Annotated in this window: 44 protein-coding genes, 2 pseudogenes and 1 riboswitch (1 of these 47 only partly in view); of the genes and pseudogenes, 22 read left to right on the top strand and 24 right to left on the bottom strand. The window is 65.2% G+C overall.

All coding sequences use genetic code 11. The features are described from left to right. Together ACW7G0_RS11680 and ACW7G0_RS11675 are read left to right on the top strand one after the other, a co-directional pair. Positions 1–223: hypothetical protein (locus tag ACW7G0_RS11680; RefSeq protein ID WP_456989753.1), on the top strand; the 223-nt coding region annotated here is incomplete at its 5' end. A gap of 178 nt (positions 224–401) precedes the next feature. Then, on the top strand, positions 402–851 hold the full coding sequence (locus ACW7G0_RS11675) for a DUF192 domain-containing protein (protein ID WP_456989771.1): 450 nt from the start codon (positions 402–404) through the stop codon (positions 849–851). A 103-nt stretch (positions 852–954) separates the two neighbouring features. On the opposite strand, the gene ACW7G0_RS11670 is transcribed toward ACW7G0_RS11675, so the two are convergent. Next, positions 955–1,146, bottom strand: a complete 192-nt coding sequence (locus tag ACW7G0_RS11670) for a rubredoxin (protein ID WP_456963401.1) — start codon at positions 1,144–1,146, stop codon at positions 955–957. A 72-nt stretch (positions 1,147–1,218) separates the two neighbouring features. Here ACW7G0_RS11670 and thiE point away from each other — a divergent pair, with 72 nt between their 5' ends. Genes thiE through ACW7G0_RS11655 form a run of 3 tightly spaced genes read left to right on the top strand, consistent with a single transcriptional unit; the run spans position 1,219 to position 4,078 of the window. Next, positions 1,219–1,863 carry a thiamine phosphate synthase gene (thiE, locus tag ACW7G0_RS11665; RefSeq protein ID WP_456989752.1) on the top strand — a complete coding sequence of 215 codons (645 nt, stop codon included), beginning with the start codon at positions 1,219–1,221 and terminating at the stop codon, positions 1,861–1,863. Continuing rightward, the gene (gene hemL, locus ACW7G0_RS11660; RefSeq protein WP_456989751.1) at positions 1,860–3,149 is read left to right on the top strand and encodes a glutamate-1-semialdehyde 2,1-aminomutase; all 1,290 of its coding nucleotides are present in this window, start codon (positions 1,860–1,862) and stop codon (positions 3,147–3,149) included. The genes thiE and hemL overlap by 4 nt, the downstream gene beginning before the upstream one ends. Before the next feature lie 50 nt (positions 3,150–3,199). Continuing rightward, entirely contained in the window at positions 3,200–4,078 is an 879-nt protein-coding gene (locus ACW7G0_RS11655; protein ID WP_456989750.1) for an ion transporter, read from the top strand. Positions 4,079–4,110: 32 nt separating this feature from the next. Here the strand turns inward: ACW7G0_RS11655 and ACW7G0_RS11650 are convergent. From ACW7G0_RS11650 to ACW7G0_RS11640, 3 genes and pseudogenes are all read right to left on the bottom strand, one after another. Beyond that, positions 4,111–4,533, bottom strand: a pseudogene (locus ACW7G0_RS11650) (VOC family protein). 15 nt (positions 4,534–4,548) lie between these two features. After that, entirely contained in the window at positions 4,549–5,364 is an 816-nt protein-coding gene (locus ACW7G0_RS11645; protein WP_456989749.1) for an SDR family oxidoreductase, read from the bottom strand. Between the two features lie 62 nt (positions 5,365–5,426). Then, the gene (locus ACW7G0_RS11640; protein WP_456989748.1) at positions 5,427–6,098 is read right to left on the bottom strand and encodes a serine/threonine protein kinase; all 672 of its coding nucleotides are present in this window, start codon (positions 6,096–6,098) and stop codon (positions 5,427–5,429) included. A gap of 146 nt (positions 6,099–6,244) precedes the next feature. Between ACW7G0_RS11640 and ACW7G0_RS11635 the strand changes: the two genes are divergently transcribed. Continuing rightward, a complete protein-coding gene (locus ACW7G0_RS11635) occupies positions 6,245–8,236 on the top strand; it encodes a bifunctional DedA family/phosphatase PAP2 family protein (RefSeq protein ID WP_456989747.1) in 1,992 nt (663 codons plus the stop codon). 2 nt (positions 8,237–8,238) lie between these two features. Here the strand turns inward: ACW7G0_RS11635 and ACW7G0_RS11630 are convergent, their stop codons facing one another. The 3 genes from ACW7G0_RS11630 to ACW7G0_RS11620 are packed head-to-tail and all read right to left on the bottom strand — an operon-like array spanning position 8,239 to position 10,918. Continuing rightward, positions 8,239–8,832 (bottom strand): LON peptidase substrate-binding domain-containing protein, encoded by a 594-nt coding sequence (locus tag ACW7G0_RS11630; protein ID WP_456989770.1) that lies wholly within the window; start codon positions 8,830–8,832, stop codon positions 8,239–8,241. A 1-nt stretch (position 8,833) separates the two neighbouring features. Next, positions 8,834–10,282, bottom strand: coding sequence for a UDP-N-acetylmuramate:L-alanyl-gamma-D-glutamyl-meso-diaminopimelate ligase (gene mpl / locus ACW7G0_RS11625; protein ID WP_456989769.1), 1,449 nt, complete (start codon positions 10,280–10,282; stop codon positions 8,834–8,836). Between the two features lie 57 nt (positions 10,283–10,339). Further along, entirely contained in the window at positions 10,340–10,918 is a 579-nt protein-coding gene (locus ACW7G0_RS11620) for an adenylate kinase (protein WP_456989746.1), read from the bottom strand. Between the two features lie 129 nt (positions 10,919–11,047). Between ACW7G0_RS11620 and ACW7G0_RS11615 the strand changes: the two genes are divergently transcribed. Continuing rightward, a complete protein-coding gene (locus tag ACW7G0_RS11615) occupies positions 11,048–12,304 on the top strand; it encodes a 6-phosphofructokinase (protein WP_456989745.1) in 1,257 nt (418 codons plus the stop codon). A gap of 69 nt (positions 12,305–12,373) precedes the next feature. Next, the gene (locus ACW7G0_RS11610; protein WP_456989744.1) at positions 12,374–12,811 is read left to right on the top strand and encodes a VOC family protein; all 438 of its coding nucleotides are present in this window, start codon (positions 12,374–12,376) and stop codon (positions 12,809–12,811) included. 11 nt (positions 12,812–12,822) lie between these two features. On the opposite strand, the gene ACW7G0_RS11605 is transcribed toward ACW7G0_RS11610, so the two are convergent. Beyond that, positions 12,823–13,329 (bottom strand): hypothetical protein, encoded by a 507-nt coding sequence (locus tag ACW7G0_RS11605; RefSeq protein WP_456989743.1) that lies wholly within the window; start codon positions 13,327–13,329, stop codon positions 12,823–12,825. A gap of 145 nt (positions 13,330–13,474) precedes the next feature. Here ACW7G0_RS11605 and ACW7G0_RS11600 point away from each other — a divergent pair, with 145 nt between their 5' ends. Then, entirely contained in the window at positions 13,475–15,550 is a 2,076-nt protein-coding gene (locus ACW7G0_RS11600; RefSeq protein WP_456989742.1) for a sodium-translocating pyrophosphatase, read from the top strand. A gap of 107 nt (positions 15,551–15,657) precedes the next feature. Here the strand turns inward: ACW7G0_RS11600 and ACW7G0_RS11595 are convergent, their stop codons facing one another. Further along, complete coding sequence (locus ACW7G0_RS11595) at positions 15,658–17,517, bottom strand: tetratricopeptide repeat protein (RefSeq protein WP_456989741.1); 1,860 nt, start codon at positions 17,515–17,517, stop codon at positions 15,658–15,660. A 259-nt stretch (positions 17,518–17,776) separates the two neighbouring features. Between ACW7G0_RS11595 and ppa the strand changes: the two genes are divergently transcribed. After that, complete coding sequence (gene ppa / locus ACW7G0_RS11590) at positions 17,777–18,325, top strand: inorganic diphosphatase (RefSeq protein WP_456963387.1); 549 nt, start codon at positions 17,777–17,779, stop codon at positions 18,323–18,325. Between the two features lie 167 nt (positions 18,326–18,492). Here ppa and ACW7G0_RS11585 read toward each other — a convergent pair whose 3' ends face one another. From ACW7G0_RS11585 to thiC, 5 genes are all read right to left on the bottom strand, one after another. Further along, positions 18,493–21,357, bottom strand: a complete 2,865-nt coding sequence (locus ACW7G0_RS11585) for a TonB-dependent receptor domain-containing protein (protein ID WP_456989740.1) — start codon at positions 21,355–21,357, stop codon at positions 18,493–18,495. A gap of 114 nt (positions 21,358–21,471) precedes the next feature. Further along, complete coding sequence (locus ACW7G0_RS11580) at positions 21,472–22,233, bottom strand: helix-turn-helix domain-containing protein (protein ID WP_456989739.1); 762 nt, start codon at positions 22,231–22,233, stop codon at positions 21,472–21,474. 244 nt (positions 22,234–22,477) lie between these two features. Then, positions 22,478–24,802, bottom strand: coding sequence for a winged helix-turn-helix domain-containing protein (locus tag ACW7G0_RS11575; RefSeq protein WP_456989738.1), 2,325 nt, complete (start codon positions 24,800–24,802; stop codon positions 22,478–22,480). A 214-nt stretch (positions 24,803–25,016) separates the two neighbouring features. Further along, the gene (locus ACW7G0_RS11570; protein WP_456989737.1) at positions 25,017–25,754 is read right to left on the bottom strand and encodes an ion channel; all 738 of its coding nucleotides are present in this window, start codon (positions 25,752–25,754) and stop codon (positions 25,017–25,019) included. Between the two features lie 103 nt (positions 25,755–25,857). After that, positions 25,858–27,768, bottom strand: a complete 1,911-nt coding sequence (thiC, locus tag ACW7G0_RS11565) for a phosphomethylpyrimidine synthase ThiC (protein ID WP_456989736.1) — start codon at positions 27,766–27,768, stop codon at positions 25,858–25,860. A gap of 55 nt (positions 27,769–27,823) precedes the next feature. Beyond that, positions 27,824–27,922, bottom strand: a riboswitch (TPP riboswitch). A gap of 236 nt (positions 27,923–28,158) precedes the next feature. Here thiC and ACW7G0_RS11560 point away from each other — a divergent pair. Then, the gene (locus tag ACW7G0_RS11560; RefSeq protein WP_456989735.1) at positions 28,159–28,824 is read left to right on the top strand and encodes a hypothetical protein; all 666 of its coding nucleotides are present in this window, start codon (positions 28,159–28,161) and stop codon (positions 28,822–28,824) included. A 125-nt stretch (positions 28,825–28,949) separates the two neighbouring features. On the opposite strand, the gene ACW7G0_RS11555 is transcribed toward ACW7G0_RS11560, so the two are convergent. Then, positions 28,950–32,135 carry an efflux RND transporter permease subunit gene (locus tag ACW7G0_RS11555; RefSeq protein ID WP_456989734.1) on the bottom strand — a complete coding sequence of 1,062 codons (3,186 nt, stop codon included), beginning with the start codon at positions 32,133–32,135 and terminating at the stop codon, positions 28,950–28,952. 35 nt (positions 32,136–32,170) lie between these two features. Beyond that, on the bottom strand, positions 32,171–33,301 hold the full coding sequence (locus ACW7G0_RS11550) for an efflux RND transporter periplasmic adaptor subunit (RefSeq protein ID WP_456989733.1): 1,131 nt from the start codon (positions 33,299–33,301) through the stop codon (positions 32,171–32,173). Positions 33,302–33,379: 78 nt separating this feature from the next. Between ACW7G0_RS11550 and ACW7G0_RS11545 the strand changes: the two genes are divergently transcribed. The 3 genes from ACW7G0_RS11545 (at position 33,380) to ACW7G0_RS11535 (ending at position 36,347) form a co-directional block, all read left to right on the top strand. Continuing rightward, the gene (locus ACW7G0_RS11545) at positions 33,380–34,099 is read left to right on the top strand and encodes a TetR/AcrR family transcriptional regulator C-terminal domain-containing protein (RefSeq protein ID WP_456989732.1); all 720 of its coding nucleotides are present in this window, start codon (positions 33,380–33,382) and stop codon (positions 34,097–34,099) included. A gap of 154 nt (positions 34,100–34,253) precedes the next feature. Further along, the gene (locus tag ACW7G0_RS11540) at positions 34,254–34,904 is read left to right on the top strand and encodes a protein-L-isoaspartate O-methyltransferase family protein (RefSeq protein ID WP_456989768.1); all 651 of its coding nucleotides are present in this window, start codon (positions 34,254–34,256) and stop codon (positions 34,902–34,904) included. A 15-nt stretch (positions 34,905–34,919) separates the two neighbouring features. Continuing rightward, positions 34,920–36,347 carry a TolC family outer membrane protein gene (locus ACW7G0_RS11535; protein ID WP_456963377.1) on the top strand — a complete coding sequence of 476 codons (1,428 nt, stop codon included), beginning with the start codon at positions 34,920–34,922 and terminating at the stop codon, positions 36,345–36,347. Between the two features lie 37 nt (positions 36,348–36,384). On the opposite strand, the pseudogene waaA reads toward ACW7G0_RS11535, so the two are convergent. Next, positions 36,385–37,680, bottom strand: a pseudogene (gene waaA / locus ACW7G0_RS11530) (lipid IV(A) 3-deoxy-D-manno-octulosonic acid transferase); the annotation flags it as partial. Positions 37,681–37,736: 56 nt separating this feature from the next. On the opposite strand from waaA, the gene lpxL reads away from it, so the two are divergent. After that, positions 37,737–38,693 carry an LpxL/LpxP family Kdo(2)-lipid IV(A) lauroyl/palmitoleoyl acyltransferase gene (lpxL, locus tag ACW7G0_RS11525; protein ID WP_456989731.1) on the top strand — a complete coding sequence of 319 codons (957 nt, stop codon included), beginning with the start codon at positions 37,737–37,739 and terminating at the stop codon, positions 38,691–38,693. 29 nt (positions 38,694–38,722) lie between these two features. On the opposite strand, the gene ACW7G0_RS11520 is transcribed toward lpxL, so the two are convergent. Genes ACW7G0_RS11520 through ACW7G0_RS11495 form a run of 6 tightly spaced genes read right to left on the bottom strand, consistent with a single transcriptional unit; the run spans position 38,723 to position 43,420 of the window. After that, positions 38,723–40,102: an O-antigen ligase family protein gene (locus ACW7G0_RS11520; RefSeq protein WP_456989730.1), complete on the bottom strand. Its 1,380-nt coding sequence runs from the start codon at positions 40,100–40,102 to the stop codon at positions 38,723–38,725. Next, positions 40,083–41,222, bottom strand: coding sequence for a glycosyltransferase (locus ACW7G0_RS11515; RefSeq protein WP_456989729.1), 1,140 nt, complete (start codon positions 41,220–41,222; stop codon positions 40,083–40,085). Before ACW7G0_RS11515 ends, ACW7G0_RS11520 begins: the two co-directional genes overlap by 20 nt. Positions 41,223–41,232: 10 nt before the next feature. Then, on the bottom strand, positions 41,233–41,430 hold the full coding sequence (locus ACW7G0_RS11510; RefSeq protein ID WP_456963373.1) for a zinc-finger domain-containing protein: 198 nt from the start codon (positions 41,428–41,430) through the stop codon (positions 41,233–41,235). 35 nt (positions 41,431–41,465) lie between these two features. Next, positions 41,466–42,185 carry a pirin family protein gene (locus ACW7G0_RS11505; RefSeq protein ID WP_456989728.1) on the bottom strand — a complete coding sequence of 240 codons (720 nt, stop codon included), beginning with the start codon at positions 42,183–42,185 and terminating at the stop codon, positions 41,466–41,468. Between the two features lie 9 nt (positions 42,186–42,194). Next, the gene (locus tag ACW7G0_RS11500; protein ID WP_456989727.1) at positions 42,195–42,782 is read right to left on the bottom strand and encodes a YceI family protein; all 588 of its coding nucleotides are present in this window, start codon (positions 42,780–42,782) and stop codon (positions 42,195–42,197) included. Positions 42,783–42,820: 38 nt separating this feature from the next. Beyond that, complete coding sequence (locus ACW7G0_RS11495) at positions 42,821–43,420, bottom strand: malonic semialdehyde reductase (RefSeq protein WP_456989726.1); 600 nt, start codon at positions 43,418–43,420, stop codon at positions 42,821–42,823. A 160-nt stretch (positions 43,421–43,580) separates the two neighbouring features. On the opposite strand from ACW7G0_RS11495, the gene ACW7G0_RS11490 reads away from it, so the two are divergent. After that, a complete protein-coding gene (locus tag ACW7G0_RS11490) occupies positions 43,581–44,543 on the top strand; it encodes a mitochondrial fission ELM1 family protein (protein WP_456989725.1) in 963 nt (320 codons plus the stop codon). A 12-nt stretch (positions 44,544–44,555) separates the two neighbouring features. On the opposite strand, the gene glnE is transcribed toward ACW7G0_RS11490, so the two are convergent. Then, positions 44,556–47,504, bottom strand: coding sequence for a bifunctional [glutamate--ammonia ligase]-adenylyl-L-tyrosine phosphorylase/[glutamate--ammonia-ligase] adenylyltransferase (glnE, locus tag ACW7G0_RS11485; protein ID WP_456989724.1), 2,949 nt, complete (start codon positions 47,502–47,504; stop codon positions 44,556–44,558). Between the two features lie 261 nt (positions 47,505–47,765). On the opposite strand from glnE, the gene ACW7G0_RS11480 reads away from it, so the two are divergent. The 6 genes from ACW7G0_RS11480 to ACW7G0_RS11455 form a co-directional block, all read left to right on the top strand. Continuing rightward, positions 47,766–48,326 (top strand): ECF-type sigma factor, encoded by a 561-nt coding sequence (locus ACW7G0_RS11480; protein WP_456963367.1) that lies wholly within the window; start codon positions 47,766–47,768, stop codon positions 48,324–48,326. Positions 48,327–48,416: 90 nt separating this feature from the next. Further along, positions 48,417–51,047, top strand: coding sequence for a protein kinase domain-containing protein (locus ACW7G0_RS11475; protein ID WP_456989723.1), 2,631 nt, complete (start codon positions 48,417–48,419; stop codon positions 51,045–51,047). Positions 51,048–51,234: 187 nt separating this feature from the next. After that, positions 51,235–52,353 carry a hypothetical protein gene (locus tag ACW7G0_RS11470; protein WP_456989722.1) on the top strand — a complete coding sequence of 373 codons (1,119 nt, stop codon included), beginning with the start codon at positions 51,235–51,237 and terminating at the stop codon, positions 52,351–52,353. After that, entirely contained in the window at positions 52,350–53,093 is a 744-nt protein-coding gene (locus ACW7G0_RS11465; protein ID WP_456989721.1) for a carboxypeptidase-like regulatory domain-containing protein, read from the top strand. Before ACW7G0_RS11470 ends, ACW7G0_RS11465 begins: the two co-directional genes overlap by 4 nt. 30 nt (positions 53,094–53,123) lie before the next feature. Next, positions 53,124–53,480, top strand: coding sequence for a hypothetical protein (locus tag ACW7G0_RS11460; RefSeq protein WP_456989720.1), 357 nt, complete (start codon positions 53,124–53,126; stop codon positions 53,478–53,480). Further along, positions 53,480–53,600, top strand: partial view of a hypothetical protein gene (locus ACW7G0_RS11455; RefSeq protein WP_456989719.1) — the 5' portion only. Its footprint extends 344 nt past the window's final position; the window shows 121 of its 465 coding nt (coding positions 1–121); the start codon lies at positions 53,480–53,482; its stop codon lies off the right edge, out of view. The genes ACW7G0_RS11460 and ACW7G0_RS11455 overlap by 1 nt, the downstream gene beginning before the upstream one ends.

The following is a 53,600-nucleotide window of genomic DNA, read 5'->3' as shown; positions in this document are numbered from 1 at the left end:
CCGCACAAGTCACCTGCGCACACTGTCAAAGATCATCGGAACCGGCCTCAGCGCCGCGTTCCTGGCCCGCCACCGAAGTGGTCAAGCGAGCCGCACATCTTACAGCGGATCCGGAGAACGTCAACACCTTGTTCGCCTGATTTTTTACCGCTGCCCCGTCGCGCTGTTGCTGCGTCGAGCCGACCATCTTAACCGGTTTTCACAGCACGTCAACACCTCGTGACGCCCTCTACCCGCTCCGCCGCCCTGCTCACCTCTGGGCGCGGCCGCGTAGTCTGCACGAGTGGGGATGAACAGGGAAGACCCGCCGCAGCGTTTCCCTCACTTGCCGGCTTGACGCACCCCCGGTGGTGCAGGAAAGTTTGCGATGTATGGATTAATGAGGAATGGCGATGACCCGGATGCGAGACATTTCCGCTGGCGTACTACTGCTTGGCGCCCTGCTTTTGTCCGGATGTGCGTCGGGCAATGGCTTGTGGATTGAACTGGGCGACGCTCGCTACGCGGTGGAAATTGCCGACGACGACGAGGAACGCGCCCGAGGACTGATGTTTCGGGACCACATGCCCGATGACCGCGGCATGCTGTTCATCCATGAACGTCAGTCACCGCAAGCCTACTGGATGAAGAACACCAGGATCCCATTGGACATCCTGTACTTCGACGACGACCGTCGCCTGGTGTCACAGCAACGTGATGTCCCGCCGTGTTCGGCGGGCAACGCCTGTCCGCCCTACCCCAGTGATGCTCCGGCGCGATACGTGCTGGAACTCAATGCTGGACAGGCTGCTCGACTGGGACTGCAGAACGGTGCCGAACTCCGACTAGGTCCGGATATCCCGACACACTGACGAAAAGCCGGTCTGTCGGTTCGGGGCGCGGCGTTCCCTAACGGGGCTGGCCTGCGACATCAACCAGCACAACTTCGCTCGCGACGATCACCGGGCATCGGTGTCACAGCTCCATCATCTCGAAGTCATCCTTGGTGACACCGCAATCAGGACAGGTCCAGGTCTCTGGAACGTCGTCCCAGCGGGTGCCCGGCGCGATGCCCTCTTCCGGCAGACCGGATGCTTCGTCGTAGATGAAGCCGCACACCACACACATCCAGGTGCGGAACTCCACAATGGAGGCGATCTCGGACATGGTCGGATAATGCTCAACTGAAGGGTGAAGATCTCATTATCCCATCCCCGCACCTCAGGTGAAAGCTTCCCCATGAACCCAGCTTGGCCGTGCAAGGGCCTTTACGCGATCACGCCCGATGAACCGGACACCGCACGACTGCTTGCCCGGATCGAACCGGTCCTGCGCGCCGGCGCGGGTTGGCTGCAATACCGCAACAAGTCCGCCGACGCCGTCTTGCAGAAGCAACAAGTACTTTCACTGAAGCCGCTGTGCCGGCAATACGGTGTGCCACTGATCATCAATGACGATTGGCAGTTGGCGGTCGCGCTGGGGGCGGACGGCGCTCACCTGGGCGAAGGCGACGGCGACCTGGCCGCTGCACGTGCGGCGCTGGGAGCGCATGCCATCCTGGGCGCCACCTGTCAGGACAGCCTGGAACGTGCGGTTGACGCCATAGCGCAGGGCGCCAGTTATGTCGCCTTTGGGGCTTTCTTCGTCTCGACGACCAAGCCGTTGGCTCGCCGCGCCCCACCGGAACTGCTGCGTCGAGCGGCGCGCCTGGGAGTGCCCGTGGTGGCCATCGGCGGGATCACCCCGGACAATGGGCGGGTACTGGTCGAGTCCGGCGCCGACTTGCTGGCGGTCGTGGGCGGAATATTCGATGCCCCCGACCCGGTCGCCGCGACCCGCGCCTACCTTTCCTGTTTCACCGTTGCTGGAGCACTTCCCGAATGAACCACGACCACTCGCATGCCTTGTTCGCCCGCGCGAGCCAATTGCTGCCCGGCGGCGTCAATTCACCGGTACGCGCGTTCAAGTCGGTGGGCGGGGAGCCGTTCTTCGCCCAGCGCGCGCAGGGCCCGTATCTGTTCGATGTCGACGGTAACCGCTACATCGACTATGTCGGCTCATGGGGGCCGATGATCGCCGGACATGCGCATCCACAGGTGCTCGACGCGGTTGCGCGAACCATGCGCGACGGCCTCAGCTTCGGGGTACCCAACGAGCTGGAAGTGACGATGGCCGAGACCATCACCCGGCTCATGCCCAGCTGCGAGATGGTACGGATGGTGAACTCCGGTACCGAGGCGACGCTGTCCGCCATCCGGGTTGCGCGCGGCGCTACCGGACGGTCGCGGATCGTCAAGTTCGAAGGCTGCTACCACGGCCATGGTGACAGCTTCCTGGTCAAGGCCGGCAGCGGCGCGTTGACCCTGGGCTTGCCGAACTCGCCCGGAGTGCCCAAGGCGCTCGCGGACCTGACCTCGACCCTGCCATACAACGACTTCGACGCCGCGACAGCGATGTTCGAGGAGATCGGCGACGAGATCGCCGGCCTGATCATCGAACCGATCGTCGGCAACGCCAATTGCATCCTGCCGCGCGATGGCTACCTGCAGCACCTGCGCGAACTATGCACGCAGCACGGGGCACTGCTTATCTTTGACGAAGTGATGACCGGCTTCCGGGTCGCGCTGGGCGGCGCGCAGCAGCGCTATCAGGTCAGTCCAGATCTGAGCACGTTCGGCAAGATCATCGGCGGCGGCATGCCGGTCGGTGCCTTCGGCGGCCGACGCGAGCTGATGAGCCAGGTCGCGCCAAGCGGACCGATTTACCAGGCCGGCACGCTTAGCGGCAACCCGGTCGCGATGGCCGCGGGACTGGCAACGCTAGGCCTGATCCAGGCGCCTGGTTTCCATGATGCGCTGGAAACCAGCACCAATGCATTGTGCGATGGACTGGAATCGGCGGCGCGCGAGGCTGGCGTACCATTCCACACCACCCGCGCGCCGGGGATGTTCGGTATGTATTTCCGCGAAGGTCCGGTGGAATCGTTCGCGGATGCCACCGCATCTGATGCGGCCCGGTTTGGCCGCTTCTTCCATGCGATGCTCGAACGAGGCGTGTACTTCGCCCCGTCGGCGTTCGAAGCCGGCTTCATGTCCAGTGCACACGAGCAAGCCGATATCGCCGTCACCGTGAGCGCCGCGCGAGAGGCGTTCGCGGCATGCAAGGATTGAAACCGGTTGCCTGACGGCGCTCGCGCATAACTGCCGACGAAGGATCACGCATGCGTCTGTTGTTCAACCCGCAGCTCAACCCGGCGACCGAAACCGGCTGGCGCCGCCGCTGGTTCGACATCATCTATCACCACGACACGCCGCCGTCGCGCAACTTCGACCTGCTGCTGATCGTGGCGATCCTGGCCAGCGTGATCGTGATCATGCTCGACAGCGATCCGTGGCTGCGCATCGACCATGCGCGTGCGCTGTACACGATCGAATGGGGTTTCACCCTGCTGTTCACCGGCGAGTACGTGCTCCGGCTGCTGGTGGTGCGCAGGCCATTGCGCTACGCCCTCAGTTGGTGGGGCATCATCGACTTGCTGTCGATCCTGCCGACGTATCTGTCGGTATTCTTCCCTGGCACCCAGGCCTTACTGGTGGTGCGGATCCTGCGTGTGCTGCGGCTGTTCCGGATCCTCAAGCTGACCCATTACGTGGATGAAGGCAGCCAGCTGACCCGGGCGTTATGGCGCAGTCGCCGCAAGATCTTCCTGTTCGTCAGTGTCCTGGTAACCATTGCCATGGTCTTTGGCGCGCTGATGTATCTGGTGGAAGGGCCGGAGTACGGCTTCTCCACGATCCCGACCGGCATGTACTGGGCGATCGTGACCATGGCGACCGTCGGTTACGGCGACCTGACCCCACACACTCCTGTCGGGCGACTGATCGCCTCGGCGCTGATCCTGATTGGCTACAGCATCATCGCGGTGCCTACCGGCATCTACACCGCTGAACTGGCCAACAGCATGCGCAGTAGTGCGCAACCCGAGCCGGGCGAACATCGCGACGACCGCGGCTGCACGACCTGCGGTTTGGAGCATCACGACCCCAAGGCGCTGTTCTGCCGCCACTGCGGCACCGAGTTGCCGGAACGGTTCGAGTAAGCGGCCACTTGCATGCGAGCGGCCGCAGCCGGTCACCAGTGCCCGGTGTTTGGCATCGACGCCCACGGCTCGGCCACAGGCAGCGCCTCGCCCTTTTGCAGCAACTCGATCGAGATCAGATCCGGCGAACGCACAAACGCCATCCGGCCATCGCGCGGCGGCCGGTTGATCGCAATACCCAGCGATTGCAGGTGGGCACAGGTCGCGTAGATATCGTCGACCTAGAAGGCGAGGTGGCCAAAGTTGCGCGCGTTCCCGTAGTCCTCCTGCGAACCCCAGTTGTGAGTCAGCTCGATCTCGGCTTCTGGGTTTTGCGGGGCGCCGAAATAGACCAGGGAGAACTTGCCTTCGGCGTTATCCATCCGGCGGGTCTGCACCAGGCCCAGGCCTTCGGTGAAGAACCGGCTGGTGGCGTCCAGGTCATGGACGCGGACCATTGCATGCAGGTATTTCATCAAACACTCCTCAAACTACAAAAAAAGGTCCGGCAACAACGGTTGCCCCGGATCCATCGCGTAGACGGAAAAGTCCTCGACGCCCGCCTCGACCAGCACCTGCTCATCGATCAGGAACTGGCCGTGGAAGCCAGCGGCCGGACGCACCAGCACCGCGTGCGCGGCATCGGCGACGATCTCCGGCTTGCGACAGCCGGCTACATCGATACCGGGGATCATGTTGAGCGCATCGGTGGCAATGATCGTGCGTGGCCATAACGCGTTGACCGCTATGCCTTGCGGCCCGAACTCCGCCGCAACGCCAAGCGTCACGAAGCTCATCCCCATCTTGGCCAGGGTGTAGCCGGTATGCGGTCCCCACCACTTTGGATCCAGGCTGGGCGGCGGGGCCAGGGTGAGGATGTGCGGGTTGGATGCCTTCTGCAGGTGCGGCAGGCAAGCTTGCGCGCACAGGAAGCTACCGCGTGCATTCACCTGGTGCATCAGGTCGAAACGCTTCATCGGGGTGTCCAGCACCCCCTGTAGCCAGATCGCGCTGGCATTGTTGACCAGGATATCGATCCCGCCGAAGGTCTCGACCGCGACGGCGACGGCCGCATCGACCTGTGCCTCGTCGCGGATATCGCATTGGACCGCCAACGCTTTTCCACCTGCCGCCTCGACTTCCGCCGCGACCGTGTGGATGGTGCCAGGCAACTTGGGATGGGCAGACGACGAGCGGGCCGCGATGACGATATTGGCGCCGTCGCGCGCCGCCCGCAATGCAATCGCACGACCGATGCCACGCGAAGCACCGGTGATGAACAAGGTCTTGCCTGACAAGGTGGGCATGAGTGCTCCAGTCGTGGGGTCGGCCCATTGTAGGCAGTGACTCCATGCCTGCACCCACGATCTCAGGGCTTCGGTCCCATGCCCTCGTTATCCTCCCAATGCAGCAGCCGGCGGGTGATGAAGCGATATACCGGCTTTCCGGTGGCGAACCACGCTTGGCGTACCCAGGAATGGCGTTTCAACACGCGCAGCTCGACCGGGGTCAGCATCTCCGGGCAATAAGTACGTTTGTGCTTGAGCAGATGGCGCAGGTCTTCGCGTGCAAGCAGGCGCATCCAGCGCGAGCGCGGGTGGCCACGAACGGCCAGCTGGAAATCAATGATCGCCGGGCTCCCATCGACCAGCACCAACCAGTTGGCCTCCTTGGCCAGGTCGTTGTGGGCCAGCCCGCGCCGGTGGAGCTGCTGCAACAAATGGCGGGCACCCTGGAAATACGCCAGGTCACCATGCGGCGGAGCCTGGTACATCGCCGCGCCCTCCATGTAGCTGCGCTCCAGGCGTCGGCCGTCCCAGCGTAACAAGCGCGGCGTAGCCGGCATTCCGTCGATGCATTGCAAGGCGCGCGCTTCGCGTCGGGCCAGCCACCATGCCGGTAGCCGCAGCCATGCCGGCACATGGGCGAGGTCACGACGTATGAATAATCCGCTGTGGTCGCGCATCAGCGAAATCCGGCCAAAGCTGTCGGCTTTCAGCGCGGTGACTTCCAATGCAACAGCGGGATGCGAAGTGCTCATCACGCCACTTTACCGGCAGCCGCCTGGTTCGGCAGCTCCCGTCCGGTGCCGTTGGCACATCGGCGGACAGTTGGTTCCTGAATCCCGTAGCCGCAAGCTTGCCCAACAGGGCGTCAAAACCAGCATGACACTGACATAATGAGCCGATGAATCCGGCTTGGATCGACAGCGTCACCGCGTGGATTGGCACGCACCCCATAGCGGCCGGCGCCTTGATCTTCCTGATCGCCTTCTGCGACGCGCTGGTGGTGATCGGCATCGTGGTCCCGGCATTGCCGTTGCTGTTTGCCGCCGGCGCGCTGGTGGGCCTGGGTCATGTCAACGGTCCCTATGCCGTGATGTGCGCGGCCAGCGGTGCATTCCTCGGCGACGCACTCAGCTACTGGTTTGGACGCCACCTCGGGCCGCGCCGGCTGCGCCAGCACTGGCCATTCGTTCGCTACCCGCAATGGCTGGATCGCGGCGAAACCCTGTTTCGTCGCCACGGAATCAAAAGCATCCTGATTGCCCGATTCGTGGGCGCGGTGCGGCCCTTCGTACCGGTGATCGCGGGCATGCTGCAGATGCCGCTGCGGCGATACGCCCTGCCCAGCGCATTCGCCAGTCTGGCCTGGGCGGCAGTATTCCTGGCCCCGGGTTGGGTGTTGGGAGCCTCTTACGATGCCGCAGCGGCGGTTGCTGATCGACTCGCATTGGCACTGGGTGGCCTGGCGGTAGCCGTTGCCCTGGTCTGGGCCGCAGTGCTCTACACCTGGCGCTGGTTTGCCAACAACGCCGACCACCTGTTGGCGCGCTTGTTGCGCTGGATCCATGCCCATCCCCTGCTCAGTCGTTACGCAGGCGCGTTGGTCGATCCGAATCGGCCCGGTTCTGCGTCGTTGCTGATGCTTGCGGCGTGTTTGCTGGCGATCAGCTGGATCTGCTTCACCTTGTTGGCGTTGCTGCTGGCCAGCGGTGGTCCACTGGCGGTGGATCACCACCTGCAGGATCTGATGTGGCGCTTGCGCAACCCGTTGGCCGATCACCTGATGGCGGGCCTGGCAAGCCTGGGCGACATCCAGGTGTTGGGTGTGGCGGCAAGCGTGGCGCTGGCCTACCTGTTGTGGCGACGGCGCTGGATGGCGGCCGCCCACTGGATCGCGGCGCTCGCGTTTGGCCTGGCACTGACCAGTCTGCTTGAGGCGGTGATCGACATGCCGCGGCCGCCAACCGCCCCCCCGGGGTTCGGCTTCCCATCCGTGGCGGTGACCATGACCACGATCATCTTCGGTTTTTTCGCGGTGTTGATTGCGCGCGAGCTGCCTGGGCGTAAACGGGTCTGGCCATACCTGCTGGCCGGCGTCATCACCACCGTGGTCGGGTTCGCCCGGCTCTACCTGGGCGCGCACTGGTTGAGCGACCTGGTCGGCGGCACATTGTTCGGCCTGATCTGGCTGTTGATCCTGGGCATTTCCTACCGCAGCCACGTGGCACGCTCGTTCTGGATGCATCCGCTGTCGGCGCTGTTTTACGGCAGCTTCGCGATCGCCGCGGCATGGCACGCCCCGCACGCGGCCGACGCGCTGCTGAGCCGCTTCCCAACTGCACCACCCAGCGTGCAGGTCAGCAACGACGACTGGTGGCACGACGGCTGGGCCGGGCTGCCCGCGCAACGCAACGAGCATGATGCACGCCGACGCTGGCCGCTGGACATGCAGGTAGCCGGCCCACTGGCACCGCTGCAGACGGCGATGGAAGCCGCCGGGTGGCGGGTGCAACCGCAGGCCGACTGGACCGGCACGATTACACTGCTCGATGACGACACGCCGATAACGGACCAGGTCGTGCTCCCGGCAACGCTGGATGCGCACGCCGAGACCTTGTTGATGCTGCACCCCGGAGCCGAGCCGGGCGAGCAATACGCGTTGCGCTTGTGGCCGGCGCCAGCCGCGCTGGACGACGCCACCCCCTTGTGGATCGGCACCACCCAGACCTTGCAGGCCAGCAAGCCACTCGGAGCGGCGGTGCTGTGGCTGCCCGCCCCCCACAACGGTGAGGCGCATGGGCGAGTAGCCGATGCACTGAAACGGTTCGACTCGATCCAGGCGCAACACCCGCACAATGGCGTACCGGTGCTCCGGGTACGCATCAACCCTTAGGCTCAGCCGTCCGGAAGCAACGAGAGCAGTTGGTCCAGTCGCTCGTGTGGATCGTCGGTCTGAAGCAGTTGCTGGCGCTGCGGGTCGGACAGCGGCAACATCTCGGCCAGTCGCCAACCGACCCAGGCCGCGTCGTCCAGGTGCGCATCGGCCAGCTTCGCGTACTCGCCGCCCACCTGCTCGATCACCCCTTTCAGCAAGGTCGACAGCAAACCGTGTTGCGGACGCAATGGCTCGACCGGATCGGGATCGCACCAGTCCACCTTGGCCACCTGCAGGCCGTTGTCACGGACCGCGACTTGACGCACGTGGAACCGCCGCGCCCCGCGTACCTGCAAGGTCAGCAGCCCATCGTCACCGGTGTCGAAATCCTCGATCAGCGCCTCGGTGCCGTAAGCCGCCGCGGAACCCATGGCGTCCTCTTCCAGGATCAGGCAGATACCAAAGCCGCAGCTGTTGCGGCCGCACTCCCGTACCAGGTCCAGGTAACGCGGCTCGAATACCCGCAGCCCCAGCGTGCCGCCCGGGAACAGGACAGCCGGCAACGGAAACAATGACAGCGATGGGGGATCGGTCTGGTTCGACATTGACACCAGCCTAGCGCAGTCCAGGTTGGCCCTGCAGCATCGCCATGAAACGCCGCGGCGCACCGTCAAAACCACCGTTGGACATGAATACCACGTGGTCGCCGGACCGCGCCTGCTGCCCCAGTAACGCGAGCAAGGCGTCGGTATCGGGCGCGGCAATGCCCTCGCCGCGCAGGCCGGAAATCACCTTGCGGGCATCCCACGCCAACTCCGGCCGGTGCAGGAATACCACCACGTCGGCCTCGTCCAGCGACGGTGCCAGCGCGTCGGCGTGGGCACCCAGCCGCATCGAATTGCTGCGCGGCTCCATCGCCACGATTACCCGCGCCTTGCCGACCTTGGCCCGCAACCCGGCCAGGGTGGTGGCGATCGCTGTGGGATGGTGGGCGAAGTCGTCGTAAACAGTGATGCCGGCGTCCTGGCCAATCAACTCCATTCGCCGCTTGACGCTGTGGAAGCTGGTCAATGCCGGCAACACGGCGGCGACATCACCGCCGACCGCGTCCACGGCCGCGAGCGCCGCCAATGCGTTCATCACGTTGTGCCGGCCCAACAGCGACCAATGCACTTCGCCCAGCTCGACGCCGTCGTGGATGACCATGAAAGCGCTGCCGTCCTCGGACAGAAAACGGGCGGTCCAGTGGAATGGCTGGTCCGGGGTGACCGGACGCACGGCAAGCGACGCATCCAGCCCAAAGCTCACCACCGGCGTCCAGCAGCCCATTGCCAGCATCTCGGCCAGGTGCGGGTCCTCGCCGTTGACGATCAACCGGCCGCGCCGTGGCACCGTGCGCACCAAGTGGTGGAACTGGCGCTGGATCGCGGCCACGTCCGGAAAGATGTCGGCGTGGTCGAATTCCAGGTTGTTGAGGATCGCCACCAGCGGCCGGTAATGCACGAACTTGCTGCGCTTGTCGAAGAACGCGGTGTCGTACTCGTCGGCCTCGACCACAAAAAGGGAGGCCGTTGCCGAAGGCGACGACGATTTCCCTTCTCCCGCTTGCGGGAGAAGGTGGCCCGCAGGGCCGGATGAGGGCCCGCCGCCACCCACCCGCGCCGAGACCCCGAAATCCTCGGCCACGCCGCCGATCAGGAAGCCCGGCGTGCGGCCGGCCGCCTCCAGCAACCAGGCCAGTATCGAGGTCGTGGTGGTCTTGCCGTGGGTACCGGCGACGGCAAGCACGTCGCGACCCGGCAATACGTTCTCGGCCAGCCATTGGGCACCGGAGATGTACTGGCGGTTGTCGTCCAGCACCTGCTCCACGGCCGGGTTGCCACGCGAGAGCGCATTGCCGATTACGATCTGGTCGCAATCGTCGGAGATGTTGGCGGCGTCGTAGCCCTGGCGCAGCTCGATGCCCAGCTCCTCCAGCAAGGTCGACATCGGTGGGTATACCGCCTGGTCGCTGCCCTCCACTTGGTGGCCGAGCTCGCGCGCCAGCGCCGCGACGCCGCCCATGAAGGTGCCGGCGATGCCAAGAATGTGCAGTTTCATGCGTCTGTTGGTTTTACCCGGTCAGCCGACCTGCGGGACCGGCGCCAGCGCCTCGATCAGCCGCGCGAACACCTCGTCCAGCGAGCCGACCCCATCCACCACGCTGAGTTTGCCGCGCTGACGGAAGAAATTGACCACCGGCGCGGTCTGGTCGACATAGACCTGCAGGCGCGTGCGAACCGACTCGGGCGAGTCGTCGGCGCGGCCTTCTGCCTGGGCCCGACCGGCGATCCGCTCGACCAGCAACTCGGTCGGCACCTCCAGCTGTACCGCGGCGTCCATTGGCTGTCCGATGCGCTCGAGCAACGTGTTCAGTGCGTCGGCCTGGGCCAGGTTGCGCGGATAGCCATCGAGGATGAAACCGCCACGGGTGTCGGCCCGCGAGAAACGATCCTCGAGCATGCCCAGCAGGATCGCGTCGCTCACCAGCTCACCACGAGCCATCACCTCTTTCGCCTCAAGGCCAAGCCGGGTGCCTGCGGCAACTTCCGCACGCAGCAAATCGCCGGTGGAGATGTGGGGTACCTGCAAATGATCCTTGAGGCGGGTTGCCTGGGTGCCCTTGCCGGAACCGGGCGGGCCGAGAAGTACCAATCGCATCACTGTCTCCTGAATCTGGGCCTCACGGGGCCGGCGCTACAATTGCAGCGACCTGTCAACCTGCCGGGGCAAACGGCGCCCAGCTTACCGCATCCTGGGGCTATCCCGGCGCCTACCTCTGGAAGCCCCATGCCATCGGGAACCCTGCTCTATGCCCAGTCCGGCGGTGTCACCGCCGTCATCAACGCCACCGCTTCGGCGGTGATCCAGACCGCTCGCGCCCACAAGGTCAAGGTACTGGCCGCGCGCAACGGGATCCTGGGTGCATTGCGCGAGGAGCTGATCGACACCTCGAAAGAGCCGATCGCCGCGATTCGCGCCCTCGCCCACACACCCGGCGGCGCGTTCGGCTCCTGCCGTTTCAAGCTCAAATCACTGGACGAGGACCGGGCGAAGTACGAGCGCCTGCTGGACGTGCTGCGCGCCCATGACGTGCGCTGGTTCCTCTACAACGGCGGCAATGATTCGGCTGATACCGCCTTGAAGATGTCCCGGATCGCCGCCGAGTTCGATTATCCGTTGACCTGCATCGGCGTGCCCAAGACGATCGACAACGACCTCGCGCTGACCGACTGCAGTCCCGGCTTCGGCTCGGCGGCCAAGTACACCGCCGTGTCGGTGCGCGAGGCAGCGCTGGATGTGGCGGCCATGGCCGAGACGTCGACCAAGGTGTTCGTGTACGAGGCGATGGGCCGGCATGCCGGTTGGTTGGCTGCGTCGGCCGGACTGGCGGGCAACGGACCCGACGATGCACCGCACATCATCCTGTTCCCGGAGCGCGTGTTCGACGAGGCGGCTTTTCTCGCCAAGGTGGACTCTGTCGTCAAGCGCGTCGGCTATTGCGTGGTGGTCGCCAGCGAAGGCATCCGCAACGCCGATGGTGCGTTTGTCGCCGATGCCGGCGGCGGCAAGGATTCCTTTGGCCACGCCCAACTGGGTGGCGTGGCTTCCCATCTCGCCGGCCGGGTCCAGCGCGTGCTCGACTACAAGGTCCACTATGCCCTGCCCGATTACCTGCAGCGCTCGGCGCGGCACCTGGCTTCCAGGACCGACCTGGACCAGGCGCAGGCCGTCGGCAAGGCAGCGGTCGAGTTCGCTCTGAAGGGCATGAATTCGGTGATGCCGGTGATCGTGCGCACCGGCGACGCGCCCTATCGCTGGAAGATCGAGCCGGCTCCGCTGTCGAAGATCGCCAACAAGGAAAAGAAGATGCCAGCGGGATTCCTGCGCCGCGACGGCTACGGCATCACCGAAAAAGCCCGCACCTACCTGGAGCCGCTGATCCGCGGCGAAGCACCGCCACCGTATGGACGCGACGGCTTGCCCAAGTATGTGACGTTGAAGAACGTGGCGGTGCGGCGCAAGCTGCCGGAATTCGACGACTGAACCGGGTGTCCCCATGACCCGGATTTCGTCGCGACTATCGTGTCACCACCCCTCCCGCTGAAGCGCGTCATGACCGTCCATGAATTGTTCGCGTACGTGTGCGTCAACGACGCCGCGCAGGCGATTGCCTTCTACGGTGAGGTGTTCGGCGCGACCGAACGGTTCCGCCTGAACGAGCCTGGTGGCCGCGTCGGCCACGCCGAGCTCGACTTCGGCGGTTCGGTGCTGATGCTGAGCGAGGAGTACCCCGAGTACGGCATCCGCCGTCCCGACCCGGATGCTGGTATCAGCTCCAGCCTGCACGTGCATGTCGACGATGCCGACGCCACCATCGAGCGGGCGCTGGCAGCCGGCGCCACACTGATCAGGCCGGCTCAGGATCAGTTCTACGGCGAGCGCTCGGGCGTGGTGCTGGATCCGTTCGGCCACCGCTGGAACATCGGTCACAGCATCGAGGAAGTTTCGCCCGAGGAAATGCAACGGCGCTACCCGACCGCGCCCTGCTGACGCACGACCGGTCAGCCGTTGCAGGTCTTGCCTTCCACCTTCATCACCGCCGCAAACACACTGGCGGCCGCTGGCTTGTCGGCGCTGGATGCGGGCTTGGAACCATCGAGGTACACCCGGACGCGACCTTGTGCGTCCAGCTCCGGCGTGGCTCCTTCGGCAGCATTGCGCCACACGTGCACGATGGCCTGTTGCGATGGACAGGCCGCGTTGGGCACGCTGATCAGGTCGTTGAGGATCCAGCCGCCGGCAAGCGAAGGCTTCGCCTTGGCGGCATCCACGAAACGGGCCCGTGGCTGGCAGTTCGGGCTGGTGCGAACGACCGCGAACCGGTACGGATCGGCGGCCTCACCGGTAAACACGCCTTCCAGGCGGGCGCAGGCCTCCGGGATTGTGCGCAAGGTATGCGCCACCCCAACGGCCTGGGCAGTGGCAGCCGGGCGGTCAATCTCCGGCTTGGGGTCGGCGGCCATTGCGGGCAGTGCCGCAACGAGAAGTAACAAGGGCATCAGGCGCATGGGCGCGCTCCGGTCAGCTACGGGTTGAAGCGCAGGCTGCCACGACGCGCCTGAACGGCCGCCGGAATGTGCCATAGTCGTGGCGTTGTAAGGCGCGTAATCCGAAATTCCATGTTGTTGTCCACTTTCTATTGGGGAGGGGTCCATGCTGGAGCAGTACGGTTTGACCTTGGCGCTCGTGTGCGCCGTTATCGCGATCCTGTACGGGATCATCTCGGCGCGCTGGATCAGCGCGCAGCCCGCCGGCAATGAACGCATGCAGGAGATCGCCGGCGCGATCCAGGAAGGCGCTCGCGCCTATCTCAATCGGCAGTACCTGACGATCTCGGTCGCCGGGGTGGTGTTGTTCATCGTCATCGGCATCTTCCTGGGGTGGCCAACCGCGATCGGGTTTGCACTCGGCGCGGTGTTGTCGGGTGCCGCCGGTTATATCGGCATGAATGTCTCGGTGCGCGCCAACGTGCGTACCGCCGAGGCGGCGCGGCGCGGCATCGGGCCGGCGATGGATGTCGCCTTCAGGGGCGGCGCGATCACCGGGATGCTGGTGGTCGGGCTGGGCCTGCTGGGGGTCGCCGGTTACTGGTTGGTACTGGAGAAGATCGGCATCGTTGGCGAGCCTGCACTGCATGCATTGCTCGGGCTGGCGTTCGGCAGCTCGCTGATCTCGATCTTCGCCCGTCTTGGCGGCGGCATCTTCACCAAGGGCGCCGACGTCGGCGCCGACCTGGTCGGCAAGGTCGAGGCCGGGATCCCCGAGGACGACCCGCGCAACCCGGCGGTGATTGCCGACAACGTCGGCGACAACGTCGGTGACTGTGCCGGCATGGCCGCGGACCTGTTCGAGACCTATGCGGTCACCATCATTGCCACCATGCTGCTGGGCGGGTTGATGTTCGCCGCCGACACCAACGCGGTGTTGTATCCGCTGATGTTGGGCGCGGTATCGATCATCGCCTCGATCATCGGCGCGTTCTTCGTCAAGGTGAAGGCTGGCGGCTCGATCATGGGCGCGCTCTACAAGGGCGTGATCGTGTCTGCCGTGTTGTCGGCGGTGGCGTTCTGGTTCGTTACCGCGGACATGTTCCCGGACGGGCTGACGTCGCTGGATGGCACGCTGGCGGTGTCATCGACCAACATCTTCTACTGCGGTCTGATCGGCCTGGTGCTGACGGGCTTGATCGTGTGGATCACCGAGTACTACACCGGCACCCAGTTCAAGCCGGTGCAGCACATCGCTGCGGCGTCCACGACCGGGCATGGCACCAACATCATTGCGGGCCTCGGCATCTCGATGAAGTCGACCGCCTGGCCGGTGTTGGTGGTCTGTGCGGCAATCTGGGGCGCGCATGCGCTTGGCGGCCTTTACGGCATCGCCATCGCTGCAACCGCGATGCTATCGATGGCCGGCATGATCGTCGCCCTTGATGCCTACGGCCCGATCACCGACAACGCCGGTGGCATCGCCGAGATGGCCGACCTGCCGCCGGAGGTGCGCGATATCACCGACCCGCTGGACGCGGTCGGCAACACCACCAAGGCAGTGACCAAGGGCTATGCGATCGGTTCGGCGGCACTGGCGGCACTGGTGCTGTTTGCCGATTACACCCACAACCTCAACACCGCCGGTGAAACCAAGGCGGCCCTCACGGGCGTCGCCTACGAGGCCATGCGTTTCGACCTTTCCGATCACATGGTGATCATCGGCCTGTTGATCGGCGGATTGATTCCCTACCTGTTCGGTGCGATGGCGATGGAGGCGGTCGGCCGGGCTGCGGGCGCGGTGGTGGAGGAAGTACGCCGACAGTTCCGCGAGATCCCCGGGATCATGGAAGGCACCGGCAAGCCGGATTATTCGCGCGCGGTCGACATGCTGACCAAGTCGGCGATCAAGGAGATGATCCTGCCTTCACTGTTGCCGGTGGCCGTGCCGATCGTGGTCGGCCTGTTGCTGGGACCGAAGGCGCTGGGCGGATTACTGATCGGCACGATCGTGACCGGCATTTTCGTGGCGATCTCGATGACCACCGGCGGCGGTGCATGGGATAACGCCAAGAAGTACATCGAAGACGGCCATCACGGCGGCAAGGGCAGCGACGCGCACATGGCGGCGGTGACCGGCGATACCGTCGGCGATCCGTACAAGGACACCGCCGGCCCGGCAATCAACCCGCTGATCAAGATCATCAATATCGTCGCGCTGCTGATGGTGCCGCTGCTGTAGCCACACCGGCATCACGGATATCCAGGGCGGCCTTCGGGCCGCCCTTTTTTACAGGTGGGCCATGGATTCCGTGGCGCCGGCACCACCACCGACGTGATGTTTACCTTTCAGTGCCCGGACCCCATTGATGCCGAAGTGGCGCCTGGCATCGGCAATCCAATCTTGCGGGCAAACGCAGAAAAACGCGGGTCATCCCGGTAACGCAGGATGAAGGGATCGTAGAGCAGGTAGGCGACTCCCGGGTCGCGGTTGACCCACGCGCGATCCAGCCATTCAAAGACCTTGTCCGCGTCATTGCGCAGGGCATACACGTCGGCGATCTGATACGCGGCAACATCGGCCTGGGCGTCAACCAGGGCCCGCAATGCAGCATCGGCGGCCTCACGGTCATCACCGATCTGCAGTGCCAGCGCGAGTGCAATGTCGTGCCAGACCCCTGCCGGTTCCTGTCGCGCCGAGATCAGGGCGGCCTTAGCATTGCCGCGCAGGATTTCGATGACGGCCAGTTGCTCGTAATAGACCGCCGCCTCGGGTTGCAGCTCGATTGCCTTGCGGATCGCCTGCTCCGCCTCGTCGAGACGCCCGATCGGTGCAAGATAGGTGGCGAGCCAGTAGTACCAGCTCGCATGCAACGGGTCGGCTGCCAACGCTTGCCGGGTCAGATCGACCGCCTGCCCGGGATTACCCAGGGTCGCCAGCAACACACCGAGTGAAAATTTGACGTCGCCATCGTTGGGCGCCAGCTGTACCGCGCGGCGGTACTCGGTTTCTGCCTGGGCCCAGTTGAAGTCCGCGGTGGAAAGCAGGCGGCCGCGCGCCACATGCACCGCCGCCAGGTCCGGATTCAGCGCCAACGCACTGGTAGCCGCCGCGCGCGCTTGTGCATACGCCTGCTGGGCCGGCGCACCGCCGAGAAACTGCGTCGCAAGATCCGTCCACGCGTGGGAAATCATCGCGAAGGCCTGTGCGTAGCGCGGATCGATCCGGGTCGCGGTGGTATAGGCATCGATCGCCTTGCGCAGATCGGCCTGGGTGCCGCGTGTGCGGTAGAACTTTCCCTGCAGGTACGCGGTGTACGCATCCATATTGCCGCTGGGTGGGTGATCACTTTGCATCGCGGCGTCGGGCCCGGTCAGCAGTTGGGCCTTGAGTGCACTGGCGACCGCACTGGTGATCTCATCCTGCAGTGCAAACAGGTCCTTGAATGGCCGGTCAAAATGTTGCGACCATAGAGTGCTGCCATCGGCCGCCTCGACCAGCTGCGCGGTGATGCGCACGGTATCGCCAGCCCGGCGCACGCTGCCTTCCAGTAAATGGGCGACGCCAAGCTTGGCGCCGATCACCTTGCTGCTGTCCTTGCTGTTGCGGAACTGGAACGCGGAGTTCCGGCCGATGACCTTCAACCCATCAAACTGCGACAACGCCGTGATCAGGTCTTCGGAAAGACCGTCGGAAAAGTACTGCTGATCCTTGTCCCCACTGCCGTTCACCAACGGCAGTACCGCGATGGATTTGGCGGGGATGGCGGCGACGGCTTTCCCCGCGACCCGCTCGGTGGCACGCGCCGCGCCCTGCTTCTCAGCTTCCAGTTGCAGCGTTGCTTCGCGTTGCGGGGAAAACACGAACTTGTCGACCCCGAAATACGTGAGCGCGAGCAACAGCACGGCGACAATGGCCAGATTCATGCGTTGAGCCGTGCGTGACCCGATCGAGTCCGCCGCAGCGACCACGGCATCCAGCTTGAAACCATCCGGCGTGAATGCAAACACCCAGGCAAACACCAGTGCGGGTACAAACCCGATCGCGAGCACAATGACGATGCTCCGCATCAGCCAGTCCGGAGCACCGAACATCGGGAAGATGGTGTCCACCACCTGGGTGATCAACCAGGCCCCCACCAGATACAGCCCCGCCATGCGGATAACATTGCGGCGTTTGAGTTCGGCGAACAGGCTGCTTCCGCTCATCACGATCCCTTGGTTGGACGGCCCTGTGTCGAGGCGCAGTGGTGCGCCGGGAGAACGGCCGGCATTCGCCGTCCTACCGACGCTGGCACCTTGATTGGCCCAACGGCAGTTGCTGTAAATACAGGACGTCCGCCCCGGCAGCGCGGATTTTCCCAGTGCGCGACCACGCCGATGGTGCGACGCAGCAGCCGACGAGGTAAAATCGTCGGCTTCACCCGGCCGCCGGTTGGCGCGCCCTCACACCGCTTCGGAGCAAACCATGGGTCTGGATCATGTCACCACCGGCAAGAACCCGCCGGACGAGATCAACGTCATCATCGAGATCCCCAAGGATGCCGAGCCAGTGAAATACGAGGTGGACAAGGAATCGGGCGCGATCTTCGTCGACCGCATCCTGTCCACCCCGATGCGCTATCCGTGCAACTACGGCTATGTTCCGCGCACCCTGTGCGGCGATGGCGACCCGGCCGATGTCATGGTGATCCTGCCGTTGCCGCTCATTCCCGGCTCAGTGATCCGCTGCCGTCCGGTCGGCGTGCTGAGGATGAGTGACGAGGCCGGCAGCGACGAGAAGATCCTGGCCGTACCGTCCACCGATGTATTCAGCGGTTATGCCCATATCAACGACCTCGACCAGGTCAGCCCCCACTGGTGCGAGCGGATCGGGCATTTCTTCGAGCACTACAAGGACCTGGAAAAAGGCAAGTGGGTCAAGCTTGACGGCTGGGGCGGCGCCGACGAGGCAAAAGCCTTGCTGGTCGATGCAATGAAGCGCCACGACGCTGAGGGCCATCAACCCGGGGCCTGATTGCCGGGCTGCTGCGCAGATAAGGAAGGCCACCCTCGGGTGGCCTTCTTCATGTGTGCCTGTCCGTGGAATAAACCCAGCTGCCATGGCCACGCGGCGCAACAAAAAAGCGGCCCCGTTCCCGGGGCCGCTTGATGTTACTCAGTGCAATTTGATCGACGGATCGATCAGAAGCGCTGCTGGTACTTCATGTACATGAAGCGACCGATGTCGAAACCACCGTAGTACGAGTAGTTCGAGTTCGGCTGGCTGAACATCGCCTGGCCCTGGTGGTCGAACACGTTGTTCGCACCCACCGAGACGGTGGCATTCCACGGCGCATTCCAGCTTACTTGCAGGTCGTGGAAGGTGTTCGAACCGACCTGGTTCATCGGCACGTTCTCGCCATAGGTGTCAGGCGCTGCGTAGTCGGGGAGGTTGCAGCGATCCGCGAAGTAGCACTGCTCCTTCATCGACGAGTAGTAGCGCATGCCCCAGTTGACGGCGAAATCAGCATAGGACCAGTTGAGGTTCATGTTGGAACGGATCCGGAAGTTGCCGCCGAAGCCGACCGACGGGGATTCCGGCGTGTCTGCGTCGTTGGTGGTCTTCAGGTTGTTCTTGCTGACGTAGGTGGAGTCCCAGTTGATGCCGAACTGGCCCAGGCTCGCGGTATCGAACCGGTACGCCACGCCGAAGTCGAAGCCCTCGGTCTCGACGTAACCCGCATTGCGCAGACCGTAGGTCAACTCGTTGACGATGCCGGTGACCGGATCACGCGAGAAGCCCTGGCAACGTGCTTCGATGCCCCGGACGTAGCAATCTTCCAACATCAGGTTCGGGCTGTCCGAGACCATGGTGTTGTCGATCTGGATGCTCCACCAGTCGAGGGTCATGCTGAGGTTGTCGACGTAGCTTGGGCTGTAAACCAGGCCCAGCGACTTGGACTCGGAGGTTTCCGGGGTCAGCAGCGGGTTGGAGCCCGAGTTGAACGGAACCGGGGTCTGGGCCGCGACACTGTCGGTCGGGACGAAGCCCTGCTGCAGCTGACGGTAACCTTGGCCGACATCCGCCACGCAAGCCGCGCTGCCGCCAACGACACCATAGACGCTGTCACACACGTCCCGGAAACCGGTGTAGAAGGTCTCGGAACTGCCACCGTACAGATCGTCGATGGTCGGAGCACGGAAACCGTCGGCGAGGGTACCGCGAACCATCAAGTCATCGAACGGCTTCCACTTGAAGCCAAACTTGTTGTTGGTGGTATCACCGAAGGTGGTGTAGTCCGAGTAACGGCTGGCGACGTTGAACGTCAACTCCTGGGCAAACGGCAGGTCGGCCAGCACCGGGATGTTCAATTCGAGGTAGAACTCGTCCACGGCGTACTGGCCCTGGGTCGGACCGGATGCCAGATTGGTGGAATCGCCGGTCTGGGCAATGGCATCGGGGCTGAAGCGCCCAGATTCCTTGCGGTACTCGTAACCGGCCGCGAACGCCAGGTCACCGGCAGGCAACGCAAACAGGTTGCCTGCAACGTTGGCGAAGTAGCTGGTGGTCTCGGTCTCGCCCAGTGCGTGCTCGGTCTTGTACAGGTAGTCCTGCACGGCCTGGTCGCCCAGCGAATGCGCTGCATCGCCGGTGCCGAAGCCCGCAAACGGGTTCCACGGCACGCAACCGGCAATCTCGTTGCCCGGAGTACCGCAAACGATCTGGCCCTGGTCATTCTGGAACGACGGACCCACGGCGTTGCGCACATTCGGCTTGTAGAGGTTGCCGGTGGAGACCGCCTGCAGGTTGTTCTGGTTGAACAGATAGCCTGCGTCCCAGTCCAGGTAACGGCTGCCGTAGTCGATCGAGCCTTCCAGCGCGGCCGTGATGCGCCAGGTGGTCAGGTCGCTCTGGGTGGTACGCGGCACTTCCCAGCCACGACGACGCCAGTCGATCTCGGTGCCGGCCAGCGGATTGAAGTAGCTGTCGCCCGACATCGCCGCATCAATCGCACTTGATTGCACCGGGTAGCCGGCAATCTGGCGCTCGGACATGCGCTTGTTGTACGACATGTCCGCCACCAGGCGAATGTTGTCGGTGATGTCGTGGTTGGCATTGACGAACAACGTGCGGCTTTCGGTCGGGTTGATCAAGTGCATCTGATCGGAACCCTTGCTGGTGTCGTCGGTGTTCTGCGGGTGGAAGTTGTCCAGGCCGATGGCGTTGCCGTCACGGTCCGGTGCGTACCACTCGGCAGCCAGCGGGTCGCCGTTCGCGTCCTTCTTGCCGCTGTTGATGTTGAAATTGCCCCACTGGCCGACAACCGTGGTGCTGTTCTGCGGGTAACCGGGGTAGGTGTCATCGCTGAACCAGCGATCCTTTGCCCAGACCGCCTCTTCCTTGTGCTGCGCGGCGCCCACGGTGACGGAGCCACGGTCACCGGCGAAGCCGACCACGAAATCGTAGTTCTGCTTGACGCCGTCACCTTCGCCGTACTGGCCGATATAGGCGTTGACTTCCGCGCCTTCGAAGTTCTTGCGGGTGATGATGTTGACCACGCCGGCAATGGCGTCGGAGCCGTACAGCGACGACGCGCCATCTTTCAGCACTTCGACGCGCTCAACCATGGCGGTCGGGATCTGCGAGATGTCCTGCAGGCCGCTGGTGGTGATACCAAGGCGCTTGCCATTGACCAGCACCAGGGTGCGCGATGCGCCGAGGTTACGCAGGTCGATGTAGGAACCTCCAACGTTCTCGCCGGAGGCCAGTGGCTCGGAGCGGCTGATCGGCGGGGTGCCGGCGGCAGTGATGTTCTGCAGGATGTCGGCAACGGAGCTGAAGCCCTGCCTCTGGATGTCTTCGCGGCTGATGGTCAGCACCGGCTGCGAGGTTTCCAGATCGACCTGGCGGATACGCGAACCGGTGACTTCGATCCGGTCCAAGGTGGTGGCCTGGTCAGCGGGGGCGGCTTCCTGCGCAGCGGCAAAGGCCGGCACAAGTGCCATCGCGATACCAGCCGGCAGCAAGCCGAGCCGCATCGCGGGGCGCAAATTGCGGTAATTCATGGATCTCTCTCCAATAACGTTATGAGCGTGTTAAACGCGCTGTCAACGCTACGTCTCGAGAGCTTTTACTGCTTTGCCGCAACCGCCGCCTGACTTTGCCGAATCCGGCCTGAGTCAGGCCGCCATTCTTTTCCGGTAGCTGGTCGCAGACATCTGGTAGCGAGCGCGAAACGCCCGCGCGAAACTGCAGCAATTTTCGAAACCACTGGCGGCGGCGACCTCGCCAATCATCATCTGGCTGCTGCCCAGCAACTCGGCCGCACGCTCGATCCGCATCCGCGCAGACGCGGACTGCGGGCTTTCGCCATATAGCGCGTGGTAGGTCTTGGAGAAGTACCAACTGGAGTAGCTGGTCAACTCGGCCAGCTCGCTGATGCGCACGATCCGGTCGCGGTTGCCGTCCAGATACATATGGGCGCGCTGCAGCCGTCCGAACACCTGGCGCTTGCGCGCCCGGGAGCGGCCGGGGCAGCGCGGTATGCCGGCCGTCATTTCACTCTGGATCAGCGCCAACTGCAGCAGAAGTGGACGCAGTGCGGCCACCGAGGCGGTAGCGTCGTCACCATCGACTGTGGCCAGACGCCGGCTGGAGGCGCGCCATAACCGCAACGCCATCCGCGCATCGTGCAACTCGATATGGCCCCGGCCGGCGTACAAGCCCGGTTGTGCCAGCGCACCGGCGGCGCGCAATGCGTCATCCCCCAGGCTCAAGCCAACACAAACGCCGTGCCGGTCTGCCTGGACCAGCGGTTTGGAGTCGCGGTCAAAGGCAATCCAGTCCCCCCGACGTACCCGGAACCGGCCTTCGCGCCCCTCCACCCAGGAGCTGCCGCGCAGTTGCAGCCAGATGGTCAGTGTGCCGGCCGGCATCTGCATGCTGCCCAGTCTCGAAACGCCGATACATCTCGCCTGGGAACTGACCACCGGCGTATCAATCCGCAGCTGCTGGCCCCGATCGGCCCACGATGTGTTGTCCAATGTCTTGCCTATGCAACCTGTAGAGGTCTATAGGTTTGCCGAATCTGCCCACAGACTCCTGAAGGTTTGCGGAAACTTGGCCGAAATTGTGCCGACTCTGGCGGCGAAAGACTTACGAAAGGCTATTTCCCTTTAAAATCAATTACTTGATAACTCCAGGCCACATCGTCTCCGGCGGCGTCTCGAAGGTCGCGAAGCCAATGTTGCCTCCGTCGGATTCGGCAAGGGTGATATACAGCCGGCGGCCACTCCCATCAATGCTGAACCCGTGGGTCGCCGCGCGGCGGTCCCGGTCCAGGCAGCGCGACTGGACGATTGCGCCACCCGACTGCGAACCGTCTTGTTGTGTCGCTTGACCAAGCAAAAGCGCGGGACACCGCGCCGTGCGGCGACGAACATAGACCCCGCGATCGCCGGCCAGGGCCCAGGAGCGATCGGATACTGCAAGCGAGCGTAGCGAGTCAACCGCCCTGACGCTATCCGCATCAAGGCGGAAATCAGCCTGCCATAAGCCTCTCTCGCCCGGCCGCGAAAACACCACCAGTTTATTCGCATTGTCGACCTGGACACTGGACACGCCATCCAGAAACGCCGTCAGCCGCCATGGCTGCTCGTCCCGGTCATACAGGTACAAGCCCAGATGGCCTTCACCACCATTGGCCAGCACCAATAACCGCTCGTCGTCATTCCCGCCCGACGCAGGCAGGTATACGGCCTGCACTGGATGGGCCACAGGAACCGGAAGTCGTGTGACGGTGCCCCGTTTCGGAATTACCTCATACACCCCGTTTTCCTGGGGACGCTGGTCGTCGTCGGAACGTCCGACTACCAGCACTCGCCGGTTGTCTGCATTCCATGATGGCAAATAGCGGGATTCCGGTTGCAAGCCTTCGATCAGGCGCAGGGAGTCAGGTTTATCCAACTCCGCCCACCACAGGCCGAACTTTCCGGATCGGTCGGAAGTAAACACCAATTGCCGCCCGTCCGGTGCGATCGCGGGCAACCGGTCACGACCGGAAGACGCGAACAAACGCTTGCCCGGGCTGCCTGCATCCAGGTCAAACTGGTAGATGCCAAAGTAGCTGCGTCGCACAACATAGGCCAATGACGACACGTTGGCCGCGGTCACTGGCTGCTCGCCATCCTCGACTCCCAGGCTGGTATGCGCCCCGGTGTCCAGACCATAACGGTAGAGTCCGCTGCTGCTGTGATCGCGTCGCCCATAGATCAGTGCCCGACCGGTTGAGCTCCAGTCCCAACCGCGAATCTCGGCATTGATCCGGGTCAGTCGCTCGGCGATACCGCCGGTAGCCGACAAGCGCCAGAAATCACCCAACGGCGAATTGCGCACGAAGATGATCCAGCGTCCGTCAGGCGAGTAACGCGGGGCAAAGTCCTGATGGTTCGGGTCAGCGTCGTATTCCAGCGCCTGAACCTCACCACTGGCGAGGTTCAGGACCTGCAATCCGGCTCCCCCATTGACCAGGCCTCGGCCACCGAAGATCAGGCCACGACCATCCGGGGTCCAATCGAAACCGGGAGGATCGGACGGGTCGCACGTGCCCACGACGCGTTCCACGCCGCCAGTGGCCGGCACCACGAGCACGTGACAGCTCTGTCCGGGCACGATTCGCAAAAACGCGATCTCGCGACCGCTGGGCGACCATTCCGGGCTGTGGTCGTCAGCCACGCCAACGGGATGGGTCAATTGGGTCGGCACCGTAGGCGCTGTGGGCTGGACCATGATCGCAATGTTGCGCTGCCCGGCAGGCACCGCGATATAGGCCACCATCCCTCCGTCCGGGCTGAGCGTAGGCGAGAACTCGAAGCCCGGCGCCGAGGTGATCAGTCGGGTTTCCAATTGGTATCGGGATGGTGATGATTGCGTGGCCAGGGAAGTCGCCCCCTCACGGGACGGCCAGGTCCACCACACCAGCGCCGCAACCAGGACGGCCACCAGTACCAACACGCCAAGAATCACGCCCGGATTACCGCGTACGGCCACAGGAGTATCGTCGGCGCGATCCCGCCGTGGCTCTCCGGCCGTGACCGCCACCGGCGCAAGCAGACTGGGCACGGCAGGCGTCTTCGCCGCATCAACCTGGAAGAACTCCCGGGCGCTCGCGGCGTCCGGCACCAGCCCAGGGGCTGGAGCCGTGGCGGTTTCCACGCTGTCGTCCAACCACTCCACTTCTGCCAGCAGCCGGTAACCGCTTTTTGCGATCGTCTCGATGTACTGGGGGCTTTCGCGAAGCTCGTTGAACGCCTTCCGCAGCAAGGTTATTGCCTGGGTGACCACGTCGTCACCGGGCAAGGTGTCCGGCCAGACCTGGGCCAGCAGGGCATCGCGGCTGACCACCTTGCCGGCGTTGGCAACCAGCACCAGCAGTACGCTCAGCGACTTGGGCGTGATCCTGCGTGGCCGGCGTGCTCCCGGCGCCGTCACCTCGCGCAGGGAGATATCCACCGTACATTGGCCTACGCGCAAACGTTCAGACAAGGGAGCTGCCACAAGAAAAACATCAGAGCAGGTAAGTCTGACCTTCCACGCCCCACCTGTCCCGTGTCGAAAGTCGAAGACTCAGCCTCTTGCGCAAAGCCTTTCGCCCATTAGCGCCAAGCAACGCGGGTTACAGCTCCCGTCGGTCATGAAACCGACCCGCCTCGCGCTCAGGGACGGTTCAGTCCGGGAACTCGGTTTGGTCCTCCGGGAACTCCTTGGCCGCTGCGACCATGTCTTCCCTGTGCCGCCTCACGGTCAGCGCGATCAAGCGCGACACCACCACGGCGATATAACCCAAGCCGACGAATTGCTCCAGCATAACCAGCACCCGCGCCCATGAACTGACCGGGGTCACATCGCCCAGCCCGGTGGCGGTCAGGTTGGTGAAGCTCAGGAACAGCAGCTCGATCCATGGCCGCGACTGCGCCGGGTTGATGGAACTGCTGAAAGACCCCGGCAATACCGCCTGGCAGACCATGTAGGCGAAGGCGAAACCCCACGCCAGCAGTGTGAAGGTCGCGCCCGCGGCAAACAGCTCGTCGGCGCTGACCAGGTGATCGTTCATCATGTAGATGATCAGGCTGCCGGCGGTATAGAAATACAACACCGATTCCAGCGCCGATGAGATCACCAGCAAGTCGCTGCTGCCCAGCACGATCGAGGCCATCGAGATCAGGATCGCCGGCACGGCAACCAGCCACGCCACCCACTTGATGGCCGGACTGCGCCACACCACCCAGACCGCCAGCAGCGGCACCAGCACACCGAACGCACCAAACAGCACCCGTTGGCTGTGGCGGCCATCGAACACCGGATACAGCAACAGGCTGAGCAACTGGGCCGCCAGCAGGAATGCCGAAGGGTGGCGTTTGGCGATCAACTGCCAACGCCGATACAGATAGCCGTAATTTCCCATTGCGCGAGTGTGCCGTACCCGCGACTGACCGCCAATCCCTGGCGCCTGACAAGTTGGCCAGGCGGTCGCGTGTCCCATGCGACCGCCTCCGGGCCGGTAGCGGTCAGCTCTTGCGATAGACCTCGGCGCCGGCGGCCCGGAACTGCGCCGCCTTCTGCGCCATGCCGTCTTCGATTGCCTGGTCCTCAACCGACCCAAGCTCGGCGGCGCTACCGCCCCCAAACGTCGTGCGCACGTCCTGGCTGATTTTCATCGAGCAGAACTGCGGGCCGCACATCGAGCAAAAATGCGCCGACTTGTGCGCGTCCTTGGGCATGGTTTCGTCGTGGTATTCGGTCGCACGTTCAGGGTCCAGGCCAAGGTTGAACTGGTCTTCCCAGCGGAACTCGAAGCGCGCCTTGCTCAATGCGTTGTCGCGCGCCTGTGCGCCGGGGTGGCCCTTGGCGAGGTCGGCCGCGTGGGCGGCGATCTTGTAGGCCATCAGTCCTTCGCGCACATCGTCCTTGTTCGGCAGCCCGAGGTGTTCCTTGGGCGTCACGTAACAGAGCATCGCGGTGCCGTACCAACCGATCAGCGCCGCGCCGATCGCGCTGGTGATGTGGTCGTAACCCGGCGCGATGTCGGTGGTCAGCGGCCCGAGGGTGTAGAACGGCGCCTCGCCGCAGACTTCCAGCTGCTTGTCCATGTTCTCCTTGATCAGGTGCATCGGCACGTGGCCGGGGCCTTCGACCATGGTCTGGACGTCGTGCTTCCAGGCGATCCTGGTCAGCTCACCCAAGGTTTCCAGCTCGGCGAACTGGGCGGCGTCGTTGGCGTCGGCGATGCTGCCCGGACGCAGGCCGTCGCCGAGCGAGAAGGCCACGTCGTAGGCCTTCATGATCTCGCAGATGTCTTCAAAGTGCTCGTACAGGAAGCTTTCCTTGTGATGCGCCAGACACCACTTGGCCATGATCGAGCCGCCGCGACTGACGATGCCGGTCACGCGTTTCGCGGTCAGCGGCACGTAGCGCAGCAAGACGCCAGCGTGGATGGTGAAGTAGTCCACGCCCTGCTCGGCCTGCTCGATCAGCGTGTCGCGGAAGATCTCCCAGGTCAGGTCCTCGGCGCGACCGTCGACCTTCTCCAATGCCTGGTAGATCGGCACCGTGCCGATCGGAACGGGGCTGTTGCGGATGATCCACTCGCGCGTCTCGTGGATGTGCTTGCCGGTGGACAGGTCCATCACGTTGTCCGCGCCCCAGCGGATCGACCAGACCAGCTTCTCGACCTCCTCGGCAATACCAGACGACAGCGCGGAGTTGCCGATGTTGGCGTTGACCTTGGTCAGGAAATTGCGGCCGATGATCATCGGCTCGCTTTCGGGGTGGTTGATGTTGCACGGAATGATCGCGCGGCCACGGGCGACCTCGTCGCGCACGAACTCCGGGGTGATGACCTTCTGGATGTTGGCACCGAAGCTCTGCCCCGGATGCTGCTTGAGCAGGTGCGCTTCGGTGATCGCTTCCAGCCGCTGGTTTTCGCGGATCGCGATGTATTCCATCTCCGGAGTGATGATGCCGCGCCGCGCGTAATGCATCTGGGTGACGTTGGCGCCTGCCACCGCGCGGCGCGGCAGCGGGCGGTTGCCGAAACGCACCTTGTCCAGCTTCGCATCGCCTTCGCGTCCACGACCAAACTGCGACGACAGGCCTTCCAGCACTTCGGTATCACCGCGCTCGGCAATCCAGACCGCGCGCAAGGGCGCCAGCCCGCGGGCCAGGTCGATGCTAGCCGACGGATCGGTATAGGCACCGGAGGTGTCATACACCGCCAGCGGTGCGTTTTGCTCGCCGCCGAACAGGGTCGGCGTGGGGGCGAGCACGATCTCGCGCATCGCGACCTTCAGGTCCGGGCGTGAGCCGGCAATGTGTACTTTGCGCGAGCCGGGGATCGGCCGGATCACGTCGGCGGACAGTTTGTCGGCCTGCTGGATCAACTCGGAATGGGCAAGTTCGGAAGCGGGTACGGCATTCATGGCGTTCGTCCTGTAGTGGCGTGGACGAAGCGGCGGCGCACGGACCCACGGCAGGGCCGGGACCGGCGAAGCTTCCCTACGGCGGTATCAACCGCATCAGGTTCGAAGGGACTGTCTCAACCAGCGATGTCCGCCGGTACCCCCGCTTCAACATGCATTTGACCATGCAGGGCGGCTCGGAGCCAGCGCTCGAGGTCTGGTACTGCCAGGAAGCTCCTTGAAGCCACCTGGTTCAATTCACTCCCGCCACGCAATCCTCAGGGAGCAGCGCCTGCGTCATGATCCAATCGCTTCCACAGGCAGCGCGACAGGATCCACAGATCCCAACTACTGCATACGGGTTGAGCGGGCCCGCTTGCCGGAACCGCTGTTGATGGCTACCTTGCGTGGATGAACAAAATCCTGCGTATACCCGCCCTGGCCGCTCTTGTCATCGCGCTCGCCGCGTGCGACATCGGTTCCCCACCCTCTGCCGACGTCGCCACCCCGGGGCCCGCGGCTCCGACGCCGACCGCCGCAAGCGAGCAAGCTCCGGCGGATGTCTTCATGGCCAACCTCGCGACGCTGTGCGGCAAGGCCTTCGCCGGCGAGGTGGTCGCCGACACTCCCGCGCCGACTGGCGACGATCCGTTCGCCGGCCAGCCGCTGGTCATGCATGTGCGCGACTGCAGCGAGCAGGAGATCCGTATCCCGTTCCACGTCGGCGACGATCGCTCGCGCACCTGGATCGTCACCCGCACCGCCGACGGCCTGCGCCTGAAGCACGACCACCGCCTGGCCGACGGCAGCGACGACCCGGTGACCATGTACGGTGGCGACACCACCGGCGAAGGCACCGCCAATCGCCAGGAGTTCCCGGTGGATGCGTTCTCGCAGCAGATGTTCACCCGCGAGGGCATGCAGGTATCCAATAGCAACGTCTGGGCAATCGAGATCGAGCCGGGCGCGCATTACACCTACGAGCTAGGGCGTGCCGACACCGACCGCCTGTTCCGGGTGCGCTTCGACCTCACCAACCCCGTCGACACGCCGCCGGCACCCTGGGGCGCCGAATAACCACCGGCGTTTGTATCCGTAGGGCGCAATAAGCGAAGCGCATTGCGCCGGAATGCCAACGACGCGACGACCTCGACATCCGGCGCAATACGCCGCCAAGACGGCTATTGCGCCCTACCTTCGTTTCATTGGAGTTCCTGCGGCACCTTGACCCGGAACCAGGCCGCGTACAGCGCCGGCAGGAACAGTAGGGTCAGCACCGTGGCCACCAGCAGGCCGCCCATGATCGCGGTTGCCATCGGCCCGAAGAATGCGCTGCGCGACAGTGGAATCATCGCCAGGATCGCGGCCAGTGCCGTCAGCACGATCGGCCGGAAACGGCGCACGGTCGCCTCCACGATCGCATCCCAGGTTTCGTGTCCGTCGCGACGGTCCTGCTCGATCTGGTCGACCAGGATCACCGAGTTGCGCATGATCATGCCCGACAGCGCGATCGTGCCCAGCATCGCCACGAAGCCGAATGGCACCCGGAATACCAGCAGGAACAGGGTCACGCCAATCAGCCCCAACGGCGCGGTCAGCAGCACCATGACGCTCCGCGAGAAGCTGCGAAGTTGCAGCATCAGCAGGGTGAACACGACGAACAGGAACAACGGCACGCCAGCGGTGATCGAGTCCTGGCCGCGGGTGGAATCCGCCACGCTGCCGCCGATCTCCACCGAATAGCCATACGCCAGACCGGAACGGATCTCATCCAGGGTGGGTGATATCTGCGCCATCACCGTCGCCGGCTGGGTGCCGTCGTAGATGTCGGCGCGCACGGTCATCGTCGGCTTGCGGTCACGGTGCCAGATGATGCCCTCCTCGAGCCCGTATTCCAGGGTCGCGATCTGGCTCAGCGGCACGCTCTGGCCGCTGGCGGTCGGCACCATCAGGCTGCCCAGTTGCGACAGATCGGCCTGCTCGGCGTCGCCACCCCGCAGGATCACCCCGATCAGCTCGTTGCCTTCTCGATAGGTGCTGACCTGGATGCCGGACAGCGATCCGCTCAGCACCTGCGCCAGTTGCGCCGACGTGATTCCCTGTGCACGCGCGCGGGTCTGGTCGACCTGCAGACGTACCACCTTGCCCGGCTCGTCCCAGTCCAGGTTGACGTTGGCCACATGTGGGTTGTCGCGGATCTGCGCACGCACCGCGTAGGCAATCTCCCGCACCTGGTCGATATGCTCGCCCGAGACCCGGAACTGCACCGGGTAGCCAACCGGTGGGCCGTTCTCCAGTCGGGTCACGCGCATCTGCAGCTCGGGGAAACGCGGCACCACTTCCTCGATCATCCAGCGGCGAATCTCCTCGCGCGCGGCCAGGCTTTCGGGCATCAGCACGAACTGGGTGAAGTTGGCGGCCGGCAATTGCTGGTCCAGCGGCAGGTAGAACCGTGGCGACCCGGTGCCCACGTACGCGGTGTAATTGACCAGGTCGTCGCGGCTGGCAAGCATCTGCTCAAGCCGCTCGGCCTGTGCCCGGGTAGCACGCAGCGAGCTGCCCTCGGCCAGCTCCATGTCGACCATCAGCTCCGGCCGTACCGAGTCGGGGAAGAACTGCTGGGGCACGAAGCGGAACATCATCAGCGAGACCACGAACGCCGCTGCGGTGGCCCCGATCACCAGCCAGCGATGGCGCACGCACCAGACCACCCAACTGCGGAAGCGCTGGTAGAAGCGGGTCGCGTAGGGATCATGCTCGCCGGCGTCCGGATTGTCGGATGGCAACGGGGCGATCCAGTCGGCAAATGCGGGATGTCGGTCCGCCCAGCGCTGGCGTCGAATTTGCCAGCGCGCCGCCAACGAGCCGGGTTTGGGCGCACTGCCGCGCCCGCCTTCATTGCGCTCGATGTGCGGCAGCAGCTTGTCGCCCAGGTAGGGGACAAACAACACCGCTGCGACCCACGACACCAGCAACGCGATGGTGACTACCTCGAACAGCGACCGGGTGTATTCGCCGGTGCTGGAGGCGGCCATCGCGATGGGCAGGAACCCGGCGGCGGTGATCAGGGTGCCGGTCAGCATCGGGAACGCGGTCGACTCCCACGCAAACGCCGCCGCACGCAGGCGATCGAAACCCTGCTCCATCTTGATCGCCATCATCTCCACGGCAATGATCGCGTCGTCGACCATCAGTCCCAGTGCGAGCACCAACGCGCCCAGCGATATCTTGTGCAGGCCGATGCCGAACACGTCCATGACGGTGAAGGTCATCGCCAGCACCAGCGGGATCGACAACGCCACCACCAGGCCAGTGCGAAAGCCCAACGACAGGAAGCTCACCAGCAACACGATCGCGACCGCCTCGGCCAGCACCCGCACGAACTCACCCACCGAGTCCTCCACCGCCGCCGGCTGGTCGGACACCTTGTGCAACTCCATCCCGGCCGGCAGGGTTTGCTGCAGCTGGGCGAACTCGGCTTCCAGCGTCTCGCCCAGGGCGAGGATATCGCCACCGTCGCGCATGGCCACGCCGATGCCGATCGCGTCCTTGCCCATGAAACGCATGCCCGGCTGGGGCGGGTCGGAGAAGCCGCGATGGACCTCGGCCACGTCGTCCAGCCGGAACGTGCGATCGCCAACCCGGACCGGGAAGCGGCGGAGCTGTTCGACCGATTCAAACTGCCCGCTCACCCGCAGCGGCACCCGGGTACTGGCGGTCTCGAAAAAGCCCGCCGGCACCATCGCATTCTGCTGCTGCAAGGCCTCGCGCACCGCCGCGGCCGACACTCCCAGCGTGGCCAGCTTGGTGTTGGACAGCTCGACCCAGATCTTCTCGTCCTGGACCCCGAAAAGCTGGATCTTGCCCACGTCCGGCACGTCCTGCAGCGCGAGCTGGACGCGGTCGGCGTAGTCCTTCAGTACCGCGTAATCAAATCCTTCCCCGGTCAATGCATAGATGTTGCCGAACGTATCGCCAAACTCATCGTTGAAGAACGGCCCGACGATGTCCTCCGGAAGCTCCGGGCGCAGGTCGCCGATCTTCTTGCGAACCTGGTAGAAAAGCTCGGGCACCTCGGCCGAACGCATCGAGTCGCGCGCCGCGAAGATCACCTGCGACTCGCCGGCGCGCGAGTACGACTGGATGAAGTCGTATTCACCGGTTTCCATCAGCTTGCGCTCGATCCGCTCGGTGACCTGCGATGCGACCTGGTCGGCGGCCGCACCCGGCCATACGGTGTGGATCACCATCACCTTGAAGGTAAACGCCGGGTCCTCGCTGCGCCCAAGATTCAGGTAGGAAAACGCACCGGCGATGGCAAGCACCAGCATCGCGTAGACCACCAGGCTGCGATGGCGCAAACCCCACTCGGAAAGATTGAAACGCATGTTCTGAGAGATCCTCGGTTCGGTATCGCGGGCGGTCAGTGGCGCGCGCCGGCCGTCGCCACGTCGCGGTTATCGCGATCCACCGGGCGGACCGTCTGCCCTTCGCGCAACAGATGACCACCGGCGGCGACAACCCAGGCATCCGGGTCCAGTCCGTCCAGCACCGGAACGGTCTGGCTGCCGTAGGCACCGACGCTGACCGGCAGCAGTTTCAGGGTCGAGGTCTGCGGATCCACCACGAATACTGCAACCCCGCCGTTGCTGCCCGGTTGCAGCGCGGTGAGCGGGATGCTGAGCGCGTCGGCTTCCTGGCCCGGGAGGAATACGCGTGCGCTCTGGCCCAGCGCGAGCACCCCGGCCGGCGCATCCACGCTCGCCCGCGCGGCAAAGGTCCGCGAAGCGGGGTCGGCCACCGGCGCGACCTCGCGGACCACACCCGGCCAGCGCTTGCCCGGCTTGGACCAGACCTCGACCTGTATCACCTGTCCCGGCTTGGTGGCCGCCACCTGCCCTTCGGACACCGCAAAAGCCACCTCGCGGGTACCATCGGCGGCCAAGGTAAATACCGTTTGTCCCGCGGCCACGACCTGGCCCGTCTCGGCCTGTCGCTCGGCGATCACCCCATCGGCGGGTGCCCGCAGCCGACTGTATTGGGCCTGGTTGCTGGCGACCTCGAGCTCGGCCCGTGCCGCATCCACCTGGCCCTGCGCGGCGGTGGCGGCGGCGTTTTGCGCATCCATGCTGGAGCGGCTGACCAACTGGTCCCTGGCCAGGGCGGCGTAGCGCGCCTGATCCGCGCGCGCGCGTTCCAATTCAGCTTGGGCGGCTGCCAGTTGCGCCCGGGCCGAATTCGCCCGTGCCTTCAAGTCATCCGGATCGAGCGTTGCCAGCACATCGCCACGGCTGACGTGATCGCCCACGTCCACCTTGCGCTCGACCAGTTGACCGCCGACCCGGAACGACAGCTGGCTTTCCTTGCGGGCACGGATCGCCCCCGCCAGCGAGGCATGCACGGCGTCGGCGACGACTGGCTGGGTCACCAGCACCGGCCGCGCCGACACGTCGGCCGTTTCGCTGGAACCGCACCCTGCAAGCAGGCCCGCCAGAAGCGCACCGGCCATCAGTGAACGGGCACGGACCGCCTGGATCGCAAAGCGGCTGCGCATGGGAAGCACCTTCTTGGGGAATTATTGGACCGGATGGTACTGTATAAATACAAGACTTCTTAGTCTAGTATTTAATTCATGCATGAGCGCAAGCCCATTGACGATCACCGTGCGCCGCCGGGCACCAAGGCCGGCCGCAACGTCGGCGCCCCGCCGCCTGCAAAACCGGCCGGGCCGGGCCGACCCAAGGACATGGCCAAGCGCACGGCCATCCTCGACGCCGCCAAGCGGATGTTCGTCGAACACGGCTACGCCGGCACCAGCATGGACCAGATCGCCTCCGGAGCCGGCGTCTCCAAGCTCACCGTATACAGTCACTTTGGCGACAAGGAATCGTTGTTTTCGGCGGCAGTGGCGTCGTACTGCGACCAACAGCTCCCGCCTGCCATGTTCATCCCTTCACCACAGACGCCACTGCGCGAACGGTTGCTGGATATTGCCCACGCGTTTCATGCCCTGATCAGCAGCCCGCAGGCCATTGCCGCCCACCGCATGCTGTGCACCCCCCAGATGGCCGACGCGGCGCTGGCGCGCAAATTCTGGGAGGCCGGGCCACAACGCATCCACGACGCGGTGGCCGAGCTGTTGCGACGTCGCGTCACTACCGGCGAGCTGGTGATTGACGCTGCCAATGCCGACTCGGTCAATCACGCGGCGAGCCAGTTGATCTCGCTGCTCAAGGGCGAGCCACACGCGCGGTTGCTGCTGGGTTGCCAGGACGTCGATCCGGCGTTGGCACACGCCCACCTAGTCGCCGCGGTCGATATGTTCCTGCGGGCCTATGCCGCCCGCCCATGACTTGCGTCGCGGTGACTTCCGGCACTCAAAACCGGCCCACGGGAGGGCGATCCTGTGCTTGGTCGCACCGATGCTTCAACCGATCCTGATTTGTTCGCCGCGCACGCCGCTACAATAGTCAGTTGACACCAGCAATCCTTGAGACCCCATGAGCATGATTGATTACGCCAAGGCCCGCGAACTGATGGTCGAACAGCAGGTCCGGCCCTGGAACGTGCTGGATGCACGCGTACTCGACGTATTGGTGAAGATTCCGCGCGAGGAGTTCGTACCGGACATCCACCGCAACCTGGCCTATTCCGATATCACCCTGCCGCTGGCCCATGGCGAGGTCATCATGAAGCCGGTCGTGCAGAGCCGCGCGTTGCAGGGGCTGCTGGTAACGGCAAGCGAAGACGTGCTGGAGATCGGTACCGGCAGCGGCTACCTGACCGCGTGCCTGTCGCGGCTCGGCCGTGAGGTGCTCAGCCTGGAGCGGCACGCCGACCTGGCCGATGCCGCGCGCGCACGACTGGAAGCCCGTGGCCTGGCCAACATTCAGGTGCTGCATGCCGACGCATTTGAATACCAGACCGAACGCCGCTTCGACACCGTTTGCGTGACCGGCGCGGTCGACACCATTCCCGATGCCTTCCTGCAGTGGCTGAAACCCGGCGGACGCATGTTCATCGTGCGCGGCCGGGCGCCGGCAATGGAGGCCGTGCTGGTATACAACGAGGCCAACGGACCACGGATTGAATCGTTGTTCGAGACCGACCTTCCCTATCTTGCAGGCGCAGCTCCGGTGCCCGCCTTCGAATTCTGATTGAAAGGACTCCGCATGATCCACCGCCCACTCGTTCTCGCCCTCGCCTTCGCCCTGCTGCCGGCCACCGCCGCCGCGGAAGACCTGTTGCAGACCTACGAGCTGGCTCGTGCCGGCGATCCGCAGTTCTCCGCCGCCGAGTCCAACCGGTTGTTCACCCGGGAAGGCGCGGTGCAGGCGCGCGCGGCGATGCTGCCGCAGATCGACGGCAGCGCCAGCATCCGTCGCTCGCGCAGCGACGGTCCGGCGACCCAGAACCAATTCAATGACCAGGGCGAGCCGGTCCAGTTCAGTGGTGATATCGAAAGCGAGACCACCACCCGCAGCGTCGGCATCAACGGCACCCAGATGCTGTTTGACATGTCCCGCTTCAGCTCGCTGCGTAGCCAGAACGCATTGAGCCGGGCCAGCGACTTCCAGCTCCAGGCCGCCGGTGACAACCTGATCACCCGCACCTCGGCCGCCTATTTCAACGTGCTGGTCGAGTTGGAGACCCTGGCCGCCGCCGAAGCCGCCGAGACCGCGCTTCAGAAGCAGTTCGACTTCGCCTCCAAGCGCCTGGAAGTCGGTCTGGCACCGATCACCGACGTCCATGAGGCCCGCGCCCAGTACGACAGCGCGCGTGCCAACACCATCCTGGCGCGCACCCGCGTCGCCGATGCCTATCAGGCCCTGGCCGAGATCACCGGCACCGAGGTCAACAACGTCAAGGGCCTGCCGGCGGACTTCCAGCCGCAGTTACCGGTCAGCGAGGGTGTCGATTCCTGGGTGCAGACCGCATTCGAGACCAACCCGGCCCTGCAGGCCAAGCAACTCCAAGTCGAGTCGGCCGAGGCCAACGTCCGCACGGCGCAGTCCGCCCACCTGCCGACCCTGTACCTCAACGGCGGCTACAGCAAGGGCAAGACCACCGGCGACCGCACCTTCAGCAGCAGCGACCTGCCCGATTCGGTCACCAGCCCGATCGAGAGCGAAAGCCGGGGCCCGGAAATCGGCATCACCCTCAACGTGCCGATTTTCTCCGGCGGCGCCACCCAGTCACGGGTTCGCCAGGCCATCAGCCAGCGCGACATCGCCACCGACGAGCTGGAGCAGCAGAAGCGCGCGCTTGAGCGCAATACCCGCAATGCCTACCAGACCCTGGTTGCCGGCATCAGCGAGGTCGAGGCACGTCGCCTGGCGCTGGTCTCCGCCCAGGCCGCGTACGACGCCTCGCAGGTCGGCCTGGAGGTCGGCACCCGCACCGTCCTGGACGTGTTGAACAACCAGCAGAACCTGTTCCAGGCACAACAGGCGTATGCACTGGCGCGCTACAACTACCTGCAGCAGCGCCTGACCCTGGAACAGGCCGCCGGCACCCTGGACATCGACGACGTGCAGGACATCAACCGCCTGCTCACCGCCGACGCCGAGGCGCAGGTCCAGTCTCCAATCCGGCAATAGCCGACGCGGGCCGATCCTCGGCCGGATCGTCCCGCCCCGACGCACCCGGCGCCAGCGTCGGTTGCAGCATTGCCATCGTCCGGGCCAGCGCGCCGCGCCCGGTCTCTACCAGCTTGCGACCGTTGTCAGCCATGGCGCGACGCAATGACGGGTCATCCAGCAGCATCGACAATGCCTGTTGCACGCCATCGACATCTGCACCGATACGCAAGGCGCCGGCGTTATCGAGTTGGCGGGAGATTTCGGCAAAGTTGTGCAGGTGCTGTCCCGTCACCACCGGGGTGCCAACCGCAGCTGGCTCCAGCAGGTTATGGCCACCAATGGGCTGCAGGCTGCCGCCGACGAAGGCGACGTCGGCGCAGGCATAAAAGTGCACCAGCTCACCCAGGGTGTCGACCACGAACACCACATCGTCCGGTCCTGGTAGCACTCCGCGCGAGCGTGTCGATACCTTCCAGCCGGCGGCGCGCGCATGATCGGCGACCACCCGGAATCGCTCCGGATGCCGCGGCCCCCACACCAGCAGCAGATCCGGAAACCGCTCGCGCAAGTGACGATGGATCGTGATCACCGCGGCCTCCTCACCCTCGTGGGTACTAGCCGCGATCCACACCGGACGATTCCCGCACTGCTCGCGGAACCGGGCCGCAAACTCGTCCAACCCCTCGGGGACGGTCACGTCAAACTTCAGGTTTCCGACCTCGACCACCTGGTCGCTTCGCGCGCCCAGTCGCACGAAGCGCACCGCATCGGCCAATGACTGCGTCGCCACCATGGTCACAGTGCGCAGCGCTCGCCCCACCAGTGGTGCCAGCACCCGATAGCCGCGCAACGAGCGCTCCGACAGCCGCGCATTGAGGACGTAGACCGGCACGCCATGGTCACGGCAGCCAAACAGCAGGTTCGGCCACAGCTCGGTTTCCATAATCAGGCCCGCGCGCGGCCGGTGGTGGCCGATGAACCGTGTCACCGCACCGGGCAGGTCGTACGGCAAGTAGACGTGCTCGACATCGTGACCCCACAACGCGCGTACCCGCTCCGAGCCGGTCGGGGTAATGGTAGTCACCAGCAGGTGCAGGTCGGGGCGGCCACGACGCAGCGCATTGACCAGCGGTACAGCCGCGTTGACTTCGCCGACCGACACCGCATGCACCCACAACGTTTGCCGGTGGGGATCATCGTGGTAACGCGCATAACGCTCGTTCCAGCGCAGCAGATAGCTGGGCTGGCGGAAGCCACGCCAGATCAGGTGGTACACAGTGAGCGGCACCAACAAGTACAGCACGGCCGAGTACAGGCCGCGCAACAGGCGCTCGGTCAGCTCGCTTCGCATCGGCTCAGGATACTGCACAGGCAGCCTGATCCGGGCTGCGCCGGTAGAATCGGGCCATGCCCACCTCCGCTCCCATCCGTTCTCCCGTTTCCCCTGGCGCCGCCCCGCTCGGTCCGCGCCACTGGCCAACGTGGCTGCTGCTCGGCGGCCTGTGGCTCGTGGCGCGCTTGCCGTGGGCAGCGCAACGCGCGCTGGGTGCCGGCATCGGCGCCATTGCGCTGCGGCTGGCAACCGAACGTAGGCGGGCGGCGGCGATCAATCTGCAGCTGTGCTTTCCCGAGCTCGATGCAGCCAGTCGTGACGTGCTGCTGCGTGAGGCCTTTCGCGACCTGGGCATCGGGTTGTTCGAGTTTGCCCGTGCCTGGTGGGGGTCGGCGAGGCCGATGCGAAGTACCGCCCGGATCGAAGGCGTCGAATCCATCCAGGCGCTGCGCGCCCAGGGACGCGGTGTGTTGCTGGTATCCGGCCACTTCCTGACCCTGGAAATGTGCGGCCGGTTGATGTGCGACCACCTGCCGCTGGCCGGTATGTACCGCCCCCATCGAAACCCGGTAATGGAATGGGCGGTCAAACGCGGGCGGTTGCGCTATGCCAGTGCCATGTTCGCCAACGGCGAGTTGCGTCCGGCGATGCGCCATCTCAAGCAGGGCGGGATCCTGTGGTACGCACCCGATCAGGACATGCGCGGCAAGGACACCGTGTTCGCGCCGTTCTTCGGCGTGCCAGCGGCCACGATCACCGCCACCCACCAGTTCGCCCGACTGACCGGCTGCGCCGTGGTGCCGTTCTTCCATCGTCGCGAGGGTGCCGACTATGTGTTGCGGCTGGGTGCGCCGCTGGAGGATTTTCCATCGGCCGATGCGACCGTCGACAGTGCCCGGGTCAATGCCGCGATCGAGGCCATGGTCCGCGAAGCACCCACCCAGTATTTGTGGATCCATCGGCGGTTCAAGCGGCGCCCGCCCGGAATGCGGTCACCGTACCTACCATCGGAGGCCGGCGAATCGTCTTGAGCCCAGACCATGCCGATGGCGTCATGCGGTCAGGGCTGGGGCGATCGATCCTGCTGGTTGCCCACCGACAGCAAGCTGCCTGCATACAGGGCAGCCAGCAGCAAGGTCAGTCCGCCCCAGAAGGTCGAGTAGAACGCCAGGTGGGTGTTGATCGGGAACACGGTCACCACCAACGCCAACATCGCCGGCCGGGCACGCTCGCGTGCGGCCGCATCGGCAAAGCTCCACGCGCGCCAGGCCAAGGCAACGCCTGCCAGCCATAGCAACAGGCCCAGGCCACCGGTCTCGCTGAGTATCTCAAGCACGATCTGGTGCGCATGCAGTGCCGGGCCCTCCCCCCATTGCGGCACCTCGCCGCTTTGCGGGTCGCAGGCCGGGAACGCCTCGCGAAAACCACGGGCGCCCACGCCGTTGACCGGATGGCGGCCGGCCATGCACACCGCCGCACCCCAGATCCGGGTACGGCCCGACAAGGCACGATCGACACCCGCCTGGTCGGCGGCAAATACGTGGGTGGTCCGCACCAGCCGCTGGCGCACATCCGGTGACGCAATCCCCAGTACCACCAGCATGAGCGCACCGAAGGCGAATACGCCGAAGAGCTTCTTCCACCCAAGCAGGCGCCAGCCCGAGAGCACCAGTACCAGCGCGTAGGTGAGCCACGACGCGCGCGAGCCGGCCAGCACCACCACCACCCCGACCGCTGCCGCCGCGACCAGCCAGCCGCCACTGCCGAACCGGCGACCGGCGGCGTACAAAAGAAACGGCGACAAACTGGCGATGACCAGGCCCAGCTTCAGGTTGCATGGCCCGAGGATGCCGCTCAGGCGATCCAGCCCGGCGAGCTCCTTTGCGCTGCACATGCCGTAACCGCTGATCGCCTGCTTGATGGTGTCGATACCAAAGAACAGCGGACTGGTACCCGTCAGCGCCTGTGCCAGTGCATCCGCGGTCCAGACCCCCACGATGATCGCCAGGCCACCAAAGGTGATCCGGCGACCGCGCTCGTTGGCCACCGCCGACGCCACCAGCCACAGGAACGGCAAGTAGCGAAGATCAACAGCGGCTTCACGCATCGCGCGTCCCGGATCGACCGCATCGAACGCGGAAAACAATTCCGGCAACCAGTAGGCGAAGAACAGCACGCTGGTCAGCGCCCATGCCTGTCCGCTCAACAGCGCGCTGCCGCCACGGAACCGCGAACCGACCAGTTTGATGATCGCGACCAGTGCGCCCAGCACCAGCACCCCTTCGGCATAGCCAGGCGCCGGCCACAAGATGACATAGGCCAGGATCCACGCGGGTGCCCAGCGCCAGCCCTGGACGGGCCCTTGAGCGGGGCCGGAATGACCTGCGCGACCCGATTGGGACGGCGTATCGATGGGGGTGTCAGTCAATGAGTTCGGCATAGACGGCCAAGGTGGCTTGCTGCATCGCGCGCAGCGTGTAGTGCGACAGGTCGTCCATCGTAACCGCTGGCATCGCGGCGGCCGATCCCGGCGTCGGTGCAAGCTGGCACCGGGCGCGCTGGTGAAGTTCGCGCTCGTCGAACGCCGGTACGGCTCCCCATGGTTGCAGCTGCTCCAGCAACTCGCCCGCCCCGCCATGCGCCCATCCCAGCACGGGCCGACCGACCGACAGCGCTTCGATCACGGTGCGGCCAAACGCTTCGGGCTTGCGCGACAGCTGCAACACCAGGTCACTGGCCGCGTACGCCCGCACGATGGCATCAGTGGGCGCGGTGAAGGCGATCGCTGCGCCGATACCCAGCGCAGCGGCCTTCGCTTCCAGTTCCGCGATGTAGGCCTCCCGTCCCAACTGGCGCGCGCCGGCACACCACAGCCGCGCGTCCAGACCGTCACCACGCAGCTGCGCCAACAGCGCCAATGCGTCCGCGTGGCCCTTCAACCGGGTGCCACGACCGGGCAACAACAGCAACGGGCCCTCACCCGTCAATGCCGGATGTTGCTTGGCCGCCCACTCACGCGACGCCGTATCGGGCTGCGGCGCGCGCGGGAACCGGGCCGGGTCGATCCCGCGCGGGATCACCCGCAACTTGTCCGGATCGGTGCCCGGATAATGCCGCAACACGTGCCTGCGCACCGTATCGGAGACGCAGATGACACGCTCGCCCCGGGTCATCACCCGGCTGTAGCGCGATGGGGAGTTGAGGCCATGCACGGTGCTGACCAGATGCGGCCGCCGAGACTGCGACATACGCCCCAGCGCCAACCGGGCAATCCAGCCTGGCAGGCGCGAACGCACGTGGACGATATCGACGGGTTGCCGGCTCAACAACGCTCGCAGCGGGCGCACCTGGCCCAGGGTCAATAGTGATTTGCGCCCGATATCCAGCGTGACGTGTTCCGCCCCCAGTGCCTGCAAGCGGGGCACCAGACGCCCGCCGGCGGAGACCACGATCGCGCGGTGACCCGCTTCCACCAGCGCCCCGGCAACCTCCAGGGCCGACAGCTCCACCCCGCCGGACTCCAGCGCAGGTAACAGCTGGACCACGGTCAACGGGCGCATGGCGCGAGGATCAGTCGACCAGGACGAAGTGCGCGCCGCAGTACATGCAATCGCTCTCCAGGTCTTCCTCAATCGACATGTAGACCCTTGGGTGCGAGTTCCACAACGCCATGGACGGCAACGGGCAACTCAACGGCAGGTCGGCGCGGGTGACGGTGTAATGCCGTTCGGCGTTGGCCTGGGTGGGGTGGTCGTGGGCTGCGGTCATGGCGGGCATCGAGGATTTGCTGCGAGGACGCCAGTTTACCAGTCAGCTGCGCCGGGCAAGTCGAACAGCAGCACATCGGCCGTCCGTGCGCCACTGCCGACCAACTGAAGCGGCACCGATTCCTGGCTGAAACCCAGTGCATCACCCGGGCCAAGTTCGCGACCATTCGCCACCACCTCACCGCTGGCCACATGCAGCCAATAGCGGCGTTTGGGGTCAAGCGCATGCGACGCCGCCAAGCCTGGCTCAAGCTCGACTTTGTACAGACGAGCGTCCTGGCGGATCGCGATACTGCCGTTTGCGGCATCGGGCGAGGCCAGCAGTTGCCAGCCCTCGCCGCGGGTCACTTCCCGCAACGCGTGACCCGGCGGCGCGTTGACCCGGTCAGGCTGCAGCCATATCTGCAGGAAGTGCACCGGCTCGGTCGAGGAGTGGTTGTACTCGCTGTGATCCACCCCGTGGCCGGCACCCATCCACTGCAAGCCACCCGCCGGGACCACGCCCTCGGCGCCGCTGCTGTCGCGGTGCGCCAGCGAGCCCGACAACACGTAACTGAGGATCTCCATGTTGCCATGGTGATGGGTCGGGAAACCCGCGCCGGGGGCGACGCGGTCCTCGTTGATGACCCGCAGGACACCGAAGCCCATCCACTCAGGGTCGTAATAACTGCCGAATGAAAAGGTGTGCCGGCTGTCCAGCCAATCCACCTGTTCCGGCCCGTGGCCACGACTGTCGGAAGGGCGTTCGATGATCATGCGCGGAGGTTACTCCGCTGTTTCGACTTTGGGCACCGACGCCTCGGTGGTGATGCGGATCCGCACCTCATCGCTTACCGCCGGAGCGTACATGCCGACGCCGAAATCAGTGCGCTTGATGGTGGTGGTGGCATCGAAACCGATGGCCAGCTGCCCGCCCATGTTCTCGCCGGCCTTGTTGAGGGTCACATCCAGCACTACCGGCTTGGTGATGTCCTTGATGGTCAACTCACCGGTGACCTTCAGCTTGCCTTCGCCCGCGGCTTCGACCTTGGTGCTCTTGAAAGTGGCAGCCGGGAATGCCGCCATATCGAAGAAATCGGCGCTGCGCAGGTGCTCGTCGAAGTCGGCGGTGAAGCTGTCCAGGCCCGACATCGGCAGGGTTACCTGCACGCTGGATGCGGCAACGTTGTCGGCGTCATACACCAGCACGCCGTCGGCGTTGCCGAAGTGCGCGCTGGGGTTGGAGAAGCCGAAATGGTTCCACTGCGCGATCACGTCGGTATGCGCGGGATCGAGCTGGTAGGTGACTGGAGCGGCAAAGGCCGCGGTGCTGGCGGTGGCCAGGGCGGCAACAAGAATCAGTCGCTTGAACATGATGTAACTCCTCGTAATGTCAGGTGGTGTTGAGTGGTTCACAGAATCCGCGCCGCCTCATCGAAGGACAGTCGCGGCGAACGGGGAAACAACGTGCCGGTGTCGCCATGGCCGAGGTTGACCAGAAAGTTGGACTTGATCGCCGTGCCCTTGAAGAATGCCTCGTCGACCTTCGCGTTGTCGAAACCCGACATCGGGCCGGTGTCCAGGCCCAGCGCACGCGCGGCAAGTATCAAGTAGGCGCCCTGCAGGCTGCCGTTGCGGAACGCCGCCGGGCTGCGGTTCTCGCGCGGGCCGTCGAACCAGCCCTTGGCGTCGGTGTGCGGGAACAGGTACGGCAGCTTCTCGTGGAAGTCCTCGTCAAAGGCGACGATCACCGTGACCGGCGCGGCCATGGTCTTGGCGTGATTGCCCTCATCCAGCGCCGGGCCAAGCTTGGCCTTGGCCTCGGCCGATTTCACAAACACGAAACGCGCCGGACTCATGTTGGCACTGGTCGGCCCCCACTTCACCAGGTCATACAGTTGGCGCAAGGTCGCGTCGCTGACCTCCCCTCCCAGCTCGTTGTGGGTGCGGGCGGTGCGGAACAGCTGGTCAAGTGCCGGCTGATCGAGCGCGTCGTGTCGGGTCTGGGGCATTTATGATCTCCATTGGATCGGACAAGTCTGAGTCGGGAAGCGGCACTGCCGTCATTGCCGCCGGTCGGTGGCCGCACTGCGGGATTGCCGCGTACTCGACAAGTGTATGGTCGCGATTATGCATTGCCATTGGACGTTTTAAAACGGATTACGTACAAAAATGGAACGATTGAACCCGCAGGGATCCACCTGGGTCCTGACCGATGGTCACGCCGGCAACCTGCGCCAGGCCCACGCATTGGCGGCGGCACTGTCCCGGTCGGCGCGCGACTGGACGCTGCACGCCCGCGTACCTTGGCGGTGGACGGCACCACGTGGATCCACCTTGGCACGCCGGGCATTCGGGCCGGACTTCGCCCAAGCCTTGTCCAAGCCACCGGAGCTGGCCATCGGCTGCGGCCGTCAAGCCGCACTGGCGACCCGGTTGCTGCGTCGGCTCGGGTCGCGCAGCGTGCAGATACTGGATCCACGGATCGCGACCCGTCATTGGGACCTGGTGATCGCCCCGGAGCATGACCAGTTGGAAGGCGACAACGTGATTCCGTTGCTGGGCAGCCTGCATCCAGTCGATGAGCAATGGCTGGCCGCCGCGCGACGCCGGTTCAGCGCGTTGGCTACCCTGCCGCAACCGCGGACCGCGCTGTTGCTGGGCGGTAGCAGTGCGCACGCACGATACGAGCCGGCGATGCTGGAGGCCATCGCCACCCGCGTGCAACGCTGCACGGAAGCCGAAGACGGTTGCCTGCTGGTTACGACTTCCCGCCGGACACCGGCGGAGTTGGCAGGCCGGCTTCGTCACCATGTCGCCGGCCGCAGTGGCATGGTCTGGAGCGGGCCGGGCGACGGTGCCAATCCCTATCCGGGCCTGCTGGCGTGCGCGGACCGTATCGTGTGCACGGCCGATTCGGTCAACATGCTGTCGGAGGCATGCGCAACCAGCGTGCCGGTGTTTGTCGCCGGAATGGAGCAGCTGAAGGGGCGGCCCCGACGCTTCCTCGACACCCTGCTCGGCTCCGGCCGGGTGCGCCCGGTCGACGACACAATGGCGCCTTTTGCCGTGACGCCGCTGCGCGAGACGGCGCGCGTGGCCGCCGAAGTGCAGCGCCGGCTCAATCAGGTTTAAGTTCCCGCAGGATTAAACTCCAGCGAGATTGAATTCCAGGCCATGGCGCTGCACCGCGGCGCGGATCGCCGTGCGCGCCAGGTTGATGGATTCGTCCAGTGGCAGCCGACGCTCCCGACGGTCCAGGCTGCATTCCAGGCCGCGCGCCAGCAACGTGGCATGCGCCGCCTGGAGCGACGCCCGGGTCGGGTCGTCGAACACCGCGGCCTCGTGCATCGCCTCGATCAAGCCCGATGTGTCGCGCGGCCCCAACAGCCCGGGCGCGACATCAGCATGGTCCAGCACCAGCGCTTGCAACAGGAACTCCAGGTCGACCAGACCGGCCTCGCCCTGCTTGAGATCAAAACGCGCGCCGGGCGACCCGGGGTTCTCGCTGCGGTCTAGCTCGGCGCGCATCCGCACGCGCATTTTCGATACATCGGCGCGCACGGTCGCCGGATCACGCGGGCGCGCGAGGATGTCGCGACGAAGCTTGCCGAAGCTGGCACACAAGCTGGGATCGCCGGTCACGCAACGTGCGCGGACCAGCGCCTGGTGCTCCCAGTTCCAGGCGCGCTGGCTTTGGTACTCGGAGAAACTCGCCAAACTGGAAACCAGCAGGCCCTTGGCACCGTCGGGTCGCAGTCGTACGTCGACCTCGTACAGTCGACCGGCAACCGACGGAGTATCGAGCAGTGCAACCACCTTCTGCGCCAGTCGGGCAAACCAGCGCGACGCGTCCAGCGGGCGCTTGCCATCGGACATCGCGTCATTGCCATGACCATCGCTGATATCGCCATCGTGCCCGCCGGGCTCGCTGCTGGTGTCGATGTCATACAGGAACACCAGGTCCAGATCGGACCCGAAACCCAGCTCCTCGCCGCCTAGGGAACCGTAGCCCAGCACTGCAAAACGGGCGCCCGGCAAGCGGCCGTGGGCACGATTGATCTCACCCTCCGCCAATGCCACGACCCGCCGGATGACACCGTCGGCCAACCACGCCAGTTGGCGAGCACTGGCATCGGCCGGTTGCCGGCCATCACGGTGCGCCATGGCAATGCGGAAGCTCAGCGCCTGGCGTACTTCGTTCAACTTGTTGAGCACCGCCTCCGGAGCATCGACGGCACTATCGTCGACGTGGCTCGCCACCGCGGTACAGGCGGCAATCAGCGCCTCGCGGCCCGGCAACGGGCCACCAATGCGGGCATCCAGCAACTCATCAAGCAGTAGCGGATATGACGCCAGGCGCTCGGCCAGCAGCGCACTCTGGCTGACCACCTCGACCAGGCGCGCCAATGCGGCGGGCTGCTCATCCAGCAAGGCCAGATAGGCGCTACGACGCAGGATGTTGTGCAGCAGTGCCAGCATCCGGCGCAGACCAAGCAGCGGCTGGCTGGAGGTCGCGGCCCCCTGGATCAAGGCCGGCAATACCCGGTCCAGACGTCCACGGGTAATGTCCGACAACCCGCGCACCCCCAGGCTGCGCGCGAAGTCACGCAGCAACCCGTCCGCCTGTGCCGCATCATCAAACCCGGCATCGGCCAGCACCTCGACATCGCCGGCGGTGGGCAAGGCCAGCCAGTAATCGGCCAGCGCACCTGGTGCCTGCTTGCGTTCGCGTGGCGCCAGCAGTGCATTGAACTCCTCGTTGATCACCGCGCGGTGACCGTCCAGCGCTTCATGCAAGCCATTCCAGTCCGCATAGCCCAGGCCCACCGCGATCCGGGCCTGGTCGCTCGCGTCGTCGGGCAACGCGTGGGTTTGCTGGTCGCGCAGCATCTGCAGACGGTTCTCAAGCCGGCGCAGGAACCGGTAGGCCTGGGCCAATGCGGCACCGGCCTCTGGTTCTATCTGGTGAGCTTCCACCAGCGCCGCCAACGCCGGTTGCAGCGCGCGCTGGCGCAATGCCGGCTCCCGCCCGCCTCGGATCAGCTGCAGCGCCTGGACCAGGAACTCGACCTCGCGGATACCGCCGGGGCCGCGCTTGATGTCATCGGCCAACTCCTTGCGCGCCACCTCGGCGGCGATGGCCGCTTTCATCGTGCGCAGGCCGTCCAGCGCGCCATAGTCGAGGTAACGCCGGTACACGAATGGTCGCAGCGTTTCCAGGAAGCGTCCGCCGGCCTCGATATCGCCGGCCACGGGCCGCGCCTTCTGCCAGGCGTAACGCTCCCAGTCGCGACCCTCGCGCTGGAAGTACTGCTCCATCGCCGGGAACGACCACGCGACCCGTCCTGCGTTGCCATAGGGACGCAGGCGCAGGTCAACGCGGTGACAAAAGCCGTCCGCGGTGACCTCGTCGAGCAATTTGGCCAATTGCTGTCCCAAGCGGGAAAACCAGGTTTCCGCCGCGAGTGCGCGCGCGCCGTCACTGGCCGCCAGCGTCACGTCACCGGGTTGGTCATAGCCGTACACCAGGTCGACGTCGGAGCTGAAGTTCAACTCGCCACCCCCCAGCTTGCCCAGTGCGAACACGACCAGCCGCTGCACGCTGCCGTCCGCGTCGCGCACGACCCCGTGGCGGGCGGAGAATTCCTGCTCCAGCGCATCCAGAGCGAGTCGCAGGCAGATTTCGGCCAGCGTGGTGCTGCCGGCCAGGGTCGCGTTTACATCGTCCAGACCGTGCACATCGCGCCACACCAATCGGGTGGACTGGGCGGTCCGGTAGCGGCGCAGCAGCATCGGCCACTGGCTGCGGTTGTCGGCGTGCAGTTCGGGCGGCGGCATGATGGCGGCACCGTCATCGTCCAGCACAGCCGCCAGCAGCTCAGGCTGCCGCGCCAGGGTCGTGATCGCGAAATCACTGGCACGCGCAACCGGGCGGCAACGCTCGATTGCCGCATCATCCAGCACGACGCCACTGGTCGCCGCACTGACGCGCAACTGTTCCAACGCGCGCTGCAGATGGGACAAAGCGGGTTCGTCGAGACTGGACAGCGCACGATGTGAGGTTGGACGATCGGGTACGGAGGACGGGTTCATCGACAGATGATCGCACTGGAGCGTCCGGCTGCGGTCCATAGAAAAAGGCGCGAACTAAAAGGCCCGTCCCGGTCGAACCGGTAACGGGCCTGCTCCCTCCCCCACGTCGGGATGCGGGTCAACTGTGAAGGAGTTGTTAGTCGGGTTGCACGCTGCAGTGCAAAAGAAAACCGGGTAGTTCACAAATGCCGGTGGGGCGCGATTGCGCGGTGCACACCCAACTGCTAGCTTCGCATCGGGGCTACAGGAGAATAGGGCGACGTGTCCGACGCAGACATTACCAGGCTGCTGGCGCTCGCTCGCGGCGGTGATCCCGCGCAACTGGGCGCGGTGTTCGAGTCGCTGTACCCGCAACTGCGCCGACTCGCCGGCTCACGCCTGTACGGTCGCCAGTCGACGGTCACGCCGACGGTGCTGGTGCATGAGTTGTTCCTGCGCATCAGCCAGTCCTCGCCGATGTCGCTTGCCGACCGCAACCATTTCTTCGCCGCCTCGGCCAAGGCGATGCGCTGGATCATGGTCGAACACGCGCGCCAGCGTGCCAGTGAAAAGCGCGGCGGCGGGCAGGTGATGGTCAGCCTCGACGATCAGATTCCGGACGCGCCAGCTGCGCTGACCAATGTGCTGATCCTCGACCAGAGCCTGGATGCGCTGGAGGCGATCAGCCCACAGCGGCGGCAGATCGTGGAACTGCGCTACTTCGCCGGGATGGAGTTCGGCGAGATCGCAGGCCTGCTCGAGATCTCCGAGCGCACCGTCTACCGCGAATGGGAGCGCGCCCGCGCCTTCCTGCAGGCCATGCTCGACGATGGAGACGACTGAGCCTGAAGTGACCGCGCACCTGTAGTTGACGCTGCCCTGAGGCTTCGCGGGACCTGTCAGTCCCCACCGCCAAATCTCGTGAGGACGATAATGGATCCCGAAAAGATTGCGCACTGGCAGGCCGCCGACGCCGCCTTCGGCCAGTGGCTTGACCTGCCCGAACCCGAACCCGAACGCGAGGCCTGGCTGGCGGCGCAGGCGCTGCCCGAAGCGGTGCGCCGGCGCCTCGTCCAGCTGATCACCGCACACGAGCGGCCGCGTGCCTCGCTCGACCCCGGTGGCAGCAACCTGGCCGGATGCCGCCTGGGCGACTGGACGCTGGACAGCGAACTCGGCCGCGGCGGCATGGCCGTGGTCTACCGCGCCTGGCGCGAACAGGGAATGACGCGCCAGCAGGCCGCGGTGAAGATCCTGACCCTTGGCGCGCTCGGCGCCAGCGGGCGCGAACGGTTCCGGCGTGAGGCCGCGATCCTGGCGCGCCTGAACCACCCCAACGTCACCGCGCTGATCGATTCGGGCGTGGCCGACGACGGCACCTTCTGGTTGGCGATGCCGCTGGTGGAGGGCGAGCGCATCGACCGCTGGTGCGACACCCACGCGCTGGACGCACGCGCGATCGTCCGCCTGTACCTGCAGGTCTGCGGCGCGGCGGCCTACGCGCACCGCAACCTGGTGATCCACCGCGACCTCAAGCCCTCCAACGTGCTGGTCGACACCGGTGGCCACGTGCGCCTGCTCGACTTCGGCATCGGCCAGTTCGCCGATGCCGAAGTCGAGCGCACGCAGACGATGTGGCGCGCACTCACGCCAGGCTACGCCGCACCCGAGCAGCTGCGCGGCGACCCGCCCAGCACCGCAATGGACGTTTACGGGCTGGGCGCGCTGCTGCACCGGCTGCTGACCGGGCGCGCCCCGCAGGAGGCGACCGAAGGCACCGACACCACCCGCCCCTCGCTGCTGGTACGCAGTATTGACGACGCCTACCACCGCCACTACGTCCCGCTGAAGAACGACCTGGACCGGGTGCTGCTCAAGGCCCTGGCCGAGGAACCCGAGCAGCGCTACCCCACCGCCGAGGCGCTCGCCGACGACCTGCGCCGCTGGCTTGATGGCCAGCCGGTGCTGGCGCAGCGGCCGAAGCTGGGCTATCGCGTGCGCAAGTTCGTCGTGCGCAACAAGGTCGGCGTGGCCGCAGCGGTACTGCTGGTGGCCAGCCTCGGTGCGGGCGTCGGCGCCACGCTGTGGCAGGCCGGCGAAGCCCGCCGCGAAGCCGAGAACGCGAACGTGCAAGCACAGCGCGCGGTGCTGGTGCGCGACTTCCTCGAACAGGTGTTCACGTCCACCGAGCCTGCGGTCGGGGACGTACCTGATGCGCTGGAACTGCTCGAAGAAGGGTCACGGCGTGCGCGTTCCGACTTGCTGGCCAATGATCCCCTGGCCGCCGCCGATATCCTCATCCTCACCGGAACGGCGCGCAAGCATCTCAGTCGCTACGATCTCGCCCAGGAGGATCTCCTGGCGGCCCTCAGCCTGCTCGAAGATCATCGCGTGGGGCAAGGCGCGGGCGCGGGCGCGCGTGAGCGGGTGCTGGCGAAGCTCCAGCTGGCCGAGATCCACTGGAACTCCGGCAGGCTGAAGGAAGCCGTCGATGTAAGCGAGCAAGCGGTCGCCATCGCCGCTGCCAACGATGTCCCGGAGGAAGACCTGCTCGACGCGCGATTGAGCGTCGCCCAGGCGACCGTCTACCTCGACCCGGCGGCCGCGGAAACCACGACGCGCAAGGTTCTGGAGGATGCCATCGCCGCAGGATTCTCCGACAGCTATCTGCATCGCGACATCCTCCACACGCTGGGCACCGCCATGAGCCTCGGGGACGGTGACCAGGACGAGCTCATGGAGGTCGTGGAGGAAGAACTGCGGCTCGGCCGACTGCTCGACGGGGAGCACAGTGGCTGGTATGCCTACAGGCTCGCGGACACTTCGCGCATCTTCCTGTTTGCCGGAAAGACCGACCGGGCCACCCGGATGCTGGAGCAAGCCGTGGTGATCGTGGATGAGGTCTACAAGCAACCACACCAGATCGCCGCGACGATCCACTGCAACATGGCCGCACATCTGCATCTGGCCGGCGAACTCGATCGTGCCCTGACGCACTACGAACGGAGCGCGGACATCGATCGCGCGATCGACCGCAAGAGCCTCAGCGCCTCCGAGTGCGCCCGTTACCGCGGCATAATCAAGGCTACGCTCGGCCGGTATCCGTCCGCGCTCGAGGAACTGGAGGTGGCCGAATCGCTGCGGATACTCAACGACAGCAACCAGTCGGCCATCGGACGCAGCATCTGCGGCATGCGCGCGTCGCTCCACCTGCGCCAAGGCAACGTTTTGCAGGCAAGCCAGGCTCTCGAGCAGTGCAACGCCCGCTCCGATGTCGGGACTTCACATATCTATGACCTGGCCGAAGCCGAAGTTCGCATGGCGCAAGGAAAGCTGGAGGTAGCCACCGAGTTGGCGGAGGGGTTGCGCCAGCGCGTGAAGCGCGGGCTGGACAACTCGTGGATGCGCCCCTGGATGCTTTCACTGCTGTTGGCGAACAAGACCGGCGATGTCGAGGCTGGGGCGACCCTGGCTGCGGATGCCGCGGCATTCATCGACGATGCCCCGCCCGTGGCGCAGTGCCTTGCCGCCACCACCGAAGCCAACTGCCTGGCACTTCCCTGACGGCAGGCCGGACTGTCTTTCGGCGGCCCTGTCGTCACCGCCCCTGTCAGTCCCCGCCGTCGAATCTCGTGGATGGAGTGTCCGGATGCACCGGGCACGGCCGGGTCGCCGTTCGGCCCGCCCCTCCTCGGGTGGCTCCAACATGCATCTTTCTTCTTCCCTCGTTCCGTCGGCGCTGGCATTCGCCATGGCTGCCGTCCTCCCCGCACCCGCTGCCGCACAGGCCGCTCAGGCGGAGCTCTACATCGACGTCGCCACCCACACCATGCCCGGCATGGGCGGACTCGGGGCGCTCGGCCGCATGACCGGGGCCATGTCCGGTGGAAACGCCAGTTACGGCATGGCCCGGCATCCGGGGATGCCCGGCAAGTACCTGGACGTGGCGCTGCACAACCGCAGCCAGCCCGGCACGCCGGCCAACCAGGCCGTTCCCAAGGGCCTGCGCCTGGGCGACGAGATCGAGCTCCTGCCGCCCGCGCGCGAACAGGCGCGCCACGACGGCGGCGCGGACGGCTCGACCAGCCACCAGGCACTCGCTGACGGCGGCCCCTACAAGATCCGCTACTACTGGGGCTGCGGCGAGCAGGTGCGCGCCGGCCAACCGGCCGAGTTCACGATGAGCGTGCGCAACGGCAAGCCGGTCAACAGCGGCCGCGCCATGACGCCGCGCAAGGTGCCGCAGCACGGCATCGACGCCGGCCCCGAGCATGCGCTGTGGCCGAACCAGTCGCACCGCAAATCGGTATCCATGAAGGCGTCGCTGGCCGGCAAGCACCACGTCACCGGTGACGGTCTGCCGGATTCGATGCAGTTCGATCTCGGCCGCGACCACGACTTCCTGCCCGATCTCGAACTCGACCGTGAAACCACCGACCAGGGCACGCTGCTGAGCTGGAGCGGCGTCGATGGCGCGCGCGCCTACTTCATCCACGCCACCGCGTCGGACGGCGACACCATCGTGATGTGGAGCAGCGCCGAGGACAGCTACGCCGGCCCGGAGCTGGTCGACTTCCTGCCCGAATCGCTGGTCGCGCAGTGGACGAAGAAGCGCACGCTGCTGGGCGCCGACGCGCGCAGCTGCCAGATCCCGCGCGAGGTGTTCGCAGGCTCCGCGCCGATGGTGCAGATGATCGCCTACGGCAACGAACGCACGATCACCCAGCCCGGCTGGCGCGTGCACGTGCGCAACAAGTCCACCGCGATGCTGATGCCGTCGGGCGGCGCCACCGGCAATCCTCGCGAGGCCGCGAAACCCGCGGCCAAGGACGCGGCCAAGAGCGTACTGCGCGGGCTGTTCGGGCGTTGATTGCACGGATTCTCCTGGCCGGACTGATCCTGTCGGGACTTGCCGCCTGTGGAGGAAACGACGGCACCGGAACGGCCAAGGCAGAAGACGGCTACGCCACGGGAAAAGTCGTCGACGCGCAGGGCAAGCCGATTGCCGGAGCAAGAATCCTGCTGGACAACACGGTGTTCTACGCGTCCTACATCAAGGGTTCCACCAAGGAAGACGGCACCTACAGGATCAAGGCCCAGCCCGGCGCATGGCGGGCCTACGCTTCCTTCAAGAAAACATACAACGGGAAAACCTATTCCCTGGATCTGCATCCCGACACCATCGATTCCTTTGACGATACTGGCGCCGTCCGCAACTTCGTCTGGAAACTGGAGGGGCGCGAGCCGGAAAACGAATACAACTACTACGGCGGCCTGGTCACGGTATTCCAGGACACGGATTTCTACGACGACATGGAAGACGTCGAACTGACCTTGACGCCCAGCGGCCCGCTGATCGACGGCTCGGAAGGAAAGACACTCGTCCTGCAGCAGGGAGACCATTACTGGGTGCAGTTCGGCTACCTGCAAGACATCCCGATCGGCCGCTACACGGTCACGGCGATATTGAAAGGCGAGGACGGGCCGCGTCCGCTGCGAATCCAGGACTGGCATACGGACGGCGATTTCAAATCGGAACTCCAGCTCGACTTCATACCCGAACCCTCCGGCAGCACGAAGAGTTCGGTTTCCATCGTCGTCGGCTATTGATCTTTCATGCAACACGACCTGGAGCAACCCATGAGACTGCAAACCATTGCACGCGCCATCGCCCTGTGCATCGCCGGACTGGTGCTCGCCGCGTGTACCATCGATACCGATCCCGATTCCGCCCGCGTCGACTGCGGTACCCCCGGCCCGCACGGCGTCGACTGCCAGGTGCAGCGCACCGGCGGCGACGGTAGTTTCGAGGCCTGCTGGGATCTGATCATCACCTGCCAGAACAAAGGTGAGATGACCGGCTCGGCCTGCCACGAAATGACCGCCGGCAAGAGCCAGGGAAGCGAGAACATGCCGGTCGCGGGCTTCTCCAGCCAGGACAGCTGTGACGCCCCCGTCTCCGGCAGCGTCGAGCGCCTGAAGGTCACCTCCAAGTGATGCGCCCCACGCTCCGTGCCGCAAAAAAACGTTGGTGGTCGGCGGGCCTCGGCGCCGCGTCCCTCGCCCTCGCCCTCGCCCTCGCGCTATCCGCGTGCGAAGCGCCCCCACACGCCGCGG

The organism is Lysobacter sp. A286, assembly GCF_054052105.1.
This window is presented reverse-complemented; position numbering and strand designations above follow the sequence as displayed.

Excerpts from the sequence above, each read along its gene's own strand:
- ACW7G0_RS11675 (WP_456989771.1), top strand. The coding sequence starts at position 402 with ATGCGAGACATTTCCGCTGGCGTACTACTGCTTGGCGCCCTGCTTTTG.
- ACW7G0_RS11670 (WP_456963401.1), bottom strand. The coding sequence starts at position 1,146 with ATGTCCGAGATCGCCTCCATTGTGGAGTTCCGCACCTGGATGTGTGTG.
- thiE (WP_456989752.1), top strand. The coding sequence starts at position 1,219 with ATGAACCCAGCTTGGCCGTGCAAGGGCCTTTACGCGATCACGCCCGAT.
- hemL (WP_456989751.1), top strand. The coding sequence starts at position 1,860 with ATGAACCACGACCACTCGCATGCCTTGTTCGCCCGCGCGAGCCAATTG.
- ACW7G0_RS11655 (WP_456989750.1), top strand. The coding sequence starts at position 3,200 with ATGCGTCTGTTGTTCAACCCGCAGCTCAACCCGGCGACCGAAACCGGC.
- ACW7G0_RS11645 (WP_456989749.1), bottom strand. The coding sequence starts at position 5,364 with ATGCCCACCTTGTCAGGCAAGACCTTGTTCATCACCGGTGCTTCGCGT.
- ACW7G0_RS11640 (WP_456989748.1), bottom strand. The coding sequence starts at position 6,098 with ATGAGCACTTCGCATCCCGCTGTTGCATTGGAAGTCACCGCGCTGAAA.
- ACW7G0_RS11635 (WP_456989747.1), top strand. The coding sequence starts at position 6,245 with ATGAATCCGGCTTGGATCGACAGCGTCACCGCGTGGATTGGCACGCAC.
- mpl (WP_456989769.1), bottom strand. The coding sequence starts at position 10,282 with ATGGGCGGCGTCGCGGCGCTGGCGCGCGAGCTCGGCCACCAAGTGGAG.
- ACW7G0_RS11620 (WP_456989746.1), bottom strand. The coding sequence starts at position 10,918 with ATGCGATTGGTACTTCTCGGCCCGCCCGGTTCCGGCAAGGGCACCCAG.
- ACW7G0_RS11615 (WP_456989745.1), top strand. The coding sequence starts at position 11,048 with ATGCCATCGGGAACCCTGCTCTATGCCCAGTCCGGCGGTGTCACCGCC.
- ACW7G0_RS11610 (WP_456989744.1), top strand. The coding sequence starts at position 12,374 with ATGACCGTCCATGAATTGTTCGCGTACGTGTGCGTCAACGACGCCGCG.
- ACW7G0_RS11605 (WP_456989743.1), bottom strand. The coding sequence starts at position 13,329 with ATGCGCCTGATGCCCTTGTTACTTCTCGTTGCGGCACTGCCCGCAATG.
- ACW7G0_RS11600 (WP_456989742.1), top strand. The coding sequence starts at position 13,475 with ATGCTGGAGCAGTACGGTTTGACCTTGGCGCTCGTGTGCGCCGTTATC.
- ACW7G0_RS11595 (WP_456989741.1), bottom strand. The coding sequence starts at position 17,517 with ATGAGCGGAAGCAGCCTGTTCGCCGAACTCAAACGCCGCAATGTTATC.
- ppa (WP_456963387.1), top strand. The coding sequence starts at position 17,777 with ATGGGTCTGGATCATGTCACCACCGGCAAGAACCCGCCGGACGAGATC.
- ACW7G0_RS11585 (WP_456989740.1), bottom strand. The coding sequence starts at position 21,357 with ATGAATTACCGCAATTTGCGCCCCGCGATGCGGCTCGGCTTGCTGCCG.
- ACW7G0_RS11580 (WP_456989739.1), bottom strand. The coding sequence starts at position 22,233 with ATGCAGATGCCGGCCGGCACACTGACCATCTGGCTGCAACTGCGCGGC.
- ACW7G0_RS11570 (WP_456989737.1), bottom strand. The coding sequence starts at position 25,754 with ATGGGAAATTACGGCTATCTGTATCGGCGTTGGCAGTTGATCGCCAAA.
- thiC (WP_456989736.1), bottom strand. The coding sequence starts at position 27,768 with ATGAATGCCGTACCCGCTTCCGAACTTGCCCATTCCGAGTTGATCCAG.
- ACW7G0_RS11560 (WP_456989735.1), top strand. The coding sequence starts at position 28,159 with ATGAACAAAATCCTGCGTATACCCGCCCTGGCCGCTCTTGTCATCGCG.
- ACW7G0_RS11555 (WP_456989734.1), bottom strand. The coding sequence starts at position 32,135 with ATGCGTTTCAATCTTTCCGAGTGGGGTTTGCGCCATCGCAGCCTGGTG.
- ACW7G0_RS11550 (WP_456989733.1), bottom strand. The coding sequence starts at position 33,301 with ATGCGCAGCCGCTTTGCGATCCAGGCGGTCCGTGCCCGTTCACTGATG.
- ACW7G0_RS11545 (WP_456989732.1), top strand. The coding sequence starts at position 33,380 with ATGCATGAGCGCAAGCCCATTGACGATCACCGTGCGCCGCCGGGCACC.
- ACW7G0_RS11540 (WP_456989768.1), top strand. The coding sequence starts at position 34,254 with ATGATTGATTACGCCAAGGCCCGCGAACTGATGGTCGAACAGCAGGTC.
- ACW7G0_RS11535 (WP_456963377.1), top strand. The coding sequence starts at position 34,920 with ATGATCCACCGCCCACTCGTTCTCGCCCTCGCCTTCGCCCTGCTGCCG.
- lpxL (WP_456989731.1), top strand. The coding sequence starts at position 37,737 with ATGCCCACCTCCGCTCCCATCCGTTCTCCCGTTTCCCCTGGCGCCGCC.
- ACW7G0_RS11520 (WP_456989730.1), bottom strand. The coding sequence starts at position 40,102 with ATGCCGAACTCATTGACTGACACCCCCATCGATACGCCGTCCCAATCG.
- ACW7G0_RS11515 (WP_456989729.1), bottom strand. The coding sequence starts at position 41,222 with ATGCGCCCGTTGACCGTGGTCCAGCTGTTACCTGCGCTGGAGTCCGGC.
- ACW7G0_RS11510 (WP_456963373.1), bottom strand. The coding sequence starts at position 41,430 with ATGACCGCAGCCCACGACCACCCCACCCAGGCCAACGCCGAACGGCAT.
- ACW7G0_RS11505 (WP_456989728.1), bottom strand. The coding sequence starts at position 42,185 with ATGATCATCGAACGCCCTTCCGACAGTCGTGGCCACGGGCCGGAACAG.
- ACW7G0_RS11500 (WP_456989727.1), bottom strand. The coding sequence starts at position 42,782 with ATGTTCAAGCGACTGATTCTTGTTGCCGCCCTGGCCACCGCCAGCACC.
- ACW7G0_RS11495 (WP_456989726.1), bottom strand. The coding sequence starts at position 43,420 with ATGCCCCAGACCCGACACGACGCGCTCGATCAGCCGGCACTTGACCAG.
- ACW7G0_RS11490 (WP_456989725.1), top strand. The coding sequence starts at position 43,581 with ATGGAACGATTGAACCCGCAGGGATCCACCTGGGTCCTGACCGATGGT.
- glnE (WP_456989724.1), bottom strand. The coding sequence starts at position 47,504 with ATGAACCCGTCCTCCGTACCCGATCGTCCAACCTCACATCGTGCGCTG.
- ACW7G0_RS11475 (WP_456989723.1), top strand. The coding sequence starts at position 48,417 with ATGGATCCCGAAAAGATTGCGCACTGGCAGGCCGCCGACGCCGCCTTC.
- ACW7G0_RS11470 (WP_456989722.1), top strand. The coding sequence starts at position 51,235 with ATGGCTGCCGTCCTCCCCGCACCCGCTGCCGCACAGGCCGCTCAGGCG.
- ACW7G0_RS11460 (WP_456989720.1), top strand. The coding sequence starts at position 53,124 with ATGAGACTGCAAACCATTGCACGCGCCATCGCCCTGTGCATCGCCGGA.